The 57,671-nt window shown below is 52.2% G+C and carries 53 protein-coding genes and 1 riboswitch (1 of these 54 running past the window's edge); of the genes, 7 read left to right on the top strand and 46 right to left on the bottom strand.

The genetic code is table 11. The features are described from left to right. Nucleotides 1–451 carry the 5' portion of an aspartate dehydrogenase gene (gene nadX, locus EDM59_RS13885; RefSeq protein WP_122924152.1) on the bottom strand. The gene continues 356 nt to the left of window position 1, outside the view, so only the first 451 of its 807 coding nucleotides appear in the window; its start codon is at nucleotides 449–451; its stop codon lies beyond the left edge, outside the window. 116 nt (nucleotides 452–567) lie between these two features. Between nadX and EDM59_RS13880 the strand changes: the two genes are divergently transcribed. Next, nucleotides 568–903, top strand: a complete 336-nt coding sequence (locus tag EDM59_RS13880; protein WP_122924151.1) for a 2Fe-2S iron-sulfur cluster-binding protein — start codon at nucleotides 568–570, stop codon at nucleotides 901–903. Nucleotides 904–1,050: 147 nt separating this feature from the next. On the opposite strand, the gene EDM59_RS13875 is transcribed toward EDM59_RS13880, so the two are convergent. The 10 genes from EDM59_RS13875 to EDM59_RS13830 form a co-directional block, all read right to left on the bottom strand. After that, complete coding sequence (locus EDM59_RS13875; RefSeq protein ID WP_092266377.1) at nucleotides 1,051–1,350, bottom strand: hypothetical protein; 300 nt, start codon at nucleotides 1,348–1,350, stop codon at nucleotides 1,051–1,053. 50 nt (nucleotides 1,351–1,400) lie between these two features. Continuing rightward, a complete protein-coding gene (locus EDM59_RS13870; RefSeq protein WP_122924150.1) occupies nucleotides 1,401–1,688 on the bottom strand; it encodes a 2Fe-2S iron-sulfur cluster-binding protein in 288 nt (95 codons plus the stop codon). A 43-nt stretch (nucleotides 1,689–1,731) separates the two neighbouring features. Next, nucleotides 1,732–2,409 (bottom strand): GntR family transcriptional regulator, encoded by a 678-nt coding sequence (locus EDM59_RS13865; protein WP_122924149.1) that lies wholly within the window; start codon nucleotides 2,407–2,409, stop codon nucleotides 1,732–1,734. 87 nt (nucleotides 2,410–2,496) lie between these two features. Next, nucleotides 2,497–3,027 carry a chromate transporter gene (locus EDM59_RS13860; protein ID WP_122924148.1) on the bottom strand — a complete coding sequence of 177 codons (531 nt, stop codon included), beginning with the start codon at nucleotides 3,025–3,027 and terminating at the stop codon, nucleotides 2,497–2,499. Next, nucleotides 3,024–3,614 (bottom strand): chromate transporter, encoded by a 591-nt coding sequence (locus EDM59_RS13855; protein WP_092266381.1) that lies wholly within the window; start codon nucleotides 3,612–3,614, stop codon nucleotides 3,024–3,026. Before EDM59_RS13855 ends, EDM59_RS13860 begins: the two co-directional genes overlap by 4 nt. A gap of 50 nt (nucleotides 3,615–3,664) precedes the next feature. Continuing rightward, nucleotides 3,665–4,138, bottom strand: coding sequence for a GlcG/HbpS family heme-binding protein (locus EDM59_RS13850; protein WP_092266382.1), 474 nt, complete (start codon nucleotides 4,136–4,138; stop codon nucleotides 3,665–3,667). Between the two features lie 30 nt (nucleotides 4,139–4,168). Next, nucleotides 4,169–5,635 carry an aldehyde dehydrogenase family protein gene (locus EDM59_RS13845; protein ID WP_122924147.1) on the bottom strand — a complete coding sequence of 489 codons (1,467 nt, stop codon included), beginning with the start codon at nucleotides 5,633–5,635 and terminating at the stop codon, nucleotides 4,169–4,171. Nucleotides 5,636–5,731: 96 nt separating this feature from the next. Next, nucleotides 5,732–6,442, bottom strand: coding sequence for an iron-containing redox enzyme family protein (locus EDM59_RS13840; RefSeq protein ID WP_122924146.1), 711 nt, complete (start codon nucleotides 6,440–6,442; stop codon nucleotides 5,732–5,734). A 113-nt stretch (nucleotides 6,443–6,555) separates the two neighbouring features. Continuing rightward, nucleotides 6,556–7,974, bottom strand: coding sequence for a hypothetical protein (locus tag EDM59_RS13835; RefSeq protein ID WP_122924145.1), 1,419 nt, complete (start codon nucleotides 7,972–7,974; stop codon nucleotides 6,556–6,558). Then, the gene (locus tag EDM59_RS13830) at nucleotides 7,952–8,698 is read right to left on the bottom strand and encodes a creatininase family protein (RefSeq protein WP_122924837.1); all 747 of its coding nucleotides are present in this window, start codon (nucleotides 8,696–8,698) and stop codon (nucleotides 7,952–7,954) included. The genes EDM59_RS13835 and EDM59_RS13830 overlap by 23 nt, the downstream gene beginning before the upstream one ends. Nucleotides 8,699–8,841: 143 nt before the next feature. On the opposite strand from EDM59_RS13830, the gene yyaC reads away from it, so the two are divergent. Further along, entirely contained in the window at nucleotides 8,842–9,483 is a 642-nt protein-coding gene (gene yyaC, locus EDM59_RS13825; protein ID WP_246011102.1) for a spore protease YyaC, read from the top strand. Here yyaC and EDM59_RS13820 read toward each other — a convergent pair. The 4 genes from EDM59_RS13820 to EDM59_RS13805 form a co-directional block, all read right to left on the bottom strand. Further along, entirely contained in the window at nucleotides 9,425–10,879 is a 1,455-nt protein-coding gene (locus tag EDM59_RS13820) for a hypothetical protein (RefSeq protein WP_122924143.1), read from the bottom strand. The two genes, yyaC and EDM59_RS13820, sit on opposite strands and share 59 nt — an antisense overlap. Before the next feature lie 215 nt (nucleotides 10,880–11,094). Continuing rightward, nucleotides 11,095–12,336 (bottom strand): MDR family MFS transporter, encoded by a 1,242-nt coding sequence (locus EDM59_RS13815; protein WP_122924142.1) that lies wholly within the window; start codon nucleotides 12,334–12,336, stop codon nucleotides 11,095–11,097. Next, nucleotides 12,337–13,251, bottom strand: a complete 915-nt coding sequence (locus tag EDM59_RS13810) for an ArsR/SmtB family transcription factor (protein WP_122924141.1) — start codon at nucleotides 13,249–13,251, stop codon at nucleotides 12,337–12,339. A gap of 219 nt (nucleotides 13,252–13,470) precedes the next feature. Next, nucleotides 13,471–14,337, bottom strand: a complete 867-nt coding sequence (locus tag EDM59_RS13805; protein WP_122924140.1) for a LysR family transcriptional regulator — start codon at nucleotides 14,335–14,337, stop codon at nucleotides 13,471–13,473. Between the two features lie 111 nt (nucleotides 14,338–14,448). Here EDM59_RS13805 and dapA point away from each other — a divergent pair, with 111 nt between their 5' ends. Beyond that, nucleotides 14,449–15,339, top strand: coding sequence for a 4-hydroxy-tetrahydrodipicolinate synthase (gene dapA / locus EDM59_RS13800; protein ID WP_122924139.1), 891 nt, complete (start codon nucleotides 14,449–14,451; stop codon nucleotides 15,337–15,339). A gap of 24 nt (nucleotides 15,340–15,363) precedes the next feature. Here dapA and EDM59_RS13795 read toward each other — a convergent pair whose 3' ends face one another. The 21 genes from EDM59_RS13795 to EDM59_RS13695 form a co-directional block, all read right to left on the bottom strand. After that, nucleotides 15,364–16,326: a metal-dependent hydrolase gene (locus EDM59_RS13795; RefSeq protein ID WP_122924138.1), complete on the bottom strand. Its 963-nt coding sequence runs from the start codon at nucleotides 16,324–16,326 to the stop codon at nucleotides 15,364–15,366. Then, the gene (locus EDM59_RS13790; RefSeq protein ID WP_122924137.1) at nucleotides 16,326–17,234 is read right to left on the bottom strand and encodes a lysophospholipid acyltransferase family protein; all 909 of its coding nucleotides are present in this window, start codon (nucleotides 17,232–17,234) and stop codon (nucleotides 16,326–16,328) included. The genes EDM59_RS13795 and EDM59_RS13790 overlap by 1 nt, the downstream gene beginning before the upstream one ends. Before the next feature lie 26 nt (nucleotides 17,235–17,260). Then, entirely contained in the window at nucleotides 17,261–18,031 is a 771-nt protein-coding gene (locus tag EDM59_RS13785) for a GNAT family N-acetyltransferase (RefSeq protein ID WP_122924136.1), read from the bottom strand. Between the two features lie 176 nt (nucleotides 18,032–18,207). After that, nucleotides 18,208–19,893, bottom strand: a complete 1,686-nt coding sequence (locus EDM59_RS13780) for a DUF4127 family protein (protein ID WP_122924135.1) — start codon at nucleotides 19,891–19,893, stop codon at nucleotides 18,208–18,210. 41 nt (nucleotides 19,894–19,934) lie between these two features. Next, a complete protein-coding gene (locus tag EDM59_RS13775) occupies nucleotides 19,935–21,275 on the bottom strand; it encodes an FAD-dependent oxidoreductase (protein WP_122924134.1) in 1,341 nt (446 codons plus the stop codon). 14 nt (nucleotides 21,276–21,289) lie between these two features. Beyond that, nucleotides 21,290–22,135 carry a carbohydrate ABC transporter permease gene (locus EDM59_RS13770; RefSeq protein ID WP_122924133.1) on the bottom strand — a complete coding sequence of 282 codons (846 nt, stop codon included), beginning with the start codon at nucleotides 22,133–22,135 and terminating at the stop codon, nucleotides 21,290–21,292. Next, nucleotides 22,125–23,063 (bottom strand): carbohydrate ABC transporter permease, encoded by a 939-nt coding sequence (locus tag EDM59_RS13765; protein ID WP_122924132.1) that lies wholly within the window; start codon nucleotides 23,061–23,063, stop codon nucleotides 22,125–22,127. Before EDM59_RS13765 ends, EDM59_RS13770 begins: the two co-directional genes overlap by 11 nt. 73 nt (nucleotides 23,064–23,136) lie before the next feature. Continuing rightward, nucleotides 23,137–23,823 carry a hypothetical protein gene (locus EDM59_RS13760; RefSeq protein ID WP_122924131.1) on the bottom strand — a complete coding sequence of 229 codons (687 nt, stop codon included), beginning with the start codon at nucleotides 23,821–23,823 and terminating at the stop codon, nucleotides 23,137–23,139. Between the two features lie 60 nt (nucleotides 23,824–23,883). Further along, nucleotides 23,884–25,179, bottom strand: a complete 1,296-nt coding sequence (locus tag EDM59_RS13755; RefSeq protein ID WP_122924130.1) for an ABC transporter substrate-binding protein — start codon at nucleotides 25,177–25,179, stop codon at nucleotides 23,884–23,886. 98 nt (nucleotides 25,180–25,277) lie between these two features. Further along, nucleotides 25,278–26,033 carry a response regulator transcription factor gene (locus EDM59_RS13750; protein ID WP_122924129.1) on the bottom strand — a complete coding sequence of 252 codons (756 nt, stop codon included), beginning with the start codon at nucleotides 26,031–26,033 and terminating at the stop codon, nucleotides 25,278–25,280. Next, a complete protein-coding gene (locus EDM59_RS13745) occupies nucleotides 26,005–27,876 on the bottom strand; it encodes a sensor histidine kinase (protein ID WP_122924128.1) in 1,872 nt (623 codons plus the stop codon). Before EDM59_RS13745 ends, EDM59_RS13750 begins: the two co-directional genes overlap by 29 nt. 1,506 nt (nucleotides 27,877–29,382) lie before the next feature. After that, nucleotides 29,383–31,173: a M3 family oligoendopeptidase gene (locus EDM59_RS13740; RefSeq protein ID WP_122924127.1), complete on the bottom strand. Its 1,791-nt coding sequence runs from the start codon at nucleotides 31,171–31,173 to the stop codon at nucleotides 29,383–29,385. Nucleotides 31,174–32,714: 1,541 nt separating this feature from the next. After that, a complete protein-coding gene (locus EDM59_RS13735; protein WP_183192918.1) occupies nucleotides 32,715–33,665 on the bottom strand; it encodes an MBL fold metallo-hydrolase in 951 nt (316 codons plus the stop codon). A gap of 156 nt (nucleotides 33,666–33,821) precedes the next feature. Next, nucleotides 33,822–35,954, bottom strand: a complete 2,133-nt coding sequence (locus tag EDM59_RS13730) for a CocE/NonD family hydrolase (protein ID WP_122924126.1) — start codon at nucleotides 35,952–35,954, stop codon at nucleotides 33,822–33,824. Further along, nucleotides 35,951–36,922 carry an ABC transporter ATP-binding protein gene (locus tag EDM59_RS13725; RefSeq protein ID WP_122924125.1) on the bottom strand — a complete coding sequence of 324 codons (972 nt, stop codon included), beginning with the start codon at nucleotides 36,920–36,922 and terminating at the stop codon, nucleotides 35,951–35,953. Before EDM59_RS13725 ends, EDM59_RS13730 begins: the two co-directional genes overlap by 4 nt. After that, the gene (locus EDM59_RS13720; protein WP_122924124.1) at nucleotides 36,915–37,913 is read right to left on the bottom strand and encodes an ABC transporter ATP-binding protein; all 999 of its coding nucleotides are present in this window, start codon (nucleotides 37,911–37,913) and stop codon (nucleotides 36,915–36,917) included. The genes EDM59_RS13725 and EDM59_RS13720 overlap by 8 nt, the downstream gene beginning before the upstream one ends. Nucleotides 37,914–37,922: 9 nt before the next feature. Continuing rightward, the gene (locus EDM59_RS13715; RefSeq protein WP_092266406.1) at nucleotides 37,923–38,828 is read right to left on the bottom strand and encodes an ABC transporter permease; all 906 of its coding nucleotides are present in this window, start codon (nucleotides 38,826–38,828) and stop codon (nucleotides 37,923–37,925) included. Next, entirely contained in the window at nucleotides 38,815–39,786 is a 972-nt protein-coding gene (locus EDM59_RS13710) for an ABC transporter permease (protein ID WP_122924123.1), read from the bottom strand. Before EDM59_RS13710 ends, EDM59_RS13715 begins: the two co-directional genes overlap by 14 nt. Before the next feature lie 95 nt (nucleotides 39,787–39,881). Further along, entirely contained in the window at nucleotides 39,882–41,405 is a 1,524-nt protein-coding gene (locus EDM59_RS13705; RefSeq protein WP_183192917.1) for an ABC transporter substrate-binding protein, read from the bottom strand. A 43-nt stretch (nucleotides 41,406–41,448) separates the two neighbouring features. Beyond that, nucleotides 41,449–42,606, bottom strand: coding sequence for a dipeptidase (locus tag EDM59_RS13700; protein ID WP_122924121.1), 1,158 nt, complete (start codon nucleotides 42,604–42,606; stop codon nucleotides 41,449–41,451). A 30-nt stretch (nucleotides 42,607–42,636) separates the two neighbouring features. Further along, nucleotides 42,637–43,599, bottom strand: a complete 963-nt coding sequence (locus EDM59_RS13695) for an ornithine cyclodeaminase family protein (RefSeq protein ID WP_122924120.1) — start codon at nucleotides 43,597–43,599, stop codon at nucleotides 42,637–42,639. 131 nt (nucleotides 43,600–43,730) lie between these two features. Between EDM59_RS13695 and EDM59_RS13690 the strand changes: the two genes are divergently transcribed. Both EDM59_RS13690 and EDM59_RS13685 read left to right on the top strand, forming a co-directional pair. After that, nucleotides 43,731–45,059, top strand: coding sequence for a helix-turn-helix domain-containing protein (locus EDM59_RS13690; RefSeq protein ID WP_122924119.1), 1,329 nt, complete (start codon nucleotides 43,731–43,733; stop codon nucleotides 45,057–45,059). Between the two features lie 71 nt (nucleotides 45,060–45,130). Then, nucleotides 45,131–45,643 carry a Crp/Fnr family transcriptional regulator gene (locus tag EDM59_RS13685; RefSeq protein WP_122924118.1) on the top strand — a complete coding sequence of 171 codons (513 nt, stop codon included), beginning with the start codon at nucleotides 45,131–45,133 and terminating at the stop codon, nucleotides 45,641–45,643. A gap of 35 nt (nucleotides 45,644–45,678) precedes the next feature. Here the strand turns inward: EDM59_RS13685 and hmpA are convergent, their stop codons facing one another. The 9 genes from hmpA to EDM59_RS13640 form a co-directional block, all read right to left on the bottom strand. After that, nucleotides 45,679–46,887: an NO-inducible flavohemoprotein gene (gene hmpA / locus EDM59_RS13680; protein ID WP_122924117.1), complete on the bottom strand. Its 1,209-nt coding sequence runs from the start codon at nucleotides 46,885–46,887 to the stop codon at nucleotides 45,679–45,681. A 114-nt stretch (nucleotides 46,888–47,001) separates the two neighbouring features. Next, nucleotides 47,002–47,799, bottom strand: a complete 798-nt coding sequence (locus EDM59_RS13675; RefSeq protein ID WP_122924116.1) for a methyltransferase domain-containing protein — start codon at nucleotides 47,797–47,799, stop codon at nucleotides 47,002–47,004. A 108-nt stretch (nucleotides 47,800–47,907) separates the two neighbouring features. Further along, a complete protein-coding gene (gene crcB, locus EDM59_RS13670; RefSeq protein WP_122924115.1) occupies nucleotides 47,908–48,270 on the bottom strand; it encodes a fluoride efflux transporter CrcB in 363 nt (120 codons plus the stop codon). Between the two features lie 2 nt (nucleotides 48,271–48,272). After that, on the bottom strand, nucleotides 48,273–48,674 hold the full coding sequence (crcB, locus tag EDM59_RS13665) for a fluoride efflux transporter CrcB (RefSeq protein ID WP_246011041.1): 402 nt from the start codon (nucleotides 48,672–48,674) through the stop codon (nucleotides 48,273–48,275). A gap of 57 nt (nucleotides 48,675–48,731) precedes the next feature. Beyond that, nucleotides 48,732–48,795, bottom strand: a riboswitch (Fluoride riboswitch). 46 nt (nucleotides 48,796–48,841) lie between these two features. After that, nucleotides 48,842–49,354: a molybdopterin-guanine dinucleotide biosynthesis protein B gene (mobB, locus tag EDM59_RS13660; protein ID WP_122924114.1), complete on the bottom strand. Its 513-nt coding sequence runs from the start codon at nucleotides 49,352–49,354 to the stop codon at nucleotides 48,842–48,844. Continuing rightward, nucleotides 49,351–50,622: a molybdopterin molybdotransferase MoeA gene (locus EDM59_RS13655; RefSeq protein WP_122924113.1), complete on the bottom strand. Its 1,272-nt coding sequence runs from the start codon at nucleotides 50,620–50,622 to the stop codon at nucleotides 49,351–49,353. Before EDM59_RS13655 ends, mobB begins: the two co-directional genes overlap by 4 nt. Before the next feature lie 47 nt (nucleotides 50,623–50,669). Beyond that, nucleotides 50,670–53,018 (bottom strand): FdhF/YdeP family oxidoreductase, encoded by a 2,349-nt coding sequence (locus tag EDM59_RS13650; RefSeq protein WP_122924112.1) that lies wholly within the window; start codon nucleotides 53,016–53,018, stop codon nucleotides 50,670–50,672. Between the two features lie 199 nt (nucleotides 53,019–53,217). Continuing rightward, complete coding sequence (locus tag EDM59_RS13645; protein ID WP_122924111.1) at nucleotides 53,218–53,583, bottom strand: Na-translocating system protein MpsC family protein; 366 nt, start codon at nucleotides 53,581–53,583, stop codon at nucleotides 53,218–53,220. A gap of 54 nt (nucleotides 53,584–53,637) precedes the next feature. Beyond that, entirely contained in the window at nucleotides 53,638–54,912 is a 1,275-nt protein-coding gene (locus tag EDM59_RS13640; protein WP_122924110.1) for an L-lactate MFS transporter, read from the bottom strand. 407 nt (nucleotides 54,913–55,319) lie between these two features. On the opposite strand from EDM59_RS13640, the gene fdhD reads away from it, so the two are divergent. Next, nucleotides 55,320–56,123: a formate dehydrogenase accessory sulfurtransferase FdhD gene (gene fdhD, locus EDM59_RS13635; protein ID WP_122924109.1), complete on the top strand. Its 804-nt coding sequence runs from the start codon at nucleotides 55,320–55,322 to the stop codon at nucleotides 56,121–56,123. Between the two features lie 21 nt (nucleotides 56,124–56,144). After that, nucleotides 56,145–56,825 carry an HAD family hydrolase gene (locus EDM59_RS13630; RefSeq protein ID WP_122924108.1) on the top strand — a complete coding sequence of 227 codons (681 nt, stop codon included), beginning with the start codon at nucleotides 56,145–56,147 and terminating at the stop codon, nucleotides 56,823–56,825. Between the two features lie 25 nt (nucleotides 56,826–56,850). On the opposite strand, the gene EDM59_RS13625 is transcribed toward EDM59_RS13630, so the two are convergent. Further along, a complete protein-coding gene (locus EDM59_RS13625) occupies nucleotides 56,851–57,474 on the bottom strand; it encodes a molybdenum cofactor guanylyltransferase (protein ID WP_122924107.1) in 624 nt (207 codons plus the stop codon). Nucleotides 57,475–57,671 lie beyond the last annotated feature (197 nt).

The raw sequence follows: 57,671 nt of genomic DNA, 5'->3' as shown, positions 1-57,671 counted from the left end.
CTTTCGGAGGCTTGCGTGTAACGAGGGTGACTTCCTCCATCGGCCCCAGACTTCCTGCAGCAATCCGGTCCAAACCTCCGATGGCTGCAGACGGAATGATGATCTTGCGTCCGCACTCCGCCGCTTTTTGCATGAGACGTGTATGCAGCTCTTCGTCCGCAAAGGCACCTACGCTGACAATAATCAGATCGGCTCCATGCTCCAGAACCTTTTCCCCATACAGCCTTACCGCTTGATGCCCGGCGCTCTCCACGACAATAGCAAAATCATTTTCAAAAAAGTCCGACTCATTCTCCGTCATCAACGCCGCAATGTCCTCTGGCACCTGATACTTGGATCGATCGCGGACCAGAATGGACGTGACCTGTATCTTTCCCTCTTTGCCCTGCCTGATTGCTTGTACGACATCTTCCCCGATGGTTCCGTAGCCAATAACTCCAATCTGAATCATAAGTCCTCCTGTAAACATGTGATTTCCCTCTATCATAGCAAAAATATTGCATTTGGTATACCATAAACCAAATCTCTGTGATATACTTGTTTTATAACGACGAGGGAGGGAATCTTGTGCCATCTATTACTTTTCATACGTCAGGAAAGACCATCGAAGTGGAGAAAGACGCAAATCTTCTCAGGACTTCCATTCGGTACGAAGGGGCCGTTCCATTCAAATGCGGTGGCGGACTATGCGGAACCTGTCGCGTACAGATCGTGGATGGACAGGAAAACCTCAGCAAGGTCATGAAAAAAGAAATAGACCGCCTCGGCAATGACAAGATCGGGCAAGGCTTCCGGCTGGCGTGCCAAACCTTCGTAACGGGAGATGTGACCGTTTCCTGGGGAGAAGAAGATGTAGAGCGTCTCAACAAAATCGCCCAAAGGCGCATCAACGCCGCTCAATAGCAAAATTTACGAAAAGACATGCATTCGCAGGGAGCGTGAGAAACGTTTCCGGGATGCATTTTTTCGTTTCCTACCCGCTCCCCCACCCTTCGTACAAAGAAAAAAGGAACCGGCTCCTTCGCCCGCTCCTCGCTTTTCCCCGCCCGATTAATGGACCTTCACAATCTTGCTGTCGTCGTCCAAATCCAGCTCGTAAATCTCTTTTTCGATTTCTGTCGTTGTCTCAAACTTCGGGAACACCTTGATCGGAATGCTGTTGTCCGGGAACACTTCCGAAACACCTTGAATCACAATTCTTGTAATTGGGTTTTTAATTTTGCAGATGGAGAATGTCGTCTTTTTCTTGCCGAAGAAATAGTATTCGTATGCAGAGACTACTTCCAGATCCGGATTTTCGGTAACTGTCTTGTACCGTTCGGTTGTAGATACCATAATATATTCGCTCATCTTCAAACCCTCCATTTGTAAGAATGTGATAATAGAAATTTCTAGAGCTCCTACGTTTCCTGACAGATCTCGATGTCTTCGTGAATGTAGAGCTGGCACGCCAATCGATAACCCTGGGTGATTTTTTCCCCGAGCATCTTGTTTTCCTTCCAGTTTGGCTCAGGAAGACTCTCCCCGCCTGCCAATACCTTGACCGTGCATTTCGTACATTTGCCCATACCACATCCATACTTCAGATGAGGGAATTTTTTAATTCCTGCCAAAACGACCAAGTTGCTGTTCGCACCGATTTCTTGTTCATATACTTGACCGTTTTGATGTAATTTTACGTTTGGCATTGAAACACCTCCATCTGCAGTAAGAATGTGGGACGGCCTGCTGCTATTGCTTGTCGAGCGCTTCCAAATATGCTCTTTTGGAGTTCTCCAAATGAATTTTGGTTAAGCTCTCAACCAGCTCTGCTTGACCGTTGTATACCGCCATGGCAATCTCCCGATGCTCCTCCATGGCTTTGCGCTGCCTGCCCGGAAGCTCATAGCCCACATGCACAAACGCTCGGATATAATCGGACAGACCATCCAGCATTTGCGTCAGTCTTGGGCTTTGAGCCGCCCGGAAAATGACGTCGTTGATATCGAAGTGGAAATTTTTATATTCCTGGTTCACTTCCGGCTTGGAAAACTCAGCGTCGATCTCATCGATAATGCGCTTGAGCTCCTCACGAGCCTCTGGCGTTGCCTTTTGGGCTGCCATTTTCATCGCCAAGCTTTCCAGGGAGCCGAGAATTGTGAAAATTTCCACGACTTCCTCCGGAGATAGCTGGGAGACGACGACTCCTTTGCGCGGCAATGTTTTTACGAAGCCTTGGGATTCCAGACGGAACAGTGCTTCACGAATCGGGGTGCGGCTGACATTTAGCTGATCCGCCAGCTCTCTTTCAATAATTCGTTCCCCTGATTTATAGACGCCTTGAACGATAGCCTGCTTGATATAATCGTATACTTTGTCCCGAATCGGGCTTAAATCCTCATCTTTCCAAATTACTGGCGTGTCTGGCATCTGGTATACCTCCGAGAGTTGTTTTCCTTAGTTTAATCGATATGATTATCGATATACAACAACCCTTTCAAAGACACACCCATTGCCCTATTGCAAAAATACGCCTCCGTAAACTAGCGCGCCCGCTACTACGATCCCTGGATGGACTTTCAGCTTTTCCAGTGTGAGGAGGCTGATTGCAGTCAGGGCTGCGGTCTGCCAGATTCCAGTGGCCTCATAAGCGCTCGCGAAGAACTGAAAGGCCAGGATTCCTAGCAAAACGGCTACAATCGGTCGCACGATTTGCGTCATCGCCGATACCTGAGGCGAGTTCTTGAAAAGATGCAGAAATTTATACAGGATGACCATCGCGATCGCAGTCGGGGCAATCGTTGCGATCAGCGCGACAATCGCTCCGGGAATTCCCGCCACCTGATAGCCGATATAGCCAGCCAGCTTGGTAGCAATCGGACTTGGAAGGGCATTGCCTAAAGCAAGCACATCCCCGAATTGTTCCAATGTCATCCAGCCGTAGTGATCGACGACTTCTGCCTGCAGCAGCGGAATAATCGGCGGCCCACCGCCATAGCCCAAGATGTTCGGGATGAAAAAGGCCCAAAATACGTGTAGCAGGATCATGCTGATATACCCCTGTCTGGCGAATCAGCCTGTTTTTTCTTCTGTTTTCTGACCAGATAGGTCGATTCGGTAAAGGCGTATGCAAGTGCGATCCCGATGAGCAGGCCAGGATTTACATTCAACAGCGCCAGCGCTACCAGAGACACGATCGTCCAGGCTATCGTCTTGCTCTTCACCCAGCTCTTCCACGACTTCAGAAAAAACTCGTACGCCATGACTGCCATCATGACTCCGATCACAGGCTGCACACCATGCGTCATGCCTCCAACGATGCCTGAGTCCTTCAGCTTGTAAATGAGTCCCAGCAGCAGTATCATCGCGACGAGCACCGGTATTACCATCGCCACGATCGCTACCGCTGCGCCTGCCGCACCCTTTACCTTATAGCCGATATACCCTGCCATTTTCGTCGCAATCGGTCCCGGCAGAGCATTTCCCATCGCCAACACGTCCGTGAATTCTTCGTCCGTCATCCAGCCGTATTTCTGGACGGCCTCGGCGTGAACGAGGGGGATCATCGTAGGACCTCCACCGTAGCCCAGGATGCCGATTCGGAAAAATCCGAGGAACAGATTCCAGAGCACCATCGCCCCTCTTCACCTCCCTTTTTACATGGCATGATCGGGCTGCCTATATCCTACTTCTTGATGTCTGCTTGCGTCATCACTTCGTACTCAGCACCCAAATACTCCTGCAGAGCTTTCAGCGCTGCCGTGCCTACTGCCGTATCTTGCTCCCCATTTCCTCCGCTGACGCCGACTCCACCGATGACGGCTCCGTTCACGACGATCGGGAAGCCGCCTACGAAAATGGCAAACTTACCTGGCAGCATCACGTGGATACCGAATGCTTCTCCCGTTGTCGTCGCGGGTCCGCCCGGTTGGTTGAACAGATGGGTGGAGCGTTTGTGACCGCTCGCGGTAAATGCTTTGGCAATGGCAATTTCCGGTCCTGTGATGCGTCCTCCGTTCATACGCTCCAGCGCGATCACGTACCCGCCATCGTCCACGATGCAGATCGACTCGAGAGCGTTGACCTCTTCTGCCGCCTTTTTTGCCGCTTCGATCATCACTTTTGCTTCGTCTAGTTCCAGCTTCATAACCGATTTCATCGTTGGCATTGCCTCCTATTCTCTCATCTCTTACATGCCGTGATAGACACTCTTGATCTGCGTGTAGAATTCCAACGCTCCCCTGCCCGATTCGCGGTAGGTTGCCGTGCTGGACATTTTGACGCCGCCAAAAGGCACATGCGGTGCATTACCGGTTGTCGGACGATTGACTTTGACGACACCGGACTGGATGTTGTTTACAAAATGCTGAATCTTCGCTGAATCCTGCGTGCAAATCGCCGCCGACAAGCCGTATTCGACGTCGCTTGCCACCTTCATTGCCTCTTCAAACGAACCGACACGGATGACGGAAATAACAGGTCCGAATATTTCTTCCTGCGCGATTCGCATGGAAGGAGTCACATTCGTGAAAATGGCAGGTCGGACAAAATAGCCCTCCTCATATTCACTGCCTGTCAGCTGCTCTCCACCGTAGGCGAGAGAAGCTCCTTCTGCTTTGCCGATTTCGATATAGGCAAGCACGTTTTTCAGCTGACTGGCATTGGCTAGCGGCCCAATCTCCACGCCCGACGTGCTTCCATTTCCAATATTCAGCTTCTTCGTTTTTTCGATCAGCGCCTGAACGAAACGGTCATGCACGGATTCCATCACGATGACACGACTGGTGCCTGTGCAAGCCTGGCCTGTCAGCTCAAAGCCGCCTTTGATCGCAAGCTCAGCTGCATACTCCGGATCCGCATCCTCCATGACCAGCAGAGGATTTTTCCCTCCGAGCTCGAGCTGTACGCGCGTGGACAAACGTACGGAGCGTTGAATAGCCACACCTGCACTGGTTGAACCCGTAAAGGTAACCGCTTTGACTGCTGGATGCGTGACGAGTGCATTTCCTGTTTGAGAGGCTGAGCCAGTGATGAAATTGATCACACCTGCCGGAAGTCCAGCTTCATGCAGCGCCTGGACAAGTCGCAGGGCAATGAGCGGCGTATCCGAAGCCGGCTTGAAAACTACCGTGTTCCCAGTCACCAGCGCAGGGGCGATTTTCCGAACCGGAATGGAGATCGGGAAGTTCCACGGAGTGATGACAGTGACGACGCCAAGCGGCTCCTTTTTCGTGTAGATGGAGATCGTCGGGTCCTCGGAAGGGAGCGTTTCCCCGGCAATATTCATTCCTTCGAAGGCGTAATAGCGCAAGGTTTGAGCGGATCGCTTCACTTCCATCTTGCTGCTCGCGAGTGTCTTCCCCTCTTCCCTGGTCAACTCCTCCGCGTACTGATCCAGCTTGGCTTCCAGCAAATCTGCTGCCTTGTACAAGATCTCTGCACGTTTCGTAGGGGACACGCTGCGCCAGGTTTGAAAAGCCCGCTCGGCCGCTTCCATCGCCTGATTCACATCTGCTTCGACCGAAGCTTGGAACCGTCCGACGACGTCGCTTTCCTTTGCCGGATTTTTGCTCTCAAAGGTGGCGTTGCTAAGCGAGTCTACCCATTCGCCGTTGATCAGGTTTTTAAAGGTTTGTACGGTGGTTTCAATCGCCATGTCGTTCCCCTTTCATTCCTATCGTTGGGGTTTTATTTAAAGAGATACCCGAGAAGATAGTCGTTCTCGGGTATGTTGGATGCTATGGAAGACAGACTATTCTAAACAAAATTCACGAGAGATAGCCGCGATGTACATTCTGCGCATTTTGGTGGCTTCCTTCACGATTTCGATGCAGCGTTGTTGATCTTCCGGCGTTCTTGCATATTCCAGAACGATTTGATAGCCGCGCTCGCCGTGGATCTCATCGGACACGATGTGCAGATCGAAGAATTCCACTTCTTCGTCCGTAAAGCCGTATTTCTCGCGGAGAACCGGAGTCTGTCTGCGGTAAATCGCAGGTACTTGAGATTCGAGACCAACGACCAGAGCAGCTGTCGCGAACAGGAAGTTTTCTTTGAACGCCATGCGGTAGCACCAGGATTGCAGGCCAATCGTTTCCGGAAGCAGATGATCCATCGATTCTACACGCTCACGAGTCGTTCCGCAGGCTTCCCCAAAGCGGATCAAGAGGTCGGTGTGGCGATCTCCCCCGAGCTCTTCCTCCCACATGTTTTGGAGCAGGAAGTCTCTTGCGTCCTCATGCGGGCAGTTCGCGTAGATGTAAGCGAGGTATTCAGCGAATGGGCCAACGTAAGCGTAGTGCTGTTCCACCCAAGCGGCAAAGTGTTCTTTTTTCAATTCTCCGTTTGCCCACATCGTCGTGAAAGGTGCTTTCGCAACCGCATTCCCTTCAATCGCTTGCTCCAGTGCATAACGGAACTCTTCTTTGTTCATCAAAGCTGGTTTTGTCATTGTTTCTGCCATCTAAAAGCACTCCTCTCAATTTGGAAAAAGTAGGGTGATCAGATTCAGTTGTATTTTGTATATTGTATACCAAACTTCTTATGAACCAATTATTGCGTACCTGGGCTCGTCTGTCAACAAACTTTTTTCAGAATAATTAGTAAGAACATCGACATGACCAGGTAAGCCAGAGTAAAAGGCGCATTCCAGTTGGAAATTCGTATAGAGCTTTGCTTCGTCAAATTGGCCATCATCCCAGCCGTGGCATTGTACGGCCCCATCAGAAAGGCAGTAGCGGCTCCTGTCAGCATCGCAATCGCTGTCAGCTCCGGGGAGATGCCCAAAGCGTGAGGATTGAGCGACTCCGCCGTCAGCGCCAAGCCTACAGCCGGATGCAGCCCGACAAAGGCAAGCCCGAGTGGAATCAGAGGAATCAGCAGCAGAAACAGATCCGCTCCCACCAGATTCTCTCCTGCCATGATCCAGCCATTGAGGACATGCCCTGCCCCGGAGGTCTGGATCGCGGAAATCATGAAGCCCGCGCTCAGGAACACAATGAACTGCTCCTTCATTTTCATCAGCTGTGCAGGGAGCAGCGTCTTGCTTCTCTGCAAAAACAACCCGCCTGTACCGATCATGGCCGACCACAGGAGCGCGAACGGAATGACGGCTACCGATACCAGCAATAAAAAGCTGTAGGACGTATACCTTTCGAGCAAAGCGATCAGACCCGTAAAGAGGAGAATCGCCAGCAGAATATGAACGGGATGGCTTGGCTTGCGTACTTGCTGCTTTTGCTCCTCCACAACTTGTCGCGTTGCCGCCATTTCACGGATCACTACCGAATCCAGCTGCTTTCTTCTTCGTTTGGCGATCCATTGTCCCATGAGCCCATCCAAGAGCAGACCGAATAGACTGAACGGAATCATGATGGGTAAAATCGCACTCCAGCGCACCCCTGTCATCTCCACAATAATCCCTACGATCGGAGCGACCGGCGTCCAAACGATCGGCATGCTGTACCCATGGGTGATCGCCCGGCTGATGAAGCGTTCCTTTTGCTCAATTGGAAATAATTCCAGAGATGGCCGTATGGTTTGATACACCATGGGCAAGGTCGCGATATTCATAAAGGAACTCAAAATATACGAGAGACTGGCGGTCATCGAATACAGCAAGCCAGACCGCTTGATCGTCCGCTGGATCATCTGCTGAATCCTGCTGGCGTAGTTCCCGAGCTCAATCGGCAGCGCAATAAAGGGAATCAGGGCAAAGAGACTCAAGATGTTCAGCATGTTGCCAAAGCCCGTGACGAACTGTGTCCACGCAGCACCACTTGCCAGCAGCAGGCTCCCTCCAATCAGCAGGAACAAGGCACTGAGCCCCTGTACAAAGCGCGGCACAAAGGGAAACACCATCAAGATAATGAGAATGCTCAGTACGGAAATGACCCCATGCAGGAATGGTAAGGGATAGAAGGCGGACAGCAAATAAGCAGCAATGGCAGAAAGAAAGACGTACGGCCTTCCTTTAGATAAGTTCTTTGACAGCATGAGCCAGTCTCTCCAGAGCGGTCTCCACGATTTCCTGCCCGATTTCATAGCTTGCCTTTGTCGCGTCCCCTATGCATCCGTTGCGCGTCATTTCTTCATAATAGTAGAAGCCTTGCAGTGGATTTCCCGGACGCAGTTTCTTCCATCTGCCTTCCTGATAGTCTGCCGCCTCGAGCCGATCCTGCCGGACGATATGCGGGGCCAGATACAAGGCTTCGGATACCTCGCGATCACAGCTGTGGCCATACAGCTTGGACTCCAGACGCCGATCCATGACATCCTTGGCAGAGGCCGTCGTCTTGGCATAGTAGATGCGGACATCTAGCTCCCGGGTCAGCGTCTCCGTAGCCACTCCGAGTGTCGCCTGGTTTCCTCCATGGGCGTTCAAGATCAGAAACTGATCAATACCATGCTGTTTTAACGATTTGATCATATCGCGCAAAATTGCAATCACCGTTGTCGGCTCCAGAGAGATCGTCCCGGGAAAATGAAGGTGGTGGGGTGACACTCCCATGTTGATCGTAGGGGTCAGGAGGGCTTCTGGATACAGCTTCTCCACCAGTCGTTTTCCCATCTCTTCAGCCAAAACGGCATCGCAGCTTTCCGCCATATGTGGCCCGTGCTGTTCATGTGCGCCCAGAGGAATCACCGCTATTTTCACGGTACGCAGCGCTTCTTTCACTTCTGGCCATGTCATTTGTGTTAACAGAAATGCCTTAGTCATCCTCATTCACACATCCTCTCCATAATGGTATATTGTATACCGTAACTATTTATAAAAATGACAAACACTTTTAACTTTTTCTGTATTTCTTGATTCCATCGCCATGGTTTACAATTAAGTAAGGAAGAAAGCAGGTGAATCGCATGCTGCATTATTGCCACTACCTAGATAAAAAATCAGTGGCTTCTTTATCTGACGCCTTAATCCAACATTACGTAAACAATCCCGGGTATACCGAGATCGTGATCGTCTGCATTGGTACCAATCGCTATTCCGGTGATTCCTTAGGACCGATGGTTGGCAGTCAGCTTCTCCAACAGCTGAAGGGACAGCGGCACGTTCATATTTACGGAACGCTGGACAATCCCGTGCACGCCCTCAATATGCAAAAGACGCTTTCCCACATCTCCCAGAAGCATACGCGTGCCTACGTGATCGCCGTTGATGCCTGCCTCGGGCAATTTTACAAAATCGGTACGCTCCAGGTCGTGGAAGAGCCTTTGCAGCCAGGAGTCAGCCTCGATAAGCAGCTGCCTCCCATCGGCCATATTCATCTCAAAGGAATCATTAACAACTACGGACCGCTAAATCACAAAGTGCTGGAGCACACGAGTCTCACCTTTGTGCAGGAAATGTCCGGAGTCGTTACCCGGATCCTGGCAAGAGCCGTCCAAGAAATCCTTCCCAAGCTTGCTTCTGAGCCGCCTCTGGACGATAGCCCTGCAGCTACCAGAGAAAGAGAGCCGCGATTGTGGCAATCGATAATCCCAAGACGACAGGGATAAAGTTTTTCCGTGCCAGATCAATGACGGATACTCCGGCAAAGCCGGCTACTGCAACCAGGGAAGACCATGCGATCAAGGTTCCGCCTCCGGACCAGACCGAGCCCATTTGCCCGATCGCTGCCAGCGTAGAAGGATCGATGCCCACAGTCGGACCCAGTGCACCAGAGAGCGAGCCTGTCAACGGAAGTCCGGAGAATCCCGATCCTTCCAATCCCGCGATGATCCCGATAATCAGGATGCCAAATGAAGTCAGGAACCCGTTTGCCGGAATCGCGTATTGGACGGACATGACCAAATCATACAAAATCGCGGGGGCAGGAACCGACTCACCTAGCGAGAGGATGCTCTTCGAAAAATCTGCATTTCCCAGGAAGAAAAATCCTGCGATTGGAATCACTGGCCCCATGGCTTTAAAGGCAAACACAAAGCCTTCCGTCAGATGGTCACTGATCTTATCCAACGCAGCAATCTTCGAAAATACCGTACAGGACAGAATCAATAGGATCACAGCTACCCCACCGATGAAAGCTGCCCCGTCCCCCCCTTCGAAGCCCCCCATACTCGATCCGAATTTACTCGCTGCCATCACAATCATGACACCCAGCATGGACAGAGGGACCAGAACCGCGAAAATCTTCGACCATTTCAGAATATTTGGCGGGAGGGTTTCTACTGCCGCCGCAGCCTGCGCAAATTCTGGCGTTTCTTCCGCTGATCGAAACTCTACGACTTGGTTTTGTACGAGGGGTGCGTCAGCCCTGCGGATAGCCTTGCGGTGCATGAGGTAGGCGACGGCAATAGACACGCCGCCTGTAATTAGCGACAGTACCATCGCTTTGTCTGCGACCATTCCTGTTTCTACTCCTGCTCCTTTTGCGCTTAGCATCGGAGCTACTTGCATGATGTAGTCGGAGGATAGCGCCATCCCTTGACCCGCCAGTGCGACTGCCATCGCAGCAGCCATCGGAGGGAGACCGACACGAATCGCTGCAGGAAAAAGCAATGCGCCGATAAGCGGCACAGCAGGAGTGGGCCAGAAAAACAAGGAGATCACATACGTAACGATAGCAAGCACAAAAAACGCCACATGTCCGTTGATCATCAGCTTCTGGATCGGGCGAATCATTCTGCGGTCTGCTCCAATATCCCGCAGCGACGCCAATAACGCCACCATGAAGGTAATGATCAAAAAGATTGTAAACAGTTCTTTTGCTGCCGTAAGATTGGCGTTGTACACGGCTTGGAAGCCACTGATCACATCCCCTTTGAAAATCCAGCCTACCAAAAACGTACCGATTAAAGATGGAATGACAACACCGCGCCGGAACAACATGACAATAATGACAGCGACTGTAACAATTGCATACACAACATGTGACATAGTGATCATCTGCATCCCCCCTGCACCATTAGATTAGGTCTGTCCAAAAAAATTGTAGCACAATATGCGCGCGAAAAATAGGTGTTTGGCTTATTGTATACAATTATTTTCTGAAAATATGGTTTATTCGGGATTTCTCAGGTTTTCTCAAGGTTTTATGTAGAAAATCCTTCCAGGAGGGAGGCTGTTTTTGCCGTTCTAGGGCTGTTTTACGAGCGATTCCAGCCCTCTTATCCTTGTTTTTCCATAGAATTGCCGTATATGGTATACAATTTTTTCCTTTCGTAAATGACGCTGCCTAGCTTGTAAAACACCAGGCTGAACAGGGCAATGCCAGCCATAACCAGAAACATCGCAGGTCCTCCGTAAGCGGACAGGATCATTCCCCCTACCCATGGACCGAGGAAGCTCCCCAGCTCACTGAAGCTCTGCGCGCCGTAGTAGGTTCCGCGCATATTGGCCGGACTGATCTGATCGATCTGGGCGTACTCCGCGGGCACGATTAAAATCTCCCCGATCGTAAACACGACCATGGCAGCCACCATGAAGGTCCACCCTGTCAAAAAGGCAAAGCCCATTTCCCCGGCAACCATCAGCAGCGCTCCGCCTGCAATTCTCGCAAACAGCGTATACCTCTCTACCAATCTCGTCAGTGGAATCTGCAGAAGCAATACGGTAAACCCGTTTGCACTCATCATCATGCCAAAAAGAGCTACGCCTTCTACTACATGCTCCCGCAAATATTGCGACAGCGTAACCGACATTTGTCCGTGAACCGTGACCAGCAGAATGCCGCCAAAGACAAAAGCCAATAGAGCCGTATCCCGGCTGAGCACCTTCCACATTTGCCGAAGCCCCGGCTTCTCTTCCGCTGCTTCCCCCTGCCCATCTCCTACCGCGTACCGCTTGCAGGCGACGCCTAATAGAATGGCAAACAGCACATAGGAAAGGGCGGTCATCAGAAAAGCTGTACCGCTGCCGGCAATCCCGAGAAACGCCCCGAGCATCGGTCCAATCGCGACACCCAGGTTATTCGCCAAATATCGGTTGGAAAAGACCCGAAACCTCTGGTCTGCTGGCGTCAAATCCCCCATCATCGCTTTGGACACCGTCCCGTAGAACGATCCCGCCAGCCCTTTTACGAGACTGACCACCAGCAGAGCGAGGGGATGACTGACGACTACGAATGCGGCAAAAGCAGCTGCCATGACCAGCATCGAGAGAATCATCAGCTTCCGTCTGCCAAACAGGTCAGACAAGATCCCCCCGAGAAAACCGCCGACGGTGCCTGCCAGTGGTCCAGCTCCCGCAATCATCCCGATGTACGCGGGTCCAAGCGTCGTCGTTTCACTCAAATAAATCGCTAGAAACGGCATGCTCATCGCCTGGGTGAGACCGACAAACACGGTCCCTGCCATCAGCAGATGAACGACTGGATGATACGCATGCCAATACTTCCGCAGTTGGTTCATTTAGGCTTCGTCCCCTTTTCCCAGAAAAGCATGCAGCAAGCTTGGAAGCTGATCGATAAACGATTCTCGCAGGCTGTAGTAGGAGATCGTCGTGCTTCCGGTGTAATGAGCGCGGATCAGGCCCGCTCTGCGCAAGGCAGTCACATGATGGTGCACCGTGCTTTTCGCAAGCCCTATTTGCTGGGTCAGCTCCGTCAACGTGCTTGGTCTCTCTGCCACGATACGCAAAAGTCCTAGCCGCTTTTCATCCGACAAGCACTGGGTGATCGGCAGTAATTTTTGCAGGACGGCTGTGGAATCGTCTACCGGATACAAGCACGTCGCCATCCCCCGGTAGAAATCCAAGACAGACAGCGGAGCGCAATGGAATTGAGGAATCAAGACCACCTGCTGCAAATCCGCCGTCGGCTCCAGCCAGATGCCGTTCGTTACCTGATCGATCAGCTCCATGGGGGACTTTTGCCCGAGCTGTTCCGTCAGCTGGCGTGTGCTTTCCTCCAGCCTCTCCAAAATGCTAGCCTCTACCTTGGAGAAATAATGCTCGTTCCAGCGCGTGAGCAAATACAAGCTATGGTCCCGGATCTCCCCCAAATTCAAGGGAATCGAATCGACCCACGGTGCCATGCGCTCATAGATTTCTCCTGGAGGCACCTGCGCTAGCCAATCGAGAAATTGCTCGACGGAACCTTTCTGCGGCGACTGTGCGACCAGAAGCACCAAGCGATGCAGCACTTCCCATCGTTCGTCCTCCAGCTCCTTTGCGAAATCAGGCGGCAGCAGCCTTGCCGTTTTTTCCTTCCACTCGCTGTCGAGCTGATAATGCTTTCTCTCCTTTTCCTGCAGATACGCATACAGGCTCACGATACATTCATAGGCCGTTGACCATTCGATTTTTATTGAATACATTTTATCCATTCGATCACCATCGAACATTTTTGTTTTATATTACCATGAGCTTTTCATTTCGTATAGAGACTTTTGCGCAGCGACATTAAAAAACTTGGCTCCGCCAAACCTTTTGGCAGAGCCTTAACTGGCCGAGAATCTTGCAAAATCTTGCCGTACAAAAAAGCCAGCCGAACATCTCTGTGACCGACTGGCCTGTCTTCTTGATCAAAATAGTATTTCCTTTCGCTAATGCAGCAGCTCGATAAAATCCTGCAAGGAATGAGACATCCACTTCTTCGGGCGCATCACGATTTGCAGGTCCAAGCGAATGTCGGGATGCTGAAAGGGAAGGGCCGCCAGCTCTCCGCGTTGAATCTCCTCGTTTGCTGCCATGAGCGGAAGCAGTGCAATACCGGAGCCTGTGATCAGACAGCGCTTGATCGCTTCCGGATTGCCCAGCTCAAGTCCCACGCGGTAAGGTACCTTCTGTTCCTGCAGTACCCGCTCCAGCATGATCCGATAGTTGCAGCTTGCTTCCGTCATGATCCACTCGATGTCGCTCAAATGGTCCAGGGTGATCGTCCCAAAAGCAGCTAACGGATGATCGGGACTCGCCAAGAGCACAAGCGGCTCCTCCCTGATCTTCACCCATTCGAGTGTCGGGTCGGAGGGCTTGCTCTCGAGCAGAAGCCCGATGTCATAATCCCCTTCTCTCACCTTCTCGACGATGGCGGTCTCCCGGTCGGGCTGCAGTCTGATTGTCAATGTCGGATACTTTTGCCGCAGATGCTGGATCATGGCGGGGAGGTAGTAGGAAGCCAGCGAATCGATGGTTCCGATCGTCAGCGTTCCTCCCCCCTGCAAAGTCAGCGTTTCCTTGGATTGCTGATACAAATTCAGCATCTGAACGGCGATTTTCAGCAGCTCTTCCCCCGCGGAGGTAAGGCGCAGGCTTTTTCCGTACCGCTCAAACAGCTTGACGCCGTACGACTGCTCGAGCTTCTGGATTTGCATCGTCACACTGGATTGGGCATAGCCCAGCTCGCCAGCTGCTTTTGTAAAGCTCTGATGATAGGCAACCTCGCGAAATGTCTGAAAATAAGTGAGATCCATATCGTCACCACTTCAAAATTATTGATATTACCTATCACTTATTATAGATAACGCTGATAACGAATGCTATGGTAAAGTACTTACATCAAGAATAACGGGGAGGAACACACATTGTTACAAGCACGCGATTTGCATGGCATTTATGCACCCGTCATCACGCCCTTTTTGCCAAATGAAGAGCTGGATCTGAACTCTTACCGCAAGCATGTTCAGGAGCTTTTACAACATAACATTCAAGGCATCATCGTAAACGGAACGACTGGCGAATCTCCGACCGTATCCTGGGAAGAAGTTGTCCAGCTTTTCCAAGCGACCAAAGAGGTTGTACAAGAAAGCGGCAAGCAGCTTCCTCTTATCATCGGTACGGGTACCAACAGCACGGTTTCGACCGTAAAGCGGACTGAGCTTGCGGGCGAGCTGGGAGCCGATGCCGTCCTCATCGTCACACCGTACTACAACCGCCCACCTCATGCAGGTGTCATCGAACATTATCGTCGGGCATCTCAAGTAGGCGTTCCAGTCATCGCCTACGAAGTCCCTCATCGTACAGGTCTACGCTTGAGTGCGGATACGGTAAAAGCCGTCCTGGATCTAGATGGCGTGATCGGAATCAAAGACAGCACAGGCAATCTCGACCTCCTTCACGAGCTTACCAAAGGAGATACGAAACCAGTCCTGTGCGGGGATGATGTCCTGTTCCTGTCCATGATGCAGCACGGAGCAACAGGTGGTATTCTCGCTTCTTCCATGATTCAAACTGAAAAATTCGTGGAAGTGTATGAGCTTGCCAAGCAAGGTGATTTTGCTCAGGCGCAAACGAAGTTCGATTCCCTCGTACCGATGATTCAAAAGCTTTTCCAAGAGTCGAATCCAGCACCGATCAAGTGGATTTTGACCCAGCAAGGCATTTTGTCTTCGGATACCCTGCGCCTGCCAATGAGCCCAATCAGCCAAGGCTTGCAGCAGGAATTGATCGAGCTGTTCCCTGCATTAGCGCGATAAAGCTGAGTCAAAGCGTGGAATCCCTTAGACATAGGGGGGATCCCACGCTTTTTTGCGCCATCCCAGGCGATGATGCACTACGTTGAGATTGTGGTCCAGCCGGACATCCACCCCAAAGGGCAGCTTGCGGTTGTACCAGAAACGCACATCGCTCCACACGACCTCATAGCCGTCCTGGCACTCTTTCCATGTGACGTGAATGCGCTGGGCAAACCCGAGAAAAGCGCGCACCCCATCGACCCCGACCGTCGCCTGAATAATATCGTTGCGCTGCTGCTTGGGATAAATCTCTTCCAGAAGCACATGGGTATACTCAATCTTTCCTGTGTAGAACCGATCGTCCGTCTCTACGACAAAGCGCCAATGAAAGGGATGGAAGCTGGGAATGACGTGGCAGACTCCCTTTGTATCCAGAGCCGAGGCTACGCGCTTGACTAACCGGGCATGCTGCCAGGCTCGCACCCCAATGTAGAGGAACGTCATGCCATACGCCGCAGGAAAGAGCATCGCGGCATCTCCTCCAAAGCCTAGCCACCAGACAGCTGCAGCCACATGCAGCGCAAACACAAACGGTTCAAAGATTGCCAGCACATCCATGTGAACCCAGCGGCGGTTCAACGGCCGGATGCATTGAACACCATACGCATTGAGCATATCGAGAAAGACATGGAAAACGACTGCGATCCACGTCCAGAAATAAAGTGTGGCGAGCTGTCCCATCACATCGAACCCCCAAGCGAGCGGGACGCTGATGATGAGCGGCCAGAGAAACAGGGCGGGGATGGAATGAGTGATACCCCGATGAAAACGGATGTAGGAGGAAATGCCTCGCAATCTGGCTACCGTATCAAAATCCGGTGCATGCGATCCGACCACAGTGGCGATCATCAGCGCCTGACCCACCGCTGGATCCGTACCGACAAATCCGGTCGCGTGCGCCAGTCCAGCCAATGTAACGCCCAACAGAAGATGGCTTCCTGTATCCATTACGATACCTCCCCAGCATGATGTTCTTCGGTCGTCCATCTTTCATCCACATAAAACCAGTAGAGCCATTCCTCGGGCACCGCTCTCACGGCATCCTCCAAAAAGGTGTAGAGCTGCTCCATCGCTTCTGCGGTTTGGTTTTTTTCATACTGCTCATGCAAGTTGAGAGGAGCGAAAAAGGTGAGCTGGTGTGCAAATCCTTTTTTTCTGCGACAATAAAACGGTATGACTGGAGCATTCCCCTCCAATGCCAGCATAGCTGCTCCACGTGGCAGCGGCGTCTTCCTTCCAAACATGTGCCCGGGTGGAAAATCCGGCCGCGAAAAGTCTCCCAAGAGAAAGACCACCCCATTTTGGGACAAATGCCTCCGCAGCTTCCGCAGCATGACCAAAGGCGGTGTCTCGTCATAGTCCAGCCCCTCGCAGCCGAGCTTCTGGAAAATGAGATACAGCGGCCTCAGCTCGGCGCTTTGTGCGGTCACCACTGCCAAGCTCGGGTAACGCTGGCTTAAATACCAGTAAGCGAAAAAGAAATTTCCGATATGCGGTGCATACACAATCGCTCCCTTGCCTTTCTGCAAGGCGGATTGCAGATGCTCTTCGCCTTCCGGATAAAAGCGTTTGAAGCCTTGCTTGGGCAAGCGGTGGCTGACAAACAGCAATTCATAGAGGGTAAGGCATACCTGGTAAAAATACTGTCTGCGCAGTCTTAGCACAGGTGCTTGTGTGCCTAATACCGCGCTCATATTGTCTTTAACCCGTTGGCTAACAGTCCCGCCAAAACGAGCCAATACATGAGATACTCCGAAAAAGAGAGCCAGCAAAAAGGGAGGGGGAATCCAGGCTAACAGCTTGCCGAGCAAGTGCAGCCGATCTGGTCGTGTCAACCATCCAATCCAACGGTACATGGCGACCACCCTCTCCTTTTTTCTGTTTATTTATCCAGAAACCGACGACGGTACTTTTCCGTGATTTGCTTTTGATCGAGGACGACAAAGTAATCCGTACTTCTCAGAATGGGATCGTACGCAGGCTCCTCCGCAAGCTCGGCGCCCAGCCAAAGGTAGCCTTTCATTAAAGGAGGAAGAAGGCGATACATCTGCTTTTGGCTCTCCTCTGCATCTATCGGCCGCAGTCCCGTTTGCCTCGAGGACGGATGCGGGTGCACGCGATATCGCTCGGTAAGAAAGGCAAAGCGCTTCAGCAAAGCATGAATGCGGCTCAGCTGTTCATGATCTGCTTCGCGAAGGCTCGCGCAGCCAACCAGATAGTCATAGCCATGCAGGTTCACATAGTCCGCGATCCCCTCCCACAGCAATTGAATGACTCTGCCGTTGCGGTAAGCTGGATCTACACAGCTTCTGCCAAGCTCCAGCATGCGTGTACGAGGGAGTGAGGAGTGGCTTAGGTCAAATAACGTTTCCGAGTAAAATCCGCCGTTTGTCCCTGCCTTTTTCCCAGGCAGGAGACGATATGTCCCAACGACTCGTTCCGTACCTACTTCCTTGACGATCAAATGGTCGCACCAGTCGTCAAAACGATCCCGATCCAGCCTTTTCCCAGCATGCCCGTCTGCGAGCCCATTCGCTTCGATAAAGGCGGCGTACCGCAGCTCCCATACTTGCTGGCGTTCCTCGTCGCGATCAGCCAATTTCACTTCCAGAGATGCGTGATGCTGTTCTACACGCTTCGCTGCCTGCTCCATTTGATCTCCCCCTTTGCTTTTGCCGCAAGGTACTGATCCCTTCTCTTTCACTCTACTCGCCGTTGACTTTTATTCGATGAATCGCAGGTAAAGATTTTCTGAAGATTGTGGTAAGCTTCTGAACAACAAAAAAAGGCCGCCACCTGTCCAGATGGCGTACCTGTTCGTATATTTGGTTACTGTCTCTCGACTGTGATTTCCGGTTGAATAAATACTTCAAACAACCGCTCCCAAGGCAGGACAATTTCTACGTCATCGAGACTTGTGAGTTTTCCTGTGAACGTGTGGTTGCCGCGCTTGCCGATGTCGATGGTTTGATCCGCGAAGTAGTTCTCATACCAATCCTCTACCTCGGGTGCGAGCTCCTCCACGACGAAATCGTTCACTTCCTCAAAGTCGTCGCCAAGTCCCCATTCATTTCCACCCAATTCCTTGACCAAAGCCCGGGCATCTGCCATGACTTCGTTCCGGTAGTTGTGATCGTTGACAAACGAGGAGAGCAGCAGATTCACGTGTGCCTCAGCCGCATCCACCGTCAACGGCACGCCGAACTGATTTCCCTTTTCCAAAAAGGCGGTGCGCTGAAGAGCTTGGCCCAAGGCGCTGCCCATGTTGTTCCCCGCTGTGCCCCATCCGGTATAGGAGAGAAGGGCTGGCAGCTTCACATCGTCCTGCAGACGCTCGATGAGATCGGGGTCTGCCTTGTTCGTAATCGTCACATCTGTCACGGCGACTCGCTTCCCGTCCTCGAGGTGGTCGTTGATCGCGTCGACAAAATCATCCAGCGCTTCCCTGCGGTCGGCTTTGCTCTCAACTGGTTCCGATGGCGTATTCACCATCAGGACGAGATCCGCATCATCCGCATCACGTACCGCCTTGCCACCTGCCGCAACGATATGCATGTCCACGCTCTCGTCAAACGTCGTATCTTCAAACGGCGCCGTCCAGTCGCTGCCGTCTATGCCCGAATACTCGACAGCTACTTTGGGATGGATGCCGAGTTGATCGAGTGACAGACGGCTGACGAGCACGGTTCCTACTTCATCGGCTCCAGGAAACACCGCTGTGCGATCCTCGACACCGAGGTCCTCTGCTTTTTCCACCAACGCTTCTCGTTCTGCGCGGTGCAATCCGTGTGGAGCTGCGTCATCCTGAGCAAGCACGAGGTAATCGATGGTTCCGTCCTTGACCCAATCGATGAGCAAGGAATTGATTTTGTGATTGCGTTCACGGGCATCCAGATAATCCTGCAGCACAGCTTCAGGGATGAGCTCCTCCAGCTCTTCCAGACGATCCTCTTTTTCCGTCATCCCGAGGTTGTGTACTTCGTCATAGAGAATGGCCCACTCCCGGATCTGATCGTAATATTTCAGTGTCTCGGGATCGGTAGCGGTCACCGCCAGCCGCTGAATCGTGTCGAATACGTAGATCGGCTTCTTCGGCTTCTTGGCTTTCAGCCGCTTGATCGCCTTGATATTGGACAGCGCATCCTCGTACGATTGATCGGCGGTACGCGATGCCACAAGTCCCCCGTATGCGAGCATGCTGACGGAAATGACCGAGCCATCGACTTTGTCTGCCTGGTCGAGCAGCCAGTCGCCAATCTCCTCCCCATCTCCCGGGGTTGTGAAATGACCGAGCATGTCTTCATCCGGCATGATCGTCTCCACTCCTCCCGCCTTCGCGGTCATCTGCGGAAAGTACGTATTGACGGGCCGATCATCCAGTGGCACCAACGCGATTTTAGCAATCGGCTTGGACGAGGATTTTGCCTGTGCCGCATTCATTTGCCCAAACGGCAGCATTCCTGTCAGCAGTGTTGCCATGGCAACCGTAGAAATTACAAATCTCCACTTCTTCATCGTTTCGACTCCCTTCCTAGTGAACGAAAGTTACTAACGACTTACAGAACGGCATTTGCTTTTTGCAATTCTAGCTGCAGCTTGGATACGTCAATCTTTCGCGGAATCGTTCCATCCAGATGAGCGATGGCTGCCGCCGTACCTGCTGCCTGACCGGTAGCCATGCAGCTCGGAGTGAGCCTCGTCGTCGCCAGCGCCTCATGCGTGGTCGAAATGCACCTCCCTGCCGCGAGCAGGTTTTCGATCTTTTCCGGCAGCAGACAGCGATAGGGAATGTCGTAAGCGCCGTCCCCCTCGATATCCGCTGCGATCACGCCTTTTCCGGATGGATCATGGATGTCGACAGGATAGCCGCTGCGTGCGATCACGTCAGCGAATTTCCGTCCCTGCACCACGTCCTCGATCGTCAGGCTGTACGCTCCTGCGATTCGGCGCGTTTCCCGAATGCCGATCTGCGTTCCGACTGCTGAGATAGAGGCCCCAGAAAACCCCGCGATGTTGCTTTTCAAAAATTCGGACATCATCAAAACCTGGCGTCTCCCGATCTCCTCCGCCTCCGTCAAATCCTCCACATCCGTACCATCCAGTCCTTGGACGCGCGTGCAGTTGATCAGTACCTCATCCTTTTCCGGACCGCTGAAAAAGAGAACCTGATCGCGGTTGATCGGTACCCCTGATGCCTTCCACTGCGTGTAAAAGCCTTGGACACCTGTCAGCGGTATCTCGTTAAGCTCTGCAAACGGCGTCTTGTGGTAGAAATCCTCCGGGTGAGCCAGCATGTACGCTTTGACCTGCTCCAAATCCACCCCGCGCATCCGAAACTTCATCGTCATCGGCTGCGTGCGTCCGTCGCTTTCCCTGCCCTGATACGTCGGCGCTCCAGACAAATACGCCACATCCGCATCGCCAGAGGCATCGACGAAGATATTTCCGCGAATCTCGTACTTGCCGGATTTGGTCGTGATCTGGATCGCTTTGATCCTGTCACCTACGACGACAGCCTCGTCAACAAAGCTGTGCACAAGCAGCTTGACTCCTGCTTCCTTCAGCATTTCGACTGCCAGAAGCTTGTAGATTTCAGGATGGTACGGCGTGACGGTATGAACGAAGCCCACTGTATCCCGCAGATGCCCCGGAGAGCCGCCGAGCTCCTGCAGCCGTTCCACGATTTCCTGGGCGATACCCTTGATCACCTGCTCTCCACTCTCCGTATGAAACGTCATCCAAGGGTACACCAAGGCAGCTGTAGACATCCCGCCGAGAAAGCCATAGCGTTCGACCAGAATCGTCTTGGCACCCAATCTTCCGCTTGCCAGCGCCGCATTGATTCCGGCGGGTCCCCCACCTACGACCACGACATCCGCTTCAAGTATGCGGTCCATATCCTCCACCTCCGTTAATCCTTCATTCCTGTCATTGATACACCCTCAATGAACTGCTTTTGGGCGAAAAAGAACACAATCAGCAGGGGCAAGGTCGCCATCACCGAAGCACTCATCAGGTGATGCCAGGCCGTACCCGCTTCGTCTGTAAACAGGGAAAGAGCGAGTGGCAGCGTCATCAGCTCTCGGTCGTTCAAGAAAATGAGCGGATCGTAAAAGTCGTTCCAGCTGGTCAAAAAGGTAAAAATCGTCAGGGTCGCAATCGCCGGCTTGGCAAGCGGCAGCATGATGCTCCAGTAGATTCGCCAGCGCGAGCAGCCGTCAATCATCGCGGCCTCCTCCAGCTCCTTCGGGATCCCGAGGAAAAACTGGCGCATGACGAATACCCCGAAGATTCCTCCTGCTCCAAATATGGGGAGGACGATCAGCGGCACATGTGTATTGATAAAACCGAGTGCACGCATGAACAAAAACATCGGAATCGAGGTCACTTCATTCGGGATCATCATCGTCGACAGCAGGAGCAGGAAGACGAGGTTGCGCCCTCTAAAAGGAATTCTCGCAAACGCATAGCCGGCGATAGATGCAAACAGGACCGTACCCATTGTTACAAGAATCGCGATGTACAGGCTGTTCCAATAGAACAGGTGGAAAGGCGTGTTTGCCAGTACCTCCGTGTAATTTTCCAGCCGGATCGGCGATGGAATCAGCTCAGGGGGAAACACGAAGATTTTGGCTGGCTCCTTGAGCGATGTCGAGAGCATCCATAGGAACGGAACGAGCATGATGAGGGAGACGACAGACAGCGTCACATAGTTCAACCCGATCCCGATGATTTTTCCGGGACTCTTATTCTTCATGGAAGACCCACCTCTTTCGGTACTGCCACTGGAGCAGCGTAAACACGAGAATGATGAAGAACAGCACAAAAGCGAGCGCAGACGCGTAGCCAAACTCGAAATTTTTGAAGGCCTTCTCCCAGATGTAATAGACCAGCACCTTCGTACTGTCGCCTGGTCCGCCTTGGGTCATCACGTAGATCTGACCGAACACCTTGAGCGATCCAATAATGGTCAAAAGCGTCGTCAAAAAGATCGTGGGCGAGATCATCGGGACGGTGATCTGGAAAAACTGACGCGCCCTTCCTGCCCCATCAATCCGCGCCGCCTCATACAAGTGAACGGGCACCTGCTGAAGAGCGGCGATAAACAGCACCATGTTCAGGCCCACGTTTTTCAGGACGCTGGTCACGATGACGACGGGCATGGCCAGCTGCGGATTGTACAGCCAGGCAGGTCCCGTGATCCCGAACAGCTGCAGGATTTGGTTGATAAAGCCTGTATCGGTTGCAAACAGGTACTTCCAGACAATCGCCCAAACGATCAGCGAAGTCATGACCGGCACGAAGATGGCCGTACGGAAGATGCCAATCCCGGGCAGCTTGCGGGCGAGCAGAAGAGCCAGACCCAGAGCGAGGACGATATTCAGCGGAACGAGTCCTGCCGCAAACGTAAACGTGTTGCCAACGACCCTCCAAAACTCCTCGTCGGAAAAAATGGCCTTGTAGTTGTCCAGCCCAACAAAGGTCGGCTCGCCCAAAAGCGGCCAATCCGTCAGACTCATGTAAAAGGCGAGCAAAAGCGGACCGAGCAGCAGTACGAGAAACCCGAGCACCATCGGGCTGACAAACAGCCAGCCACTCACATTGGCTTCCCGATGAAACGGATTTCTTTTCGGCTTCGCTTTTTTCTGTTCAGGAGAGAGGGGAATATTCATGTTGCTCTCCATACGCATTCCTCCTTCGCGGGCGAAGCTGCCTCTTCCTTTTCTTACGAGGCCGCACCCGGTTCCCTTTGCGTGCTTATTTGTCGATTGCATTGCGCAGGGCTGCGACCGACCTTTTGATCTCGTCTGTCGTCGTCCCAAGTGCCATCGCCCCCGCCAGCAAGACACGCACGCCGGTATCTCGCAGGGCTGGAATGTCTGCTGGCACGACTTTTCGCTGGGTAGGAACCATCACCGGAATTCCGGCCTTTTCCACCAACAACCGATATTTCAGCAGATCGGTAAATACCAGCGGCGTTCCGTATTCTGCGCCCGGGACGATAGAGGCTTCCAAGGCAGTCATGGGAAAATGCTGCAATGAATCTAGCAGCGCCCAATCGAATTGATCGTCCATGGCAAAGGTGCTCGCTACCCCCTCGATCTTCATCTGCGCTGCTGGCAGGTGGTGTCCGTAAATCGAGATAAAGTCGATGCCAATGGCTGAGAGCTGAGTGAGCTCGGCTGGCTTCAAGTCTTGTGGAGAGCCAGCCGGAACGATGCCAAACGGCCCGTCAAACTGACTGCGGATGGATGTGAATAGCTCGAGATAATGGGCGAGGGGACCAAATCTGTTTCCACTCGCTCGATGATGCACGTTCATGTGCACCTTGAGTCCGTCTGCCCCTTCCGCAAGCGCTGCACTCGCCAGCGCCTCCTCATTTCGCGGCAGACTGACGAACAGCTGAAACGGCTTTTCAGAAAGCGCACGCTCCAATCGATTCATCGCGAAGCTCTCCTCCCTTCAAATGGTTGGCGGCCTGTAGTCCAGACCGCCGCAGCTCAGCTACTTTTTCAAAATCGGGTTGATCTTCTCTTCCAACGACTTCATGATGTCCTGCGGCTGTGCCGTTTGACCGAACAGCTGGTCAAAGCCGGCGAGTATCGTGTTGTCGATTTTTTGCCATTCCACATGACCTGGCTGGAAGTGCGCTTTTGGCATTTCGTCGATCACGGCTTGCTTGATGTGGGCCGGGTCCGGATTGTTAGGCTGCTTCAAGAACAAATCTGAGTTGAGCACGGATGTACGCGGCGGCACGAAGTAAGCCGATGTCGCCTGGACCCCTTCCTCACTAGCGATGAATTTGAGGAACTCCTTTGTTTCCTGCAAATGCTTGGTCCCTTTGAAAATCGAGTAGCCTGCCTGACCGAGCATCGGGGCAGAGCCTTGGGAACCGGACGGCATCGGCGCGATGTCCCATTTGAAGTCTTTGATCGTGCGCGCTTTGGAGACGTAACTGTACACATCGAAGAACATCCCGATTTTGCCTGATTCAAAGCTCACTTGCTCGCCGGCTTTCGGATGCGAGCCATCCGTGAACATCATGCGCTGCAGCATGCTGAGCGTCTCCGTTCCGTATTGATCGTTCCAGGTGAATTGCGTCATCTCTTTGTTGAAAGGTCCGCTGCCGTTCGACCACGAGTACGAGGATAGGAGGATCCACGTTTTCCAGTCCCGGAAGAAGTTCGCTCCGTAGATTTTGCTCGCGCCCGTCCCGCTGGTGATCGCCTTTGCTGTCTTTTCAAACTCTTCCCACGTCCACTTGCCTTCTTTCGCCAGATCGTTCGGTGATTTCAGACCAGCTTTCTCGATCAGGTCCTTGTTGTAGAACATCACGCTTGGCGGTGTAGAAAAAGGGATTCCGTAGAGCTTTTCGTCTTTTTGGAACAGCGCAAGCGTGGACGGAATGAAGTCGTCCATTTTAAAGTTGGCGTCTGAATTGAGGTCCGTGACGTCCTCCAAAATGCCATTTGCCATAAACTGCGGCACCATGCGCTCCGATACCCAGCCGATGTCCGGCAACTCCTGTCCTGCTGCCAGCACGGTTACCTTTTGCTGATAATCCGGAAAGGGCACAGATTCCAGCTTTACTTTGATATTCGGGTGAGTCTGTGTGAATTTATCGATCAGCTTCTGGTATAAATCGAGGTGAGCTTGATTGCCCCATGTCAAAAAGGAAAGCTCCACAGGCTCATCGCTTTTCGCCGCAGGATCGCTGGATGCTGCCGGCTTGCTGCTGCACCCCGCAAAAGTAAACGCTGTCAAAAGTATAGACAATGCCAAAAAGATTGCCTTTTTCATGATGTACCCCCTTTTTTTCTGGAATCGTTTCCTAGCACAAGTATAGATTTGATGGAATATTAAGATAAATCACTTGGTTTACAGATTTGGTATGGGATTTAAAGGTCTTGTTCTTCTGATGCACCATCCCGGTAACCGCCAGGGGTCATCCCGACTTCTTTTTTGAAAACGATCATGAAATGCTTGGGGCTCTGGTAGCCAACCAAGCGGGAAATGTCGTAGATCTTCAGACTCGTCTCACGCAACAGCTGCTTGGCCCGTTTCATCCTCGTCCTCGTAACGTAGTCAGACACGTTTTCTCCCGTCTCAGTTTTGAACAGCTGGCTGAGGTAAATGGGATTGAGGTGGACGAAATCTGCCAGCGTTTGCAGGCGCAGGTCGCCATCTGTGTGATCCTGGATGTAGTTTTTGACTTTGCGGATGATGTGCCGCTCTTCCTTTTGGTTTTCGGACTGCTCAGCTGCGACCGACTGTTTCTTTCGCTCCAGGGACTGCCGGATTTTTTCCAGCGTTCCCACCAGCTCGATCCGGTCAATCGGCTTGAGCAGGTAGTCTGTTACTTTGTGCTTCAATGCTTTTTGGGCGTACTGAAAGTCGCCATATCCACTGATAATGACGATGGGCAGCTCTTCATACATCTCGCGAATCTTGCCGATCATCGCTAGTCCATCGACTTCTCTCATGCGAATATCCGTGACGATCAGATCCGGCATGTCCGTGCGCAGATAGAGCAGCGCCTCTTTCCCATCCTCTGCCTCTGCTGCGACGCAAAAGCCTGTGGTCACCTTTTCGATCAAGGTCTTCAAGCCTTCCCGGATGATCCGCTCATCCTCCACTAGCAAGACTTTGTACATGTCCCATCGCCCTCTTTTCGTTTTCTATAGGGATTCGCAAGGAAAAAATCGATCCTTGTCCTGCCTGACTGTCCATCATCAGGTGGTAGCCTACCCCGTACAGGAGGGTAATCCGCTGGTAAATATTGCGGAGAGCCGTCCCCGTACGCTGGCTGCTTGACGCTTCATTCTGGTGAAAGGGAATGCTGACACTGGAACGCAGCCTGATCAGCTCTGGCTGGGTCATCCCTTTGCCGTTATCACGCACGCTGATCTGCATAGCCTCAGCATCCCGGGTGACGGATAGCCAAATCGTACCGCCTCTCTCCTGGCGCTCGATGCCATGATAAATCGCATTTTCCAGCAAGGGCTGCAAAAGCAGCTTCGGAATGGGCGCGTCTCGCAGCGACTCATCCACTTCCATCACCACCTGGATTCGGTCCCCGAGGCGCGTCTGCTGGATACGAACATAGGAAGACAACGATTCCAGCTCTTGCGCCAGCGTCACAAAACCATCTCCCCGATCTACGGTGTAGCGCATCAGCTTGCCTAAAGAGGACACCATGTCCGATACATCGTAGTTGCCTGCACGGATCGCCATCATGTTGATCGCTTCGAGTGTATTGTAGATAAAATGCGGGTGGATCTGACTCTGCAGGGCAGCCAGCTCCGCCTCCCGCTCGCGCAAGCTGATGACGTACACTTCGTTGACGAGTCGGTTGATCTCTTCGACCATGTGGTTAAACTGCTCGCTCAGCTTGCCGATCTCATCCGCGGAGGAGACTGGCACACGCTCGTGAAAATGCCCTTGCTCGACCTGGAGCATTTTTTCCTTAAGCGAAACCAGCGGCCTGCTGAGTGAATAGGCAAAATAGCTCGCGAGTCCTCCCGCCACAACCAGAAAGATCGCCGCGATCAGAATCGTAAAGCTGCGCAGGTCATTGGAGTCTTTCAGCAAGCTGTCTATGGGGATCATGCTGATGACTGTAAGCCCCGTCCTCGCTGATACATTGTCGATCAATAAGTAGCGCTGTCCCTGCAGGCTGATCGTTCTACCTGACTGCCCCGGATGTACGAGCCCGGCCGTTTCCTGCAGCAGCGCCTGGTAGCCGGGTGTAGTCTCGTTCTCTCGCTTCTCGTAAAAAAGCTCCTGCTGCTGATTGCCGATGATCAGGCTGCCTTCTTTCGTAAAGGGCATGTTGGTCAAAATCTGGTCGATCATCTCCATCTTCATGTCGATCTTGATGATTCCGAGCGGCAGATTGGTGTTGGGCTCTCTTAAAAGACGTGCGACAGAAAAGTAGCGATCCAACGATGTATCAACATAGTAGGCGGGGCGGTGCGAAGGGATGATGACGGACGCACCGTTTCCTGCAAGCACGCGACTGTACCATTCCTCTTTTCGCAGATCGACCTGTGCCTTCATCGTCGACGGATCGAGATTGGAGAAAACCAGCCCATTTAGGGACATGATCTGGATGCCCTTCACTTCCGGCCGGCTGTAAGAAAGGCTCGATATGTACAGCGTCATTTTTTGCCGTTTTTCTGTGGAAAGGTAGAGAGGTGCTTGCGCGCTGCCGCCAAGCTCCCGGAGGATCGACAGAATGCTGTTATCGTAGAGGGGCATCAGGGAGAGGCGCTTCATCTCTTCCATATTTCGGTCCAGGTTTTGGTTGATCTGGTGGACGATCTGCGCTGTGTATTCGGCGGTTCTCTCTTCGGTGGAGGTAGTGAATTTGCTGTAGGTGATCATGCCTTGCAAGCTGAGCGGGATGGCGATCAGGCAGAGAAACAGCGTGAGCATCTTCGTGCGCAGCGTTCCGCGAAGCAGGTGCAAAGGATGCTTTTTTATCCGGTGGTTCATGGTCGGCTCTCCACTCCTTATCTACAATCTGAGAATTCGGACTACTTCTTCTACCTTTCTGTTAAATCCTTTTTCTGGTGCATCAGGTGGGGCTGTAGTGGAGGGGAGGAAAAGAGAGAAAACGCTCCGTTAGTAGGGACACTGCTCGGGGGTCATTCCTGTTCGGCTCCGTTCCAAAACCGGAACCCGCGTCCAAAGTGGTCATTTCATCGATGTTTGTTAAGAGGTGGACGCTAAGGGCAGGTTCCGTTTTTTCCACTCCGCCTGGGCTGTGTCCCTAATGCCCTCGCTTTTTTCTCTCTTTTCCTTGGCCAGCTTGGTTGGTTGCGTGGGCTTCTTTTGTAAGTATCCCAAGGTTGATTTATAAAAACATTTTCTGTCTGGCTTCTCGGGGAGAAAGGAAAAGAGAGAAAACGCTCCGTTAGTAGGGACACTGCTTTGGGGTCATTCCTGTTCGGCTCCGTTTCAAAACCGGAACCCGCGTCCAAAGTGGTCAGCTCTCAGATGCTTGTTCAGAGGTGGACGCTAAGGGCAGGTTCCGTTTTTTCCACTCCGCCTGGGCTGTGTCCCTAATGCCCTCGCTTTTTTCTCTCTTTTCCTCGGCCAACTTTGTTGGTTGCGTGGGCTTCTTTTGTAAGTATCCCAAGGTTGATTTATAAAAACATTTTCTGTCTGGCTTCTCGGGGAGAGAGGAAAAGAGAGAAAACGCTCCGTTAGTAGGGACACTGCTCGGGGGTCGTTCCTGTTCGGCTCCGTTTCAAAATCGGAACCCGCGTCCAAAGTGGTCATTTCATCGATGTTTGTTCAGAGGTGGACGCTAAGGGCAGGTTCCGTTTTTTCCACTCCGCCTGGGCTGTGTCCCTAATGCCCTCGCTTTTTTCTCTCTTTTCCTCGGCCAACTTTGTTGGTTGCGTGGGCTTCTTTTGTAAGTATCCCAAGGTTGATTTATAAAAACATTTTCTGTCTGGCTTCTCGGGGAGAGAGGAAAAGAGAGAAAACGCTCCGTTAGTAGGGACACTGCTCGGGGGTCGTTCCTGTTCGGCTCCGTTCCAAAACCGGAACCCGCGTCCAAAGTGGTCATTTCATCGATGTTTGTTCAGAGGTGGACGCTAAGGGCAGGTTCCGCTTTTTCCACTCCGCCTGGGCTGTGTCCCTAATGCCCTCGCTTTTTTTCTCTCTTTTCCTTGGCCAGCTCTGGCTGTTTCACGGGCTTTTTTTGAAAGGATCTCAGGGAGCCTCTAGGGATCCATTTAAAGTTTGCAAAATAGGGTACTGCAAGGGAAACAAATACAGAACAGCGTTAGGCCGAAAACCTCTTTGTGTACGGCATCATACAATTCCGGATCATAAAGTTAAGCTCGTGATTCCCTGTGGAGCGAACACACTCGGGCGACGAATGGAGTGACTTTCGCAACTGTGCTGGTACTAACGCATTTCAGCCTCAAACAGCAAAAAAGCCTGTCATCATCGTGACAGGCTTCCTGTTATTTCGTTGCTTATCCGTTTTTATGCTTCTTCGGTCAGTCGCAGGAATTCATCGATATCGGCTACAGCCAGGTCGACTGCGGCTTGCCAGAACTCTACCTGGGTCATGTCCTCGCCGAGATGGGTTTGTGCGAGATCTTCTACCATCAGACGGCCTGTGTCTCGCAGGAGGGCATCGTATTTGTCCGCGAAGCTTTCTCCTTCTGCCAGCGCACGGGCGTAGACGCTCAGGCTGAACAGGTATCCGAATGTGTACGGGAAGTTGTAGAACGGATACGTTGTGATATAGAAGTGAAGCTTGGAAGCCCAGAAATGCGGCTCGTATTCGGCGAGCGCACCGGCGTATGCTTCTTGCTGCGCTTCTGTCATCAGGCGGTCGAGGTCGGCCGCGCTAACCAAGCCGTTTTTACGTGCTTCATAGAAGTTTTTCTCAAACAGGAACCGTGCCTGGATGTTCATGAAGAAAGCGACAACGGATTGCAGCTTGTCTTCGAGCAGAACCAGTTTTTCGTCGTCGTTCGCTGCGTTTTTCACCGCTGCATCTGCGAGGATCATCTCGGCAAAGGTCGAAGCTGTCTCGGCTACGTTCATCGCGTAGTTTTGTGCGAGCGGCGGCAGGTCCCACATGACTTGCTGATGGTAGGCGTGCCCCAGCTCATGGGCAAGGGTAGAGACGTTGCTCGCGTTGCCAGCGTAAGTCATGAACACGCGGGATTGCTTGCTCACCGGGAAGCTGGTGCAGAAGCCGCCTGGGCGTTTCCCTGGGCGATCCTCAGCTTCGATCCACGCATCGTCAAAGGCGAGCTGAGCGAACTCCGCCATTTTCGGGTTGAAGCGATCGAAGTTCTCCACGATCAATGCTGCCGCTTCGTCGTAGGAAACCTTTTTGTGTGTGCTTCCTACAGGTGCCGAAATGTCATACCAGCTCAGCTTCTCTACGCCGATCAGCTTCGCTTTGCGCTCCAGATAAGCAACCAGACGATCCTTGCGATTGTTGATCGCCTGCCACATCGCATCCAACGTCTTTTCCTGCATCCGTCCGATATCGAGTGGCTCGCGCAGGACCGAATCCCAGCCGCGGTGACGATACAGCGCCAGACGGAAGCCGCCCAAGTGATTCAAGGCTTGCGCGCAAAGCTCTGTTTCGTTGCCCCACGCCTCCAGCCATTTTTCAAACGCTTGCTTGCGCACCGCACGATCCGGATGGCTCATCAGGTTGGATGCCTGCCCTACAGACAGCTGCCTCTTCTCGCCGTCCAGCTCCACCTCGATGGTCATGCGTCCTACCACTGCGTTGTACAGGTCCTGCCAAGCGTGGTATCCGTCGACTGCCAGATCGTTAGCGAGCACTTCTTGTTCCGGGGACAGCTTTTCCTGTGCGCGACGGCGGCGCTCGTTCAAGTTAAAGGCGATAGCAGACAGCTCTTCCTCTGCCAGCAAAGCTTCCCATTTCGCCTCGTCGATTTTGAGCAGATGCTCCTCCCAGCGGGTCAAAGCCGAGCCAAAGGCTGCAGAGATGCTTTTCACACGTCCACCGAGCATTTTCGCGGCTTCGTCTTTCATGTTTTGGGCAGTCAGGCAGGAGATAAACGCGCCGGCCTGTCTCGTCCGAACAGAGATCGCTTGTACGCTGTCGATGATCTCTACAAATGTCTTCTTTTCCTGCAGCGCCAAGTCCGCTTTCCCTACCTGTGCTTGCAATGCGGCGATGTCTTTTTCCAGCTCAGCGAGAAAGGAACGAAATGCATCGGATTCGCTCCCACCGGGAAACAGTACCTCTAGATCCCAGCGCTGTGGCAATGTTTTTTCCATCGAAATCCCTCCCGTATCTATGAATACAGCTTTTTTTCCCGTTCTTACTGTTTACCAGTAAGCACCACACTAAAACTCTATCGATAAATTAATTTCTGCTGAAATTTCCGAACTCCTGCTCTTTTTTGACACAAATTGTTTTCTCGGTTTCCTTTTGCTGTTCCTGCTTGTCATGATGAGCAAACTGTAACAGGGCTCCATTTGCGGTGGTTGGGGTAGCTTCAGTGGAGGGGAGGAAAAGAGAGAAAACGCTCCGTTAGTAGGGACACTGCTCTGGGGGCATCCCTGTTCGGCTCCATTCCAAAAACGGAACCCGCGTCCAAAGTGGTCGTTTCATTGATGCCTGTTCAGAGGTGGACGCTTAAAGCAGGTTCCGTTTTTTCCATTCCGCCTGGGCTGTGTCCCTAATGCCCTCGCTTTTTTCTCTCTTTTCCTCAGTCAGCTGTATTGCTTTCATGGGCTTTTATTTGGTCTATTCATGGTCGTTCATTAAGAACTAAAAAACTATTTCAAGTGGTCTGTCGAGCTTTGCGGAAGGGAGGAAAAGAGAGAAAACGCTCCGTTAGTAGGGACACTTGCATGGAGGTCATCCCTGTTCGGCTCCATTTCAAAACCGGAACCCGCGTCCAAAGTGGTCGTTTCAGAGAAGTCTGTTCAGAGGTGGACGCTTAAAGCAGGTTCCGCTTTTTCCATTCCGCCTGGGCTGTGTCCCTAATGCCCTCGCTTTTTTCTCTCTTTTCCTCAGTCAGCTGTCTTGCTTTCATGGGCTTTTTGAGGGTCTATTCATGGTCGTTCATTAAGAACTAAAGAACTTAAAGAACTATTTCTAGTGGTCTGTCGGGCTTTACAGAGGGGAGGAAAAGAGAGAAAACGCTCCTTTAGTAGGGACACTTCTCTGGGGTCATCCCTGTTCGGCTCCATTCCAAAAACAGAACCCGCGTCCAAAGTGGTCGTTTCATTGATGCCTGTTCAGAGGTGGACGCTTAAAGCAGGTTCCGTTTTTTCCATTCCGCCTGGGCTGTGTCCCTAATGCCCTCGCTTTTTTCTCTCTTTTCCTCAGCCAGCTGTCTTGCTTTCATGGGCTTTTTTGAGAGTCTATTCATGGTCGTTCATAAAGAATTTTAAGAACTATTTTAAGTGGTCTGTCGGGCTTTACGGAGGGGAGGAAAAGAGAGAAAACGCTCCTTTAGTAGGGACACTTGCATGGAGGTCATCCCTGTTCGGCTCCATTTCAAAACCGGAACCCGCGTCCAAAGTGGTCGTTTCATCGATGCCTGTTCAGAGGTGGACGCTTAAAGCAGGTTCCGCTTTTTCCATTCCGCCTGGGCTGTGTCCCTAATGCCCTCGCTTTTTTCTCTCTTTTCCTCAGTCAGCCGTCTCTTTCCCTGGGGCATCTCATGGAAGTCATCGAGGGGGCACTTCGCCTGTACAGTTGGAAAAGCTGTTACTCGACTGGCAGGAGCTTGCCCGGCATCTCGTCTTTTGTGATCTGCCCTGCTTCCATAAAAAAACCGACCCTTGCAGTCGGTTTCGAAGCTTTGCTATTTGTGATCTTCCAAAGGCAATGTATAGGTCTGCCCTTGCTTTTCCATCACGATCAGGTGTCGTTCCTCTCCGGCGGCAGCCAGCAGCCGCTCCATGGGCTCTTCTACTGGCTCCTGCGACAGAACGAATGTATTCCAGTGAATCGGGACCAGCCATTTGCCGCCGGATTGCTTGAACATTTGCCAAGCTTGCTCGGGGGTGCAGTGAGCACCTTGGTAAGAATCTGGTTTGTAGGCACCTATCGGCATGAAGACCAGATCGATCGGGCCGAATTCCTGCTTCAGATGCTCCATGGACATGTACGCGGTATCTCCCGGATAGAGGATGCGCACGCCATTTTTCTCGATGACGTAGCCTTGGTAGCCGTAGTCGTGATTCCACGGGAAGCGGTTGCCCCAGTGCCTTACCGGAATCGCGGTAATTTTCACGCCATCTTTTGTAGTCTTGGTCTCAAGCGGCTTCATTTCCTCGATCGACCCGTATGGCATGCCTTGCAGCAGCGGACTTGTATTGGCAGCGGTAATGACATGCGTGGACGGACGCGCCAGCTGACGGAGGGTAGGCAAATCCACGTGATCCATGTGGGCGTGGGACAGCAAGATGAGGTCGGCTTCTCCTACCTCTTCGTCCGTTAAAGCAGGCGGCGTAAACCGCGTGGGTCCAAAGTGAAGCCCTGCGATGCGAAGACCGAGCCTTTTGCCCAGCACAGGATCTGTGATGATTTTCGTCCCAAAGAAATGAAACAGGATCGTCGAGTGTCCAATCCAGGTAAACGTCACTTCGTCCTTTGACCATTCCGTTGGGATCGGCTTGTGCTCCAAATCGCGGTAGACTGGTTTGGGCAGACTTCCCATGTGATACCAGTAGCGATAACCGATATAGCCAAACAATGCCAAAATCAACAAGCCAATGATGGCACCAATCCATGTGAGTATCGTGATCAGCATCGTGAACCCCTTATCCAGTGCAGTTTTTTGATGCCATCATTATAGCAAACGGGTAGCAGGAGAAAGCAAGAGACGAGCGTCCTCAAACTGTCGAACAAACGAATTCCCCTCATTCCAGGCGAGAACGAGGGGTTGCATTTACAGCCTTTTGCTTGCTTACAAGCCGTACAGTACCGGAAGCTTCACATGGGAAGGATACGCTGCCCCATGATAAATGGTGTTCACCGCAACTACAGGCGCAGGATCTTCATATGGGTTGATGCCCGTATTGGTGTTCGGGAAAAATTCGTAGTAGTTGCTGGATGTGATGTCGATTCTGATCTTGTGCCCCTTTTTGAACACATAGCCGTTAAAGTACATCTCCATCTCGTACTTCTCTACCTTGCCTGGCTCCAGAAGCTCCGGCTTGTCATAGCCCTTCCGAAATTCTGCCCGGACGACATTGTCCGAAATTTTTCTGGCGGTTCCCCTCTCATCCACATCGGAAACGCGAACGATAAAGTCCGTATCGACGGCGCTGGAGGAAGCGTAGAACTCGGCGTACACATTCCCCACCATCGCGACATTGGTGGAAAGGGTCTCTGTATCATAGACCAAGCAATCGTTTCGCAGCTGGATAGGATTGCAATGGTACGGTCTCACATGGCCGCGATCCCCGATAGGCTGCTCTGGATCGTAAATGTACGTATCTGAACCGGTTTCTTTTTCTGGCTGCAGGACGATCCTGCCGTCTCCAAACATGGAATTGGCATGCCCACTGCTTGCGAGATAGAGATTCACCTGCCTGCTTTCGCGAGGATTCCAATCCTCCGATTCCCGCCACTGATTTTCTCCCACTACGTAATACGTGGCGCGCGGCTTTTGATCCTCTCCGTTTTGGATCCCTTTCAGATAGCGGTCAAACCAACGGATGATTCTCGTATCGAAGTCGTAGTCCACGGCATTGTCGCCAAACTCCAGATCGTCGCAGTCCCGAAAAGCGTTCAGGTTGTGCGGCCACGGCCCCAGGATGATCCGTCTGCCCGGGACATCATGCTTCGTAAGGAACCGCCATGTCTCCTGGACTCCCAGTGCGTCCCCATCGTACCAGCCCGACATGATCAGCATCGGAATTTTGATGTGGTGGCTGTGCGCTGTATTGTCGGAATGCCGCCAGAACTCATCGTAATAATAATGCTCGCGCCACAGATCCCATGGTCCCGACTTTTTCCCGATGATTTTTTCCGGGATTTCCGTGATGGGTCTGTGACGTACAGCTTCCTCCACGTTGATCGTCTCCCCGGCAAATACTCCAAAATCAATCCGGTTGCTCATCGACTGACCAAGCGTCCAGCAAAGCAGGGGCCACGAGCAAATCGTACCACCGCGCCTAGCCGTATCCGTGAAAGGGGAGCCTACATTTACTTCACTGATGGCTGTTTTCAAATGAGGATTGCCGCTGGTCGCAGCAGCGGTTGTCGTATAGCCCAGGTAGCTGGCTCCCCACATCCCGATATTGCCGTCACTCCATTCTTGCTGCACGATCCAGTTGAACAAGTCGTCGGCATCCTCTCTTTCGTGCTGGAAAGGCTCCAGCTCTCCATCGGAGTCCGAGCGTCCGCGCACATCCTGAATGACAAACGCATAGCCTCTTGCCGTCCAGTGCCAGCAGCGCAGGATATCTCTTGGCTTTCCATAGCAGGTCCTGACGACGATGGCTGGCACTTTTTCACCCGGTTTGATTCCCTCTGGCAAAAACACCTCCGTCGCGAGATTCAAGCCGTCTCTCGTCGGAACGAAAAGATTCCCCAGATGGTTGATGCCATACTCTGCCTTTGACAGCAGAGGATCGTCATATTTTACGAGGGGGGTCAGCTTTTCATAGCCCGGCACGACCGCGATTTCCGAAGAAACCCGTCCTGGATTGGAGAAAGCCACGATTTCCCCATCAACCGTTACGATATCGAGCACACCTGTGGATTTGCGCTGCGCCCAGAGCTGTGAGGTGACCTCCTTGCCATCGACTATGCCGGTAGCCGTCAAGTATTTGCTGTAAATACTCCCGTCTGCGAGCGTCACCTTTTCGCCCTCCCACTTGCAATCGGCATAGGCGGCAAGCTTGCTATGTATGAGTGGATAGTCGATCAGGGTGTTTTTCTTGTTCTTGTCAAAAGGCTCACGCTTAAGCTGGGCTCTCGTTCTTCGATCCACATCGCAGAGCTCCACATAGGTCTCTTTGAAGGTGATATTGCCGTTGTATACGCCCGAAAAATAGATATCAAATCTTCTGTCCAGCAAATAGTGACTCATGGTCTCATCTCCTCTAATTCATGGACACGGAAGCATCGAACGGTATGTCCGCCGCCCAGATCGGTAATTTCAGGTGTCGAGCTGCGGCATTCATCGGTGGCAAAGCTGCACCTTGCCGCAAACCGACATTCGTTTTTGGGATTGATCGGGGACGTGATTTCCCCCTGCAGCAGGATTCTCTCTTTCTTCTTTTTCAGGTTGGGTACGGGGATCGCGGAGAGCAGCGCCTTGGTATACGGATGTCTCGGATTGGCGAAAAGCTGTTTTACGGGCGCTTTTTCAACCACCTGCCCCAGGTACATGACCATGATCTCCTCCGTGAAATGCTTGACGACGGACAAGTCATGCGTAATGAACATATACGTATATCCGAACTGCAGCTGCAGCCTTTTCAGCAAATTGAGAATCTGCGCCTGGATGGATACATCCAGCGCGGATACCGGCTCGTCACAAACAATAAACTCAGGGCTGAGCGCAAGCGCGCGGGCTATCCCGATGCGTTGTCTGCGCCCTCCATCCAGCTCATGCGGATAGGAATTCACAAACCGCTCAGACAGGCCAACGAGCTCCATCAGCTCGTACACCCTATTTTCCTTCTCCGCTTTGTCGCGATATACCCTGTGTATATCCAAAGGCTCGACGATGGAATGAAAGACCGTCTTTCGCGGGTTGAGGGAAGAAAACGGGTCCTGAAAAATGATCTGAATCTTTTTCCGGTACTCCGCCATCCCTTTGTGGCTGAGCTTGGTGACGTCTGTGCCATTGAAGAGGATTTCCCCTTCTGTCGGTTCGAGCAGCATGGTCATCAATCGGCCCGTTGTGCTTTTCCCGCAGCCACTCTCCCCTACGACACCGATCGTTTTTCCTTTCGCAATCGAAAAATCCAGGCCGTCCACCGCATGCAGATTTCCCGTGGGAGTTTGAAAATACTTTTTCAAATTTTTGACTTCGATATAGGCATTACTCATACTTCTTCACCTCTTTCACCGAGAGCTTCCCCTCGTGAACAAAGCACTTCGTAAAATGGCCGGGGCTGTATTCCCGAAAGGAAGGATCCTCTACATGGCACAGATGCTGCGCATACTTGCATCTGGGGTGGAACTTGCAGCCAGAAGGCAAATCGGATGGGTCTGGGACGAGCCCTTCGATCGGTGAAAGAAACTCTACCTCTTTATCGATATCCGGAATGGAGCCAAACAGCCCGTTCGTATACGGATGCAGCGGATTTTCAAAAATATCCTCCAGCGAGCCACTCTCGACGATTTCTCCCGCATACATGATGGCAACCTTGTCGCAAATCTCGGATACGACACCCAGGTCATGGGTGATCATGATCATGGAGGTTTTGGACTTCGTTTTTAAATCCTTCATCAGTTCGAGCACCTGCGCCTGAATGGTAACGTCCAATGCTGTCGTCGGCTCATCTGCAATCAACAACCGCGGGTTACAAGCGAGAGCGATGGCGATCACGACCCGCTGCTTCATCCCTCCGGAAAATTGATGCGGGTACTCGTAGGCCCTTTCCGCAGGGATTCGGACCAGCTCCAGCATCTCGATCGCCTTTTGCTCCGCTTCTTTTTCTCCTAGCTGCTGGTGGTTGACAATGACTTCGGCGATCTGCTCAACGACGGTAAACACCGGATTCAACGACGTCATCGGATCTTGAAAAATCATCGAGATTTCCTTGCCGCGAAGCTTGCGGACCGCCTCTTCCCCCAGCTTCAATAGATCCGTGTCGTCCAGCAGGATACTCCCACCTTCGATTTTTCCGGGCGGGCTGTCTACCAGCCCCATGATGCCAAGCGCTGTCGTCGTTTTGCCAGCTCCGGTTTCCCCGACAATCCCAAGCGTCTCCCCTTCCTGGACAGACAGGCTCACCTTGTTGACCGCCTCTACCACGCCGTCATCTGTCCGGAATTTGATTGTCAGGTCCTTCACATCCAGTAATGTCTTTTGCATAGAGGCCTCCTACCTTTTCATGCGCGGGTCCAGTGCGTCTCGCAGTCCATCTCCGACCAGCGTCAACGAGACGACAGTCAACACCAGGGCAAGCCCCGGAAATGCGGTCACATGCCAAACGTCTCGAATATGCTCCCTGCCGCTGGATAGCATCGCACCCCACTCAGGATCGGGCGGCTGTACGCCCAGACCGATGAAGCTAAGGCCGCTAATCGCCAAAATTAACCCGGCTATCTCCATCACAAACTGGGAGATCAGAGGGCTGATCGCATTCGGTAAAATATGCATGACAATGATGCGAAAATCGCTTGCACCTTGCGCGCGGATGGCTTCAATAAACTCTTGGCCCTTGATGTACAGCACTTGGGCTCGTACCATGCGAGAAACGGAAGGCACGCTTCCAACTGCGAGGGCAATGATGAGATTCGTAAGCGTGGGCTTCATGACACTGACCAGCGTGATCATCAAGAGCAAGCTGGGAATCGCCATGAATACGTCAAGTGAACGCATGATAATCCCATCTGTTTTTCCGCCGTAGTAGCCTGATAACGCACCAAGGGTACAGCCGATGATGCTGCTGAGGAGCATCGCCATAATGCCGATCGTGATCGAGATTCTGCCTCCCCAAAGAATCCGGGCAAGAACATCTCTCCCCAGCTCATCCGCTCCCAGCAGCTTGCCCTCAGCCGGAAACTTCAGCGTCTGGGACAAATTTGGTTTGACCACGTCATTGTCATAATCGAGATACAGAGGAGAGGTATACACGACAAGTAAGATGGTGGCAAGCATAATCATCCCCACGACTGCCGATTTGTTTTTTCTCAGTCGCAGCCAGGCATCGGCCCATAAGCTTCTTTTTTTCAGATGCTTTTGCCTTTGCTTGGCAGTCGGCAGGGTCGTATTAATTTGAGCCATTTCCCGCCACCTCTTTTCTGATCGTCCTGCGCCTTGCGTACATCGATCGGATTCTAGGATCGACATAGGAGTAAGCCAGATCTGTCAGAAGGTTCGCAACCGCGATGATGACAGACGTGATAATCACTCCCGCCATGATGGTCGGTATATCCTTTTGCCGCAAAGCATCGATCATCATTTTTCCCATGCCGTTAATGCCAAACAGCATTTCCATAATGACAGATCCGCCAAAGCATCCCCCTACAGCCATCCCCACGGAGGTTATGGTCGGGAGCAAGGCGTTTTTCAAGGCGTGCTTTCGGATGACCACGCTTTCTTTCAGCCCCTTTGCACGCGCCGTCCGAATGTAGTCTTGGCGGATGACGTCCAGCATCGAAGCTCTCGTAATCCTCGAATTTACCGCCCATCCCGCAATCGAGGAACAAATAATCGGCATGATCATCGCGGACGGTTTATCAAAGCCGTTTGCCGGAAGCCAACCGAGCTTCACGGAAAACAGGATAATCATCAAAATACCGATCCAAAACCCTGGCATTGCCGCAAAAAACAAGCTGACCACCCTCATGATGTTGTCGAAAGGAGAGTTCTGCTTGACCGCCAAAGCAATGCCAAGGGGAATCGCCACGATCAGGATGGTGAGCAGCGATCCAAAGGAAAGGATGAGCGTCGGAGGGAGTCGAACCGCAATCATCTCGATGACACTCTGCTTCGTAGAGTAAGAAGTCCCGAAATCTCCGATGAGGACATTTTTCATGTAATGAAAGTACTGCAAAGGAATCGGATCATTCAGTCCGAGCTGCTCCCTCATCAGCGCCAATTCCTCTTCCTTGGCGTTTAGACCGAGAATCATTTTGGCAGGATCCCCGGGACTGAGGGAAAGCAGTAAAAAAACAATGACGGAAACGCCGATCACAATCGGTATCATCTGAAGCAGTCTTTTGAGAATATATCTGCTCACACGTTGGCCTCCTCTCTGCTGCCGCTAGAAAAGCAAGAAAAATTCGGACAAGGGAGGCTAAACGTTTCCTTTGCCTCCCCGCGCCCATCAAAGCTTTATTTGATTTTGGCCCCTCGGAAGGAGATCAGTCCGCTTGTGAGGATTTCGACACCCTCCAGGTTTTTGTTCATGGCATAATAGCTCATTTTGGTAGCTGTCGGAATCATCGGTACGTCCTGCGCTGCGATGTCCTGAATTTCCTTTGCCGCCTCTTTCAGCTCTGCCTCGGAGGTCGCTTTCTTCGCTACCGCGTACAGCTCCTCGACTTTTGGATTGGTATAGAAGGTAATATTCATCTGGCCAAAGCTTCCTGACCAGTAGCTTTCCAGCGAGCTCAGCGTATTTCCGGTCGTGTCGCTCCAGCCACCCACGAGTAGCTGATACTCCTTATTCGCCATTTTCTCCAGGAAGACACCAAACTCCAGATTCTGAATGTCCATTTCCACACCGATCGTTTTCAGCTCTGCCTGGAACGCCTCCAGCTCCGGATCGTTTCCTTGATAGGTCCATGCGGTGAATTGCAATGGCTTGCCCGCGCCGTAGCCTTCCTTCTCCAGAAGCTCCTTCGCTTTCTGCAGGTCGTACTTCGGAAGATTCGGAGAAGAGTAGTAGGTGCTAAACATTTTTGGCACCATGCTGTCAATGATCGTCTTCCCTGGCGTAATCGCGCTGATGCCCTCGTTGTTGTAGGCATACGCCATCGCTCTGCGGATATTTACGTTATCAAAGGGAGCAGCTGTCGTATTCATCGCTACGAAGCCGGTGAAGGTGCTCGGCCCTTCAAAGTAGGTGAGCTTGTCGTTGCCCCTCGCCCGATCCTGGTCGCGGGCTGCGATCCCGGCAAAGTCTGCATCTCCGGTCTCGACGGCAATGTATTTTGCAGAAGCTTCTTCAATCGCCTTGAAGGTGATCGTTTGAATGCTCGCCTTCTCAAATGGGTAGTCAGCCCAAGCCTTCAGGACCACTTTGCTCCCCGGAACATATTCCGCTACCGTGTAGGGTCCCGTACCAATCGGAGCGTTGGCGTACTTATCGCCTGCTTCCTGCAAGTATTTTTTGCTGACGATGACCACGTCACCGAAGTTTCGGATCGCGCCGCTGTTCGGCTCTGTCAGCTTTACGGTTACTTTGTTTCCCGAGCCTTCTACGCTTTTGATCATACTCATGAAGGAAGCCTTTTTCGGCACCTTCGCAAGTCTTTCCACCGAGTAAACCACGTCATCTATCGTCATCGGGTCGCCATTGTGAAATTTGTAGCCTTCCCCAATCGTGAATTCAATGGTCGTGCTGTCTGGCTGGCTCCATGCCGTTGCCACGCCAGGAAGGATGTTGAAGTCGTTGTCAAACTTGATAAAGGTGTCGTAGACGTGATACATGATCGTGGACGTGTCCAACGAATTCGCTTCCGCAGGGTCCAGATTGTTCCCGATCTTCGTAAGCACGACGGAAATATCTGATTTTGGTGCAGCCGTTGCGTTGTTCTCAGCCGCGCCTCCCTGTGAAGCGCTCTGTGAGCAGGCGCTGAGCAGGGAAGTCATCACGATGGCGATGAGCATGATGAGTGAGAGTTTTCTTTTCATTGCCAGATCCCCCATTATCTAAATTGATTTGCTTTCTATCAGGCTAGCTCCACACTTCTTTAAAGACTCTCATCCAGTTGCCACCGATGATTTTGACGATCTCCTCATCCCTGTAGCCCCTTGCCATAAGCCCTCTCGTGATATTGAGGAAGGAACGATAGTCGGTAAGTCCTTTGACGATCTCTGTGGAAGGCCCGTCTCCCGGTGCAAAGCCCATCCCAGGGGCAAACAGCTTTTTAAACGCGATCGCCATCCATTTTGTCTGAGGCATCGGCCAGTCCGTTCCAATGCCTACATGATCCACACCTGCGAGGTTTACCACATAGTCGATATGATCGAGGAAGTGCTCAATCGTGGTGTCCTCTGGATTCTTTGCGATAAACCATGGCATCGCGAAAATTCCGACCACCCCGTTGGTTTCGGCAATGGCGCGGATCTCCTCATCGGATTTTGCCCGTGAGTGGAAATACACCTGCTCTGCTGCCGTATGCGAGGCAATGACAGGCTTTGTCGAGTATTTGCAAGCATCCAGTGTCGTCTGCTTGCCGCAATGTCCGGTATCCACCACGATACCAAGCTCGTTTAATTTCGCCACAAACTTTTTCCCAAAAGTGGACAGGCCCGCATTGTTTTCCTCCATGCATCCTGCACCGACGTAGTTATGATTGTTGTAGGTCAGCTGGACGACCCTAAGCCCGAAGTGATACATCTGTTCCAGCAGCTTCAAGTCTTTCTCAAAGCCGAGTGTCTCCTGACAGGTGACAATGCCCGCCTTCAGCTGATGCTGGTGCGCATACTCGATATCCGCTGCCTGCTTGACCTTGATCAGCCAAGGCTTTTTATCAAATTCCTCCTGCAAGTCAATGGCCGAAGAGTACAGCGAAGCTTTATCCGATACGTTCAGCTGTCTGTTTCCAGCCGTAAGCCCGCTCTCGTACCAGCACTCCTTGTACAAATCCGCGAGCTTGCCGTCCACGTACCATCTTCTGATGACATCTCCTGCAAAATGGACTCGTTCCGCCAAGCTGTCCGGATGGCTTTCCAGCGCTAAGCGTTCGGTCTCCTGCTCGATTTCCTCCCCCAGTGAGTAAGTGCCGATCGGGCCTTGGAAAAGCATGTCGATCACGATGTTTCCGTAGTGAAGCTCCCTCGCTCTTTTCTCCTGTTCCTCGGTCAGACCGAAGCTGTACAGCTCTTTCATTCCTTCTTCAACCTCCCTCGTTATCTGGAATTATCGCGACATTTCCCGCAGTGCAGCCTGATTGATCACAAAATCCGCAGCCGCCAAGTCCTCGACTGCCAGACCGAGCGCTTCAAACACCGTGATCTCCTCCCCAGCTTGTCTGCCTGGGATCTTTCCTAGGAGAACATCACCGACCTCCCCCAAAAGATGCGTCTCGTCAATCGCACCTTCCCTAAGCGGAATGAGATAGTCGCCTGCTTCGTGGTTCGCTGATTCCATGCGATCTGTATACAGCTTGCTGGCTTTGATTAACTCCGTATCGAGCTCCCTGCAGTCGGGAGTGCAGGAACCTACCGCGTTGATATGCGCCCCCTTTTGTACATGCCGCCCGAAAAGCACAGGCTCCTTGGCGGCAGTCACCGTACAAATGATATCCGCATGTTTTACTGCTTCCTCTGCGGTCGCACAAGGCACTACGAAAATGTCAAACTTTTCACTCATTTCTTTCGAGTATTTCATAGCGGACTCCAGCCTTCGATCCCATACATACACCTGATCGATCTTTCGCACCAGCCGGATCGCCTCCAGGTGCATCCTCGCCTGCACCCCTGTTCCGAGTATGGCTAGCGAATTTGCGTCCTTTCGTGAGAGGACATCTGTCGCAACGGCACTTACAGCGGCCGTCCGAATGGCGGTAACCGTCTCCCCCTCCACGATCGCTTTAAGCGAGCCCGTTTCGGCTTCAAAGACTACAACGACTCCTTGATGGGACGGCAATCCCTTGTATGCGTTGTCCGGCACAATCGTAATCACCTTGGTCCCGACAACGTTCTTCGCTAACAAGGCAGAAGGCATGACTCCCAGAACATTTCTTCCCTCCAGCCTCATCGCTGTTCTCAATACCTGGATCGCTTCCCCTCTCGACAATGCCGACAAGGTCTCGCGCATCAGCTGAATGCAGGTTTGCATGTCCAGAATTTCATTAACCTGATCACCCGAAATAAAATTCAAAAAATTCACACTCCATTTCCGTTGAATCTATCTGCTAGCCCGATTATATTTCGATATGGCTGTGACCGTATATTGACTTTAAGTTGACTGTATATAAAGATAACGTTAAATACGACTCCGGGGGATTCGGCATGAACTTCAAGCTGGCTGTCATTGGACACGCTTCGTCTGTGGAAGAAATCGAGGAAATCGTCAAACACAAGTTTACGAACATGGATGTGTTTAAAATTGAATGCAATGATGACGAGGATGTAGAACACGCCGTAGCGGAGTTGAAAAAAATCATCAATCAGTGTAACGGCATTCTGTACACGAGGAAAGAGCCCTACAAGCTTTTATCCAGCAGAATCGAGCACAATGTAACCGTGCGCTACGCCGATATCGATACGTCAACCTTTATCCATAGCCTCCTGCGGGCTTCCTTTCATTTCGGCGCTGATATTACGCGCGTCAGTGTGGATACGCTTGACTATGCTTCCATCATTCGTGCGTACCATTCCCTGGGCATCCCTACGGAGAGCGTCAGTCCGCAGATCGTCCCCATCGATACCAATTCCAGCCATTTTGTCCAAAGAGCGCAGGAAGAACATATCAAAAATGTGCAAAGCGGGCTCAGTGATGTCTGCACAACCAATATCCGTCAGGTCAGCGAATACCTCACGGAAAAAAACATCCCCTGCGTGCTGATTGCCCCCAGTGCAGAAACCTACATCTACGAAATACGCCGCATTCTTCTGAGCCATAAGCTCCGAAAGCTGAACGAAAACAACATCGCCTGTGTCAGTATCTCCGTCAGCCCCCGGGATAATTTTTACGTCTTCCATCACACGGTGCTGCAGGAGGTACTGGACCTAAACAAAATCGCGGAGACCATTGCCATCTTTGCCCAAAAGATCGACGGGGCCCTGATTACCCTCAGCAACATGGAATATATCCTGATGTGCAACAGCTCCAATCTGGAAATTACGACCGAAAACTTTGCGCGGCTCGATATTCTGACCAGCGTCTACACCAACACGGCACATGTACTCAGCATCGGGATCGGCTACGGGGATACTGCCAAGATTGCGAAGGCAAACGCAGTGGTAGGTATGCACCAAGCCAAAATGGAGGGAGGAAACAGAGCGTACGTCGTCTATAGCCCTGATGATATGTTCGGTCCGATCGAACCAAACGAGACAAACAACCGAAAACCGAACATCTTTGATTCCCAGCTGGAACAAATCGCCGAGACCTCGGGACTGAGTGTCAACACGGTTTTCAAAATCGATTGCTTGGTCAAACAAAAAAACAAACGGAATTTCACTTCCATCGAGCTTGCAAAAGAAATTGGCGTAAGTGTCAGAACGGCGAACAGAATCATCGTCAAGCTCGAGCAATGCGGCTATATCGTGGAAGTCGGCCGGCATGTCATCAGTGAAAGAGGGCGCCCCACCCGCGTTGTCAAAGTAGTGTTTTAGCCCAGTTTAACCCCCGCGATGTGCTAAAATAACAAAAGCATCATTTTTCCAGCACGAACGAGGTGAACGAAATGATTTTGCACAAAGGTGAGACCCTTTTTCGCCAAGGCGAATCTGGTCCGCTCTACCATCTCAAAAGCGGGATGCTGAAAATCAATCGCTTGCATGCTGACGGGGCCATTACCTTGGTCAACATCATCGTGCCTGGCGAAATCATCCCCCATCACTCGCTCATCAGTCCGAACCCGTATTACGGTACGGCGGTTGCTCTGGTCAGCTGTGAGATTGAAGTACTCGATGCGCCCAGCTGGTATCGGGAGCTTGAGGGCGATCACGTAAAATGCCGTGACATTGCCCTGCTGCTGCAGTCCAAGCTGCGGATGATGCAGCAGCGCATCGATCAGCTGTCCGAAGTCTCTCCAGCGGAAAGACTGCGCAAGCTTCAGCACTGGTTTCAAACGTTTGTGTCTGTCTCCTCGCTCTCAGAAGTGCTGACGCAGGATGAAATCGGTCAGCTCATCGGTCTGCGCCGTGAAACAGTCAATCGATTGCTGCGCGCACAAACAAATCGAGCTCGCGAATAGACGAGCTCGATCCCAAGTGGTTCTGATTCGATTTTCTACAGGCTTGCGGCAGGGCCGAAAAACTCGTAGTGCATACGGTCTGCGGAAATCCCCCGTTCGGTGAGTGCCTTCTTGACCGCACTCATGAACGGTACAGGACCACAGAAGTAGTAGCTGGCATTTTTCTCAGGAGCAACCTGCTCCAGCCACTCCGCATCCAGATACCCTTCCTTATGAAACGCCCCCGACGCGCGATCTTGCTCAGTCGGCTCGGAATAACACCAGTAGGCGGAAACTTGCGGATTGTCTTTCGCCAAACGCTCGACTTCTGCGCGCAAAGCATGCTTTTGACCATTTTGCGCCGCGTGGATAAACGTCACCGGACGCTCCTGATTTTCTGCCAAGGAAGCCAGCATGGAAAACATCGGTGTCAAGCCTACGCCTCCGCTGATGAGAACGACTGGCGCCTCCGATTGCTCCAGCGTAAAATCGCCTGCTGGTGCGGACAGCTGCAGCACATCCCCTTCTCTGATTCCCTCATGCAGGTAGGTCGATACGATTCCCGCCGGCTTTTCAGCATTCGCCTCTTCGCGCTTGACCGAGATCCGGTAGTACGGTCTCCCTGGTGCATCCGACAAGCTGTACTGGCGAATATGCGTATAGCGCTCTCCTGGAATCTCCAGCTTCACGCTGATGTATTGACCCGGCTCAAAGGTAGCCAGCGCCTGCCCATCCTGCGGTACCAGATAAAAAGACGTGATGACATCGCTCTCCTGTACCTTTTTCTCCACGATGAACGGACGGAAATCAGCCCAGCCCCCAACTTGCTCGCGGGATTGCTCGTACATTTCTGCTTCTATGCCGATGAAAGCATCTGCGATCACGCCGTACGCCTCTGCCCAAGCCCCGAGGATTTCATCAGTCGCCGCATTTCCCAGCACTTCCTTGATCGCAGCCAACAGGTTTTCCCCGACAATCGGATAATGCTCCGGCTTGATTCCCAGACTGCGGTGCTTGTGTCCGATCTGTTTGACGACAGGCAGGATTTCCGCCAGATTGTCGATGTGGACGGCGGCAGCGTAAACGGCATTCGCCAGTGCTGTCTGTTGACGACCTTGCTTTTGGTTTGCGTGATTGAAAATATGAAGCAGCTCTGGATGCTGCGTAAACATTCTTTCATAAAAACGTTTTGTGATCGCTGTCCCATGCACCTCAAGTACAGGTACAGTCGATTTGATTATTTGAATGGTTTTTTCGTTTAGCATCGTCTTTCCTCCCTATCAATCCATCAGGTATATCTTGATTGTAGAGAAAGAACGAGGGATCCTCTGTGATTTCAATCACAGGAAAACGAAACGATTTGTGACACGGGCGCATGCTTACTCCGAAATCGCCAAAAAGCTCATAAAGGGAAACAGGCCAAAGAACCGACCGTCCCGCACCCGCTGATGCGCTTCTTCCTTCAGGGCAGCTGCTGTCTGCCTGGTGATTCGTCCCAGATCAGCCAGCCGATCTGCACCTCGCTCGATGTAGTTCAACAGGTAGTCGGGATTTTTCCCTAGGTAGGGATGACTTGCCGACTCGATGGCGGTAAAGCCCGCCGCAGCTAGCATCGCTGGCAGCTGCCGCACGAGCCACGGATTTTGCGTGTTGTGTTTTTTCATGATTTCCACGCAAACCTGTACCGGATCATCCTCTCCGATGGCGACAGAGCGCATCGCATAATCACCGTCAAAAATGGCGATTTGGCCGCCTTTTTTCAGTACACGCTTCGCTTCCAGCAGAAAGTGCTCGGGAGATGGTACGTGGCCCAGCACGGTATGAAAGACGACGACATCAAAGCTCTGATCAGCAAACGGCAGCTCTCGCCCATCCCCAACGACAAACTCGACACGCTCCTGCTCACCTAGCTCGTTTGCTTTTTCGATAAAGATGGCGGAAGGATCGATTCCCGTCACTTTGCGCACACCCGGCCCTTGTGCCAGCAGCCGCGTAATGGCACCCGTCCCACAACCAACCTCGAGTATTTCCATGCCCTCCGACCAATTCAGACGAGACAAATACGAGGTCACGAGCGTGCGCATCTCCTGATCAGCAGCTCGCAGCTCCAGGCTTTCACTCAACTTCCTTTGAACACTCGGATCGACTTCCGCGATTTTTGCATAGGGATCTAGCATCAGTCAGCGCTCCTTCGCACAGCAGAGATTTTTTCTCTACATTCATTCGCGTACGAAGGGATAAAATCTTGCCTCACATGCAGATTTTCCCATCCCATCCGAGAACATTCATACGATTCTGCCGATGTACTGCCCGATCCAAACAAACAAAATGCTGAAGGTAACAGAAGTCACAACATAAATGACTGCCGGACGATTCTCTTTTCTTTGGAGCATTTGGATCGTCTCATAGGCAAACGTAGAGAACGTGGTAAACGCTCCGAGAAAACCGATGCCTACGAGTAGCCACATCCAGTCAGGTGCCATGTTTTTCACATGCAGGGCAGCAAGCAGTCCAAGCAAAAAGGAACCGCTGATATTGATTCCCCATGTGCCAAAAGGGAAGGAAGAATTTATTTTGCTCGTAACCCACTTCCCTAAAAGAAACCGCGTTACTGCGCCAAACATGCCTCCAATCGCCACTAGCCACATCGTTACATCTCTCCTTTCACCTGCTCGATTTGTCGTTCTTTTCTGGTCGCGACACGAGCGCCCAGCACAGCGCATGCAATCCCGCCAAACAAGCTCAGCAAAACGTAGAGCAGTGCGAGAAAAATGTGGTCGTGCTGGATTAACGTAATCGTTTCTAGAGAAAAGGAGGAAAACGTGGTAAACGCTCCAGTGAACCCAGTTCCGATGGCTAATTTCAGCCGTGGCTGTATCGCGATTCGCTGGGATGTTACGGTGAAGAACCAAGCCAAAAACATAGATCCTGATAAGTTGATGAGTAATGTGATCACCGGAAAGCCCTCATTTGTCGGGACGAGCAGCCCCAATCCATAGCGCAAGCACGCGCCTAATACGCCTCCCAGCATGACCGCAATCGCATTTCCCAAACCAAAAACCTCCCTTTTTTTACCAAAAATAAAGAAACTCCTACCAGGGATATCACATCTCTGGTAGGAGTCATTAGTCATTTTATTGACGGTTATGGCGAACTCCATCGCCTATTCACTTCTATAGACATTGTAGCCAAAGGGAAGTAAACGGTCAATAAACTTGTTTATTTTCCCGTTGGCTTCGCCATTTGCTGTTTCACGAACAAATGGATAGCCTGCGTATCGTCAATGGCAAATTCGGGCCATTTTGAAGCTGCGCCGCTCTCCCATGCGATGACTCCCACGATCCGGGTCAACGTGTCCAATAGCTCACGATCCTGCGGCTTTCGGATCAGCACGAGCTTTGGATACGCCTCTCGCTTGAAGCCTTCCACGAGAATCAGGTCTGCTCCTGCCTGTGTCAGTCTCTCCACCAGCTGCGGCAGCGGAGTAGGTCTTTGCTCAACGATCGCCGTCTTGGTCGCGGAGGTGATCGCCACAAGCGTTGCACCTGCCTCGCGATAACGCCACGTATCCTTGCCGGGCTGATCCACCTCAAAATCGTGCCCGCCATCGTGCTTGACTACCCCTACCCGCAGACCGGACTGTTCAAACAGGGGGATCAGCTTTGTCAGCAAGGTCGTTTTGCCGCTGTTCGAATAACCGACCAGCTGCAGTACATACGGTTGTTGTTTCACAGCCTCTTTCCCTCCCGTACCTTCCAGCTTGGCATCGCATGCGACAGGACTTCAACGAGATCGCCAGCCTGTTTGCCGCTGCCTCCTGCAGGAATGATAATAAAGCACTCGCTGTTCTTCAGCGTGCCGAGGTTGCCTGCTTTTTCATTGAAATCCGGCTGGGCGTACAAGACACCCTCCTCCTCGACCAGCCAGCCCCGCAAATAACGCGGATAGGGACAAGGCTTGGTGTAGGAAATCGCGAGCTTCGCCTGTATGGTACGCACGCGAACCTCCTGCCTACCGGAGAGCGATAGGATCGTCGGACGAACAAACAGTTCAAACCCGAGAAAGCACGCACCTGGGTTTCCCGACAAAGCGATGATCGGCTTGCCCTGCAGCATCAAGCTGGTCGTGGGACTTCCGGGACGCATGGCGATTCGATTGAACAACAGCTCCGCTTCCGGTTCATCCGTGAGTGCCGCCATCACATCGTAGTCCCCTACTGACACACCGCCGCTCGTCACAAGCACATCGACCAGCCTCAGATGCTCTGTCAGCGTTCCTTTGGCTACCTCCAGATCGTCCGGCATATTCGGAAACAAAAGAGGAATGCCGCCCGCCTCGGCAATCAAAGCGGACAGCATCAGCGTATTGCTGTTTCGGATTTTTCCAGGAATCAGCGGCTGATCGACATCCAGCAGCTCAACTCCTGTAGACAATAGACCGATCCGCGGCTTGCGGACGACCGGGACGTGCGCGTACCCAAAGGTCGCGAGAATAGCCATCGTTCCTGCATTGATGTTCTCTCCCTCATGCGCTATGATCGTCCCTTGCCTGATTTCTTCCCCGCGTCGGGACACGTTTTCACCAGGCTTCAATGACCGCCGGATGCCCACCTCCGCTGCAATGGCGGCCGGCTGCTGCGTCTGCTCGAACATGATGATGGCATCCGCTCCTGCCGGCAGCATCGCCCCTGTCATAATCCGGCTGGCACAGCCTTCTGCCAGTGCGACGGTTGGCACATCACCAGCCGCGATTGTCTCCACGACTTTCAACCGGACAGGCCGATCGGGGGAAGCAGCCACGGTATCGACGGCTCTCACGGCAAACCCATCCAATGGAGAACGGTCAAAGTGTGGCAAATCTTCCGTAGCATACATGTCACAAGCCAGCGTTCGACCGTATGCCTCACCGATATGCACCTCTTCACTTCCCTGCTTGCCGAGACGCTCCAGCAGTCTGTGCAGCGCATCCTCCACCGTTATCATTTGTCGCGAAAAGCGCATCGTCCTGTCCTCCTCTGGCCTCTACAGCCTCCTGCTGCATCTGTTGCTTAGCCGACGTTGACTTCCAGGTCCTCAATCGGTCTTTCTTTATACTTCAGATCTTTGTTTGCATGAAAGGTATCGGCCTTTTCGATTTTGACGGCTGTATTGTATTCCGGAATGCCCGCATACGTTTCATATACGCCTTTCGGAATCAACACATTCCCTTCCGGCCAGTGCACCTGCACATTGCCTCGTTTGGTCGCCTCGAACTTGGCGCGCCCTTGGAAGGTGCCATACTTATTATACACGACGATGCTCTCTCCTTCCGCAATTCGCAGCTCTTTGGCATCGTCAGCGTTGATCAGCACGTCGTAGCGATCCGCGTTGTTGAACGGGTCCTTGTTGCTGTAAATCATCGAGTTGAACTGCTTGCCCCGTCGAGTCGTCACGTAGAAATGACCCTCGGGCTTGTGCAGATTCGGGATCTCGATCGGAATCAGATTGGCGCGGCCATCTTCTGTCGGGAAGCTGCCAGCCTCGCATAGCCAAGCGCCCCCCCACTGGAAGACATCTCCCCGCTTGCTGAGGTGCTGGATGCCGTCGTAGTTCGGATTCGCCTTGGCGATCTCTGCCCGAATCTCCGCTGCGCTGCCGAAGTGCATCAGGTGCTTTTTCTCTGGATGGACACGCGCTGCGAGATCGACGTAAATTTCCCATTCGGAGCGCGCTTCTTCAATGCGCGGCCCTTCAATTTCAGCACTGAAGTAAACCATGCGCTCCGTACTGGTCGAAGTGCCCCCGCCCGGCTGCTCGTAGCGCGTCATCGCCGGCAGGACAATCACCTCTTCCTTGGCATCCACGAGCGTCGATGTATTGAAAATGATATCCTGATGCACCCGCAGCTCCACGCTCTCCAGGCATTTGCGCATAAAATCAGGATCTGGCATCGTCTCGAGGAAATTCCCTCCACTCGTATAGAACAAGCGTGTTTTCCGCTCGTGTCCATCAGGCAAGAGTGAATTTTCCAGCGTCACGCCGACAATGTCGCCTTGCCATTTGGGAATGGGAAAGCCCCACAGCTTTTCGATCCGCGTCCAGCTCTTCTCTTCAAAATCCCCGCCCGGCAGACTGAACGGGTCAGCCCCCATTTCCCCGGAGCCTTGTACACCGGAGTGACCGCGGATCGGCATCACACCGCAGTGCTTGCGTCCGATAAAGCCGCGCAAAACTGCCAGGTTGGCTACCTGCGAAATATTGTCGGTGCCAAACTTGTGCTGGGTCAGCCCCATGCTCCAGACGAATACGCCTGATTTGGAGTTCGCGAGCAGCACAGCGAACTCTTTCAAGCGATCACGGGTGAGACCGGACGATTTTTCAATCTCCTCCCACGACTGCTTCGCGATATGCTCCCTCAGCTGCTCGATACCATTGGCGTGTTCTTTGACAAAGGCATGGTTAATCGCTGAACCAGGCTTCTCCTTTTCCATCTCAAACCAATGCTTCATCACACCGTTCATGAACGCGATGTCTCCGCCGATGTTCACTTGGTAGAAATCATCGACGATTTTGGTTCCAAACAGCGCACTGTCAGGGACGGACGGAATCCAGTACTTCTCCATCGCTGGCTCTTTGTACGGATTGATCAGAATGATTTTGGTGCCCGCCTTTTTCGCCGCGTACATGTACTTCGTGGAGACCGGCTGGTTATTCGCCGGAACCGAGCCCCAGAAAACAAGGACGTCTGTGCCGATCCAATCCTGGTAATTGCAGCTGGATGCCCCGATGCCGAGCGTACGCTTCAAAGCGGTTTTACTCGGGGAATGGCAAATGCGGGAAGCGTTATCAATATTGTTCGTCCCGAGGAAGCGCGCCATTTTTGCCGCGGTATAGTACACTTCGTTCGTAATGCCGCGTGCGGTCAGGAAAAAAGCCAGCTGCTTGGGATTGATTCCTTTGATTTTATGTGCGATCCGGTTCAGGGCTTCGTTCCAGGTAATCCGGGTAAATTTGTTCTCGCCAGGCTTGCGCGACAGCGGAAACGGGATTCGCCCCAGCTTGCGCAGCTCCACGCTGGACAGCTTTTGCATAGCGCTCACGTCCTCCAGCCATTTCGTATCCATGGCAGGCATCGTATTGAGACGCAGCACGTTTAAACGGGTCGTGCACAGATGCGGCCCCGTCAATGTCTGGTCGTACAAACCGGAAACGCCGAGTGCACAGCCATCGCATACCCCTTGTGTCAAAATCCGATAGGCGTATCCGAGATTATCCCGGTTATCGTACATGACCTTCATCGTGTCGCGGATGTGATGCGGTTTTATTTTTCCCAGCCCCATCGGCATCAAGGACGCCCACAGTGACGGCTCCCATGATGTGTCCAGCTTGATGGGCCCGCTATGCTTGGTTTTGCCCATTTCCATTACTCCTCTCTTTTCCCTGCTCTCGTCTTCTCATTCAAGCAAAAAACCACCATAAACCGTCCCTTGTCCTGAGGAGAAGAGCGTGTTCACGGTGGTTGTCTAAGGCAGGTTCGCTACCTAGTCTCAACTGCGTGTTTGTTCGCGAAACCCGTTTCGTCTAAATCAGTGAACAGGGTCGCTGCTTCGTTTAGACTTACGGCTCGTTCTTACATTTTTTCTCAATGTCCTGATCGAACACAAAGATCGACATCCCGAAATCACGTTCAATATCAATGTCGACGAACAAATCGACGAGCTTGGCTCCCAAAAAGTTCTCCATGTCTACTGGCGTGTTCTTCCGGTACATCTCTTTGACCATTTCGGTCCGTGCAGCTCGCAACGTCTGCTTTCCCTCTTCGGAAGTGGCGATGAACTTTTCCACTGGCGACAGGTTGCCTTCCATTTCACAGATCGCCCAGTTCTTGCAAAACGTGGTGTTAATCTTGCTCGGTCCCTTACCCATGTGGCGCTTGCGGAAAGCTCTGACCAAATTGCTGAACTCTGCTTCGAACTTATTCATTTAGGAAACTCACCTTTACTTCTTTTCCATTCTCTACTACGACTTTACCATTGTTCAGCCAGCCAATTCAACAGAGTTTTCTCTTTGTTGGGCTTCTGCCTGCAATTTTTTGATATCAAGCCGGATAATCAGGGAAATAACCAGAGCCACGACAAACATAGCTGCGAAAATGCTCAATGTACCCGTGTAGCTCTGTGTGGTGTTGCGCACCCATGCGGCAAAGATCGGTCCTGCCAGACCAGCAGCTGCCCACGCCGTCAGGATGTAGCCGTGAATGGCACCGAGCTGCTTCGTGCCGAACAAGTCACCGATATAAGCTGGGATAGAGGCAAAACCTCCGCCGTAGCACGTCATGATGACGAACATCGCGATCATGAACAGAACAGGATTCGTCAGGTTTGGCAGGAGGAAGAACAAGACCATTTGGATCGCAAAGAACGCCGTGTACGTGTTTGGTCGGCCAATGAAATCCGACAGCGATGCCCAGCCGATGCGCCCTCCACCGTTGAACAGGCCGTTGAGCCCTACCATCAGGGCAGCTGTTCCTACCGACATCCCTACCATCTCCTGCGCCATCGGGGAGGCTACGGAGATGACCGCGATTCCGCAAGTCACGTTGATAAAGAGCATGAGCCACAGCCAGTAGAAACGGCGGGTCTTGATCGCTTCGTTGGCCGTCAGCTGGCACAGGTCCTTCTTGATTTGCTTTTTCCCTTCAGCCGCATTCGCCGAGAATCCTGCAGGGACCCAGCCTACTGGCGGTGGAGAGAGATACTGAGCAGAGGCGAACATGACGACGAAGTAAATAATTCCCAAAATGTAGAAGGTATTGGCGATGCCCACGCCTTCAATTAATGCGTTCATAATCGGGCTTGCAATCATCGAAGCAAAGCCGAAGCCCATAATGGCGAGACCTGTAGCAAGGCCGCGACGATCCGGAAACCATTTGACAAGGGTAGATACAGGTGTGATATAACCTACTCCAAGACCAATCCCTCCAAGAACGCCGTAGCATAAATAGAGGAGCGGCAGACTGCTTAGCTGGATAGCCAGACCAGATCCGATGATTCCGACACCAAAAAAGATGGAGGCGAGTGTACCTGCCTTGCGCGGGCCGTGCTTTTCTACGTAGTGGCCGAGAAAAGCAGCAGACAGCCCCAAGAAAAGAATGGCGATACTAAAGGTGAACTGGACATCTGTCAATCCCCACCCAAACTGCTTGGTGATCGGCTTCGTAAACACACTCCATGCATAAACGGAACCGATCGAAATGTGGATCCCAACCGCTGCTAGTGCAATCAACCAACGATTTTTCGCGTGTTGCCCCATGTGACACATCTCCTTTACGATGATAGATAATGGCCCGGCTACTAATCACCGGAGCTGCTTTCTAAAAAAAGAAAAACTGCTGTGCTCACCCACGCTCTGCTTTTCGCTGCATGCAAAAAGAGAGAATGTGGTGAAACACAGCAGTTAATCATCAGCAGGAACGCTACTTCAGCATCAACCAGCAAGTGTTCACTATTCAAATGAAAGCGAGGATCGAAATAAACCGGTGACAGGATCGCTATCCCGTGTCAATTCCGTTCTCGGATATACAAGAGTTGAAATCATGAAAATTTTGTGACAATACAAATCTCAAATAGTATACTACCATGTAAGCGCTCACTCTACAATATATTCCTCTAAAATAAACAATTTCACCCTATTGTTTTTTAGCAAAAAAGGAGGCCATCATGACAAAGCTCGAAAAGACGATCCACCGACCGGTGCTGAAAATTTCCCTCGATCGGCATGCGTGGGAAGAGGACGAGATCGTCACGGAATACCCGCTGACGCTCTTTTTAAACGACGAGGAGTTCGCCACCATCGTCTGTACCCCCGCTGATCTCGAGGAGATGGTCATCGGCTTTCTCGCAGCAGAGGGCGCCATCAAAAGCTTTGAGGAAATCAAGCAGCTCGTCATCGATGAGGCGCAGGGCTTTGCCTATGTCGATCTGCACAAGGAAACGATCCTCTCGCAAAGCTTTTATTCCAAGCGCAGGATCACATCCTGCTGCGGCAAAAGCCGGCAGTCTTTTTACTTTTTCAGTGACGCCCGTACCGCCAAGCCTGCAGAAGGTGCCATCTCCATCACCCCTGAGCAATGCATGCAGCTCATGCGCGAGCTGCAATCCTCGTCCGACATCCACCGCCAGACAGGTGGGGTTCATAACGCAGCACTATGCAGCGCCGATCAGGTTTTGCTCCAGTATTCCGATATCGGACGGCACAACGCACTGGACAAGATTTATGGAAAATGTCTGCAGGACCAGATCGAGACGAAGGACAAGGTATTGGTCTTTTCGGGGCGCATTTCCTCCGAGGTGCTGTTGAAGGCAGCCAAAATCGGCGCAGCGGTCATCCTGTCCAAATCTGCACCTACCGATCTCGCACTACAGCTGGCCGAGGAGCTGAACATCACGGCGGTCGGTTTTATCCGCCAAGACAAAATGAACGTCTACACCCACGCGCATCGAATTGAGGTTGCGGCGAATTAGGGCATGGAGGAGGAGCTTACCTTGTCTGTTCAAGCCATACTCTTTGATCTGGATGGAACCTTGTTGGATCGGGACTCGTCCTTGCTGTCCTTTATCCACAATCAATACGAACGTATCTCTGCGCTTCAAACTGTTGCGTGTGACGTACTCGTCAACCGATTTCTTGCGCTTGATCAGCACGGCTATGTCTGGAAAGACAAGGTGTACCAGCAGCTCATCGAAGAATTCTCCCTTTCAGACATAAATGGCGCCACTCTTCTGCAGGACTATCTCAGCCATTTTCCTCGGCATTGCGTGCCGTTTCCCAATCTGATACCTACCTTGACGCAAATCAAAGCGGCCGGTGTGAAGCTCGGGTTAATCTCAAATGGCTATGGTGATTTTCAATTCGCAAATCTCCAAGCGCTGTGTATCGATCACCTTTTTGACGAAATCCTCATTTCGGAATGGGAAGAGCTGCGCAAGCCCGATCCTGCCATTTTCCAGCGTGCTTTAAAGAAGCTCGGGGTAAAAGCGGATTCTGCTCTTTTTGTCGGGGATCATCCCGAAAATGATGTTCGAGCCAGCCGTGCCGTCGGAATGAAGGCCATCTGGAAACGAAACGAGCTGTTTGACCAGGAAGTCGAAGTCGAGGCAGACGCTTGCATAGACGATTTGAGTGAAATGCTCCGTTGGCTGCCTCCCAGTCCCAGGCAAGCATGATCTGCTAGGAAAGTGTCGGAGAAGGCTATCCGTCTTCTCTTTTTCTCTTTTTCTCCCAAGCGAGTGCGGTCTGATACTCCTCAGGCGTGTTAGCATTAAAGGCAGCCCATTCGTCGAGAAGATCTTCGGGAGTGGTATGTACGCGCAGCCTGTCGAGTGTGTGCATGACTCGGTATTGACCTTCGAGCAAGGCTTGCTCCCACATCGGCTGAGTCCTGCGGTGATACAAGGCACATAAAGGATGGAGCCTTCCGTTTTGCTTGACGGCCACGACATCCCAGTCTTTCCAGCCATTTGCGAACTGAATGAGCTTTTCCATCTGCCCTCGATCCATAAAAGGAAGATCACAGGACAAAAGGAGCAGCACGTCTTCCTCTGTTGCACGAAAGGCGGTCACGATGCCGCTGACGGGACCGGCTGACGGAACCAGATCGGGTGTGACTTGCACCTCGGATGACTCGATGCCTTCCCTTTGCAATCGCTCAGGCGTATTGGACACCACCAGGCACTCCAGCCCCAGCGCCCTCACTTCCTTGATCAGCACGCTTAGAATGGTTCCGTCTTTCCATCGCAGCAGTTCTTTTGGCGTTCCCATTCTGCTGCTTTGCCCGCCAGCGAGAATGACCGCTTTCATTGCTTTTCCTTGCATGTGCCCCTCCGTTCTCCTGCGTACAGGCGACGATCTTCCCACTACTTTTTCTTACATGGGTTCCTTTGTCAAGCATGCCCACTCCTGAAAATAGACAAAAGCCTGGGATTTCCCCAAGCTTTGTTTTATTGAAATCAGCTTTCCGTATAAAAGAGAGGTTAATTGTCGTCCTCTTCTTCTTCTTCGTCTTCTTCGTC

This window comes from Brevibacillus nitrificans, from assembly GCF_003710965.1.
GTDB classification, from domain to species: Bacteria; Bacillota; Bacilli; order Brevibacillales; family Brevibacillaceae; genus Brevibacillus; species Brevibacillus centrosporus.
This window is presented reverse-complemented; position numbering and strand designations above follow the sequence as displayed.

Excerpts from the sequence above, each read along its gene's own strand:
- EDM59_RS13760 (WP_122924131.1), bottom strand. The coding sequence starts at position 23,823 with ATGAATCGATTGGAGCGTGCGCTTTCTGAAAAGCCGTTTCAGCTGTTC.
- EDM59_RS13810 (WP_122924141.1), bottom strand. The coding sequence starts at position 13,251 with ATGGATAAAATGTATTCAATAAAAATCGAATGGTCAACGGCCTATGAA.
- EDM59_RS13700 (WP_122924121.1), bottom strand. The coding sequence starts at position 42,606 with ATGAAAGAGCTGTACAGCTTCGGTCTGACCGAGGAACAGGAGAAAAGA.
- fdhD (WP_122924109.1), top strand. The coding sequence starts at position 55,320 with ATGACAAAGCTCGAAAAGACGATCCACCGACCGGTGCTGAAAATTTCC.
- EDM59_RS13725 (WP_122924125.1), bottom strand. The coding sequence starts at position 36,922 with ATGAGTAATGCCTATATCGAAGTCAAAAATTTGAAAAAGTATTTTCAA.
- EDM59_RS13870 (WP_122924150.1), bottom strand. The coding sequence starts at position 1,688 with ATGCCAAACGTAAAATTACATCAAAACGGTCAAGTATATGAACAAGAA.
- EDM59_RS13755 (WP_122924130.1), bottom strand. The coding sequence starts at position 25,179 with ATGAAAAAGGCAATCTTTTTGGCATTGTCTATACTTTTGACAGCGTTT.
- EDM59_RS13640 (WP_122924110.1), bottom strand. The coding sequence starts at position 54,912 with ATGGGGCAACACGCGAAAAATCGTTGGTTGATTGCACTAGCAGCGGTT.
- EDM59_RS13780 (WP_122924135.1), bottom strand. The coding sequence starts at position 19,893 with ATGAAGAAGTGGAGATTTGTAATTTCTACGGTTGCCATGGCAACACTG.
- EDM59_RS13715 (WP_092266406.1), bottom strand. The coding sequence starts at position 38,828 with ATGGCTCAAATTAATACGACCCTGCCGACTGCCAAGCAAAGGCAAAAG.
- EDM59_RS13720 (WP_122924124.1), bottom strand. The coding sequence starts at position 37,913 with ATGCAAAAGACATTACTGGATGTGAAGGACCTGACAATCAAATTCCGG.
- EDM59_RS13865 (WP_122924149.1), bottom strand. The coding sequence starts at position 2,409 with ATGCCAGACACGCCAGTAATTTGGAAAGATGAGGATTTAAGCCCGATT.
- EDM59_RS13830 (WP_122924837.1), bottom strand. The coding sequence starts at position 8,698 with ATGACTAAGGCATTTCTGTTAACACAAATGACATGGCCAGAAGTGAAA.
- EDM59_RS13645 (WP_122924111.1), bottom strand. The coding sequence starts at position 53,583 with ATGAATAAGTTCGAAGCAGAGTTCAGCAATTTGGTCAGAGCTTTCCGC.
- EDM59_RS13795 (WP_122924138.1), bottom strand. The coding sequence starts at position 16,326 with ATGGATACAGGAAGCCATCTTCTGTTGGGCGTTACATTGGCTGGACTG.
- EDM59_RS13685 (WP_122924118.1), top strand. The coding sequence starts at position 45,131 with ATGATTTTGCACAAAGGTGAGACCCTTTTTCGCCAAGGCGAATCTGGT.
- EDM59_RS13655 (WP_122924113.1), bottom strand. The coding sequence starts at position 50,622 with ATGCGCTTTTCGCGACAAATGATAACGGTGGAGGATGCGCTGCACAGA.
- EDM59_RS13790 (WP_122924137.1), bottom strand. The coding sequence starts at position 17,234 with ATGTACCGTTGGATTGGATGGTTGACACGACCAGATCGGCTGCACTTG.
- EDM59_RS13805 (WP_122924140.1), bottom strand. The coding sequence starts at position 14,337 with ATGGATCTCACTTATTTTCAGACATTTCGCGAGGTTGCCTATCATCAG.
- EDM59_RS13650 (WP_122924112.1), bottom strand. The coding sequence starts at position 53,018 with ATGGGCAAAACCAAGCATAGCGGGCCCATCAAGCTGGACACATCATGG.
- hmpA (WP_122924117.1), bottom strand. The coding sequence starts at position 46,887 with ATGCTAAACGAAAAAACCATTCAAATAATCAAATCGACTGTACCTGTA.
- EDM59_RS13835 (WP_122924145.1), bottom strand. The coding sequence starts at position 7,974 with ATGCTGTCAAAGAACTTATCTAAAGGAAGGCCGTACGTCTTTCTTTCT.
- crcB (WP_122924115.1), bottom strand. The coding sequence starts at position 48,270 with ATGTGGCTAGTGGCGATTGGAGGCATGTTTGGCGCAGTAACGCGGTTT.
- EDM59_RS13855 (WP_092266381.1), bottom strand. The coding sequence starts at position 3,614 with ATGGTGCTCTGGAATCTGTTCCTCGGATTTTTCCGAATCGGCATCCTG.
- EDM59_RS13860 (WP_122924148.1), bottom strand. The coding sequence starts at position 3,027 with ATGATCCTGCTACACGTATTTTGGGCCTTTTTCATCCCGAACATCTTG.
- EDM59_RS13770 (WP_122924133.1), bottom strand. The coding sequence starts at position 22,135 with ATGAAGAATAAGAGTCCCGGAAAAATCATCGGGATCGGGTTGAACTAT.
- EDM59_RS13705 (WP_183192917.1), bottom strand. The coding sequence starts at position 41,405 with ATGAAAAGAAAACTCTCACTCATCATGCTCATCGCCATCGTGATGACT.
- EDM59_RS13750 (WP_122924129.1), bottom strand. The coding sequence starts at position 26,033 with ATGTACAAAGTCTTGCTAGTGGAGGATGAGCGGATCATCCGGGAAGGC.
- EDM59_RS13775 (WP_122924134.1), bottom strand. The coding sequence starts at position 21,275 with ATGGACCGCATACTTGAAGCGGATGTCGTGGTCGTAGGTGGGGGACCC.
- EDM59_RS13845 (WP_122924147.1), bottom strand. The coding sequence starts at position 5,635 with ATGGCGATTGAAACCACCGTACAAACCTTTAAAAACCTGATCAACGGC.
- EDM59_RS13740 (WP_122924127.1), bottom strand. The coding sequence starts at position 31,173 with ATGGAAAAAACATTGCCACAGCGCTGGGATCTAGAGGTACTGTTTCCC.
- EDM59_RS13840 (WP_122924146.1), bottom strand. The coding sequence starts at position 6,442 with ATGGCAGAAACAATGACAAAACCAGCTTTGATGAACAAAGAAGAGTTC.
- EDM59_RS13690 (WP_122924119.1), top strand. The coding sequence starts at position 43,731 with ATGAACTTCAAGCTGGCTGTCATTGGACACGCTTCGTCTGTGGAAGAA.
- EDM59_RS13625 (WP_122924107.1), bottom strand. The coding sequence starts at position 57,474 with ATGCAAGGAAAAGCAATGAAAGCGGTCATTCTCGCTGGCGGGCAAAGC.
- EDM59_RS13815 (WP_122924142.1), bottom strand. The coding sequence starts at position 12,336 with ATGAACCAACTGCGGAAGTATTGGCATGCGTATCATCCAGTCGTTCAT.
- EDM59_RS13730 (WP_122924126.1), bottom strand. The coding sequence starts at position 35,954 with ATGAGTCACTATTTGCTGGACAGAAGATTTGATATCTATTTTTCGGGC.
- EDM59_RS13675 (WP_122924116.1), bottom strand. The coding sequence starts at position 47,799 with ATGCTAGATCCCTATGCAAAAATCGCGGAAGTCGATCCGAGTGTTCAA.
- EDM59_RS13850 (WP_092266382.1), bottom strand. The coding sequence starts at position 4,138 with ATGAAATCGGTTATGAAGCTGGAACTAGACGAAGCAAAAGTGATGATC.
- EDM59_RS13765 (WP_122924132.1), bottom strand. The coding sequence starts at position 23,063 with ATGGAGAGCAACATGAATATTCCCCTCTCTCCTGAACAGAAAAAAGCG.
- EDM59_RS13785 (WP_122924136.1), bottom strand. The coding sequence starts at position 18,031 with ATGGAGCAGGCAGCGAAGCGTGTAGAACAGCATCACGCATCTCTGGAA.
- EDM59_RS13820 (WP_122924143.1), bottom strand. The coding sequence starts at position 10,879 with ATGCAGATGATCACTATGTCACATGTTGTGTATGCAATTGTTACAGTC.
- EDM59_RS13875 (WP_092266377.1), bottom strand. The coding sequence starts at position 1,350 with ATGAGCGAATATATTATGGTATCTACAACCGAACGGTACAAGACAGTT.
- EDM59_RS13735 (WP_183192918.1), bottom strand. The coding sequence starts at position 33,665 with ATGCTGATCACGATACTCACATGGATTGGTGCCATCATTGGCTTGTTG.
- EDM59_RS13745 (WP_122924128.1), bottom strand. The coding sequence starts at position 27,876 with ATGAACCACCGGATAAAAAAGCATCCTTTGCACCTGCTTCGCGGAACG.
- yyaC (WP_246011102.1), top strand. The coding sequence starts at position 8,842 with ATGCTGCATTATTGCCACTACCTAGATAAAAAATCAGTGGCTTCTTTA.